Here is a 44132-nt window from a genome sequence, read left to right on the forward strand (position 1 = left end):
AAAAGGCGAACAAGCAGCTATCGAATGGTGCCAAACACAAGGCAAGACAAACATTGAAGAATTAAATGCAGTCTTAGAAAAGACCGCTCATTCATGGTTAGATAAAAAATAATCATTAAAAGGTACCAAGGTAGTAGGCCTTGGTGCCTTTTTGACTTTGGAGGAATATTTGAAATGCAAATTGAAGAGTTAACGACTGAAAAACGTAATGCAGATACGTTAAATATCGATACGATGACGACCTTAGAAATAGTTGAAACCATCAATCGTGAAGATCAAAAAGTAGCGCAAGCTGTTTCAACTCAAAGTCACCAAATTGCCCGAGCCATTGATTTGGCAAGTGAGCGTTTTTTGCAAGGTGGACGCTTGATTTACTGTGGAGCAGGAACTTCAGGGCGTTTAGGTGTTTTAGATGCAGTTGAATTAAATCCAACTTATGGCGTTAGCCCAACCCGAGCTTTTGGAATAATGGCTGGTGGAGATAAGGCGATGTATCAAGCAATCGAAGGTGCTGAAGATTGCTTTGAGCAAGCGGGCTACGATTTGAAAAAGGTCAATTTAGGTACCAAGGATATCGTGATATGTCTAGCAGCTAGTGGCCGCACACCATATGCTTTAGGAGCCTTAGCTTATGCCAAAGAAAAACAGGCTTTAGGAATTGGAATTGCTTGTGTTGCTGATAGTCAGATGAGGGAGTTTGCTGATGTGATGATTGAAGCTGTTACCGGACCAGAGGTAATCACGGGCTCAACGCGAATGAAAGCGGGGAGTGCACAGAAAATGATTTTAAACATGTTGTCGACAGGAATCATGATTAAGACGGGCAAGGTCTATCAAAATTTGATGGTTGATGTACAGGTTACTAATGAAAAATTACAGCAACGAGCACTTAATATCATCAAACAAGCGACGAATTGCTCACCAAAACAAGCTGCTGATTTTTTAAGCGAAAGTAACCAAGGAGTTGCAAGTGCAATCGTGATGGCTAAACGTGGTTGTTCTTTAGATGAAGCTAAGCGCCTATTAGCAAAAAATAATGGTCAAATTAGCCTGGTATTAAAACAAGAGGAAAAGTAAATGGAAGCATTAACTAAAAGATTGCAACAAGCCGTTACTACTAAGCAAATTCATGGTGTCTCATATGCCTTATTGACTCCGACCAAGACTGATTTAGAATATTTAGGAATGCAGGGTGGAGAGCAAAAAATAGCCATTGCTCCTCAGATGCAATATGATCTAGCTTCACTAACAAAAGTAGTTGCTACGACGACAAGAATCTTGCAATTGTTGGCAAAGCAAAAGTTAAGCCTTGAAGATGAGATAGGAAACTATGTTTTTGATTTGGCTGCACCACACATCAAGATTAAAGACTTGTTGTTGCACACTAGTGGTTTACCGGCTGATTTAGCAAACTATCATAATTTGTCACGATTAGAATTGATAACGGCCATAAAAAATACGATGCCACGGGCTAAAATGAAAAAAAGTGTTTGCTATTCGGATTTAGGTTTTATTTTGTTAGGTTGGGTAATCGCAACAATTGATGGAGATTTAGACGAAAGTATTATAAAAAATGTATGCACTCCACTTAAAATGGCAAGCACACAGTATAAACCACAGCTTACACTAAACGTTGTGCCAACCGAATATCAAGCAAAGCGAGGAGGTTTGATTCGTGCAGTAGTGCATGATGGCAAAGCTTACCGATTAGGTGGAGTCAGTGGTCATGCGGGCTTGTTTAGTACACTTGAAGATTTGACAAATTTTATGCACATGTATTTGCAAAATGGAATTTTTCAACAACGACAAATTTTATCGCCAGAAATTTTTACATTGTTAAAAGACCAGTGCTTTGAAACACGTACACTAGGTTGGCAAGTATGGCAAAATCAGCCAACTAAACTATGGCATACGGGCTTTACTGGCCCAGTGCTTGCACTTGATTTACAACGAAAACGAGGGTTGATTTGTTTGACCAATCGAATCTGTCCAACACGCAAAAATACTGAATGGATACAAACAAGACAAGAAATACTGACGGAATTTTTTGAATAAAAAAGTGGTGATGAATTTTTTGTTTTCATCACCACTTTTTATTTTATTTAATAATTCCTAACGCACCAACAACTAATCCAAAAATGATGATTCCAAAAAGCAAAACGTTGGTATTTACTTTTTTTTGAATCAACCAGTAGACAATGAGTGTAAACATAAATGGAAGCATACCTGGTAAGATAGAATCTAACATATCTTGTAAGACAAGTTTAGTACCACCTGAGTTAAACTTGATAGGAGTCGATATAGAAACCATACTAGCCACCATCCCTCCGATTACTGAAAGACCAACGATTGAAGCAAATTGCATTACACGATCCATCAATCCTTCTTGATACAATTTAGTTAAGTATTTGCTTCCAGAGTTATATCCTAAGAATGCTCCGTAATAAGCTGTAAGTAAAGAAGGAATAGCAAAAAGACCAACAGCTAAAAGAGGTCCAAGGATACTTCCTTGTTTGGCAAATGAAAGGCCAATACCAAAAGTAATGATGCGTAAAGTTCCTTGAAAGAAACTATCACCAATTCCTGAAAATGGTCCCATTAAACTAGTTTTTATCATAGAGATTGATTCTGGTTGGAAAGAGCCATCTTTACTGGTAGCATTTTGTTCTTCCATCGAAGCGGCTAAACCCATGATAAAAGATGTCATTTGAGGAGTACAATTAAAAAACTCCATGTGCCGATGATAAGCTTCTTTTTTTGCTTTTTCATCATCTTTATACAATTTGTCCAAAATAGGCGCCATTCCAAACAAAAATCCCATATGCATCTGACGTTCGTAGTTCCAAGAGCACATAATGGTCATAGAACGTAGAAAGATTCTACGCAAATCTTTTTTTGTGATGATGCTTTCTTTGTTTTCAATATCCATAGCCTAGGCCTCCTTTTTTTGTCCAAATGTAACTTTATCGATAACAAATGCTAAGATTCCAGCAAAAAGAGTTAAGCCAATCAAATCTAAGTGGGAGTATGCAACTACTAAAAATCCAAATAGAAAGTAAGGAAAGAGTTTTTTAGAAAGCATAGTACTCAATAACATAGCAAAACCTAAGGCTGAAAGTAAATTACCTGCTACAGATAAGCCAGTTGTAATAAAATCTGGAATAGCATCTACAACATCTTTAACGATTCCAGCACCAAAGTAAATTGTTAAGAAGACAGGAATGAAATAAATTAAAGAATTTAATGTAAATGACCAACCGATATGGATAATACGAGTCTTTTTAAAATTACCTTCATCAATAGCCTTATCAGCAACATGAGAAAATTGAGCAATAATAATGCGCATCAAAATCCCTAAAAACTCCGCAGCAACAGCGATAGGAATAGCAAGCGTGAGGGCTGTTTCTGTAGAAGAATTAGAAATGATTGCAAAGGAAGTAGCTATAACACTACCGATTTGCATATCGGGAGGTCCAGCGGCCCCAATAGCAACAAAACCCATAGAAATTAACTCAAGAGAAGCTCCGAGCACAATGCCAGTATGAATATCTCCTAAAACGAGACCAGCAAGGGTGCTCAAGATAAGTGGACGACCGATGTTTTGTCTCCCAATTAGGCGAGAGTCAATAACACCAACAACATTAACAAGTCCAATTAAAATGGCTTTTATGAGCATATGAAACCCTCCTTGATTTTAAGTTGTTTTTATAAAGCAGTATATTAAAATTCAGTTGCTTCAATAGAAGAACTAGGAATCTGTTGAACAAAGATCTTGAGACCTTTATTAATTAAATCTCTTGTTATTCGGAGTTCTTCAGAATTTAAGAAAACAGCCTGTCCAAAAGATTGGCTATTTTCTTTTTTGGCTATTCCTCCGTAATTGATTTCCTGAACTTCTGGTAAAATTTCAGATACTTTGGCAGCTTCTTTAACGCCTTTAATGATAATCATGATATTTTTAGAAGAATTTGCATCAATATTTGCACGTAATTTATCAAAAGAGATAATATCTAATGAGCAATCAGCAGGTTTAGCCAAACCTAAAGCCATTGAGCGAATCGGATCGTTAGGAATATCATCATCAACTATAACAATATGATTTATTGAACAATACTTTGTCCATGAGAAAATAACCTGACCATGAAGTAAACGGTGATCGACACGAACTAATTTAATCATAATAACAACCTCCTGTAAGATATACAATTATTTTATGATATTATAATATATTATAATATCTTTAAAGGAGAAAGTACATAATATTTTAATATTATTAAAATATCCTAACAAAAAGATTTGTATTTAATATTTGTTAGGATATTTTACAAAATTCATTTCAATACAGAACAAGCATCTGAAAGGCATGAGAGAAAATGATATTTATCATTATCTTCAAAATGTTCTTTTCCTAAAATATCAGGGACTATGAAACAATGCAGGTTTGCTTCGGATGCAGCATGAGCACCAACCGGAGAATCTTCAAAAGCTATAGTGTTTAAAGGTGAAATTGAGCTTTCTTGAAGAATACGTAAATACACATCGGGATTAGGTTTGGCATTTTTTACTTGGTTACCACAACAAACATAATCAAAAAGGTCCCAAATCCCAACTTTTTGAAGTCGTTCTGCAGTTAGTGAGTATTCTATAGAAGTTGCAATCCCTAATGTAACGTTATTTTTTTTGAGATAAGATAATAACTCTGTTGCACCTGGTTGAAGAGTTAATGATGTTTCCATCCGTTGAATACCTATTTTTTTAACCGCAAGAAGTAAACTTTCAATGTTAATTTGTTTATCTGACATAGACTCTTTTAATATATTACGAACATCTTTACTAGATCTGCCGATCAATTTGCGAAAGACAAGCTCGCCAGGAGTTGTGAAATCATATGAAAGAGCAATATCATGCCAAACTTGTTCCCATATTCTTTCAGTGTTTAATAAAAGACCATCTACATCAAAAATAGCAAGTTTTGTTCTCATTTTAATATTCCAAGTGCCACATATAACGGCGAACATCAAGGGAATGACCACGATGATATGCAATAGCTTCAACAAAGACTCTGATTGCCACCCCAGATAAGATAGCTGCAATATAAGGTTTAGCTTCTTCAGGAACAGATGCTAATGGTAGATTTGTTTGGTCTAAGATTAAAACATCTTGAGAATATTTGGTTGCAAAGTTTTCAACACGTTGATCTAAGAAGCGGGTCTTACCAATACCTTTAACTAACAAGAATGGTACATCGAAATCAGTTATTTCAAATGGGCCATGAAAATATTCGCCTGAATGGATGCAACCTGAATTAATCCATTGCATTTCCATAAACCAACACATAGCGGTTGAATAAACTTCACCATAGTTTAGACCACTACCAATGGTATAGATGGTATCTTTTCTTTTATTTTTTATTGCCCATTTTGTGGCAGCATCTTTATATTGTTTTTTGGTTTGAGTACTTAGATCTGTGAGTAAATCAAGTGCTTCAAAGCAAGTTGCCCATTTTTGATCTGGTGCAAGGAGTTCAAGAACTTTAAAAAGCACACCGTAGAAAATACCTTTATTTTTATCACTGTCACTAACATCAGTTCCCCAGTCATAATGAACAGGAAATTCAGCAGCATTCCACAGTTCAGATCCTTCAAGGTTTGAAAGAGCAATTGTTAATGCGCCATTTTCACGAGCGAGCTTGGTAGCAGCGACGGTTTCGGGTGTATTACCAGAATGTGAGCAGGTGATGACAAGAGAATGTGAGTCTAATGAGGCTGGTGTGTCATAAACAAATTCATTAGCGTTATAAACTTGACTAGGAATAGTAGTCTCCTTATCAAAGATATATTTACCTGGCATCAAAACGGCTTGGGAACCACCACACGCAACAAAGTAAACGGTATTAATTGACCGATTTTTAAGTTCGTTGATGGCTTGAGTGATTTGTGATAAGTGTTCTGATCTCATTTGAGATACCCCCTTAATATATATCATTATATAATGTATTATAATCTTTAGAGATATTTTTGCAAGCGATTTTTGGGTGTTTGTTTATATTTTTTCAATAAATATTATGATTAAAATGTAAAAGTCTTATTATGTTATAATAAGACTCGATATGTAAATTCAAGAATACTTTTTTATTAAAAATATCAAAGGAGGTAGTTTTAATGGACATTAATAGCACAAAACCGTTATATCAACAGGTTGAAGCAATGATAAAGCAAGATATAGTTACTAAAAAATATATGTCAGGAGATAAGCTTCCAACAGAGTCAGAGTTATGTGAAATCTATGGAGTTAGTAAAATTACTGTTCGTAAGGCCTTAAGTAATTTAGTAGAAAAAAAATGGATAACTCGTATTCAAGGAAAAGGAACTTTTGTTTCATATGAAAATGAGAAATATACTTTGAAAGAGGCGAGAGGATTTGATAAATCTTTATCTGAGAATGGTCATATTTCGGAACATAAAATAATAAGTGCTACTTATGAAAAAGCAAATAAAAAAATTGCAAAGAAATTGAATGTTTCATTAGGAGCACCACTTACTCATGTAGTTCGTGTAATATTAGCAGATGGAGTACCAATAGGTCTAGATAACACGTATATCTCGGATGAATTATTTCCGGGAATTATGAGTGATTTAACAGCTGGAAAATCGTTATACACCATTTTAGCAGATAAGTATAATGAAACTTTGGATTATTCAATTCTTGAAATAAATGGATCGGTTGCTAATCGAGAGACTGCAGATTTATTAAATTGTTTAATGGGAGATCCAATGTTTTATGTAGAAAAAATAGGTTATGGCTTGGATGAAAAAGTATTACATTATTCTGTAACTACTATCAGATGTGATAAAGTAACTTATGTTATTAGAACTGGAGATACTTCACAAGTTACGCAAGAAAATAAAAAATAACTTATAATAACCTTGACTTTAGTCCTTACAAAGACTATTCTAGAAATAGTTAGTCCTTGTAGGGACTATTTTATTTTGGGGTGAACTTAATAAAATGAACGAAAAAAACTTTGATGCTAAAGCTAAACAAAAGCAATTAGATACGGAGATTGTGCGAGGATATCGTAGTTATGAAGATTGGGCACGACGGGTTGATTTGCCAATCTATCAGCTTTTTATCTTATATGAATTATTGGCGAGTGCTGAGCTGACGCAAAAAAATCTTGTATTATTAACTAATCTACCTAAACAATCAATAAATAAAGGTGTGCAACAATTAAAAAAGACAGGTTATGTCGTATTGCGTGAAAATAGTGCTGATCATCGCAGTAAGATTGTGACTTTGACACCAGCTGGGCACGAATATGCTATGCAAAAAGTTGCACCATTGTTTGAGTTAGAAGAGACGGTTTTGCGCAAATTAGGTATAAAACGCTTGGAAGAATTATTAGCGCTGTTACGCCTTTATGGAGATATTTTTGAACAAGAAGCCCAAGCTTATTGGCACAAGCAAGGGAAATAAGCGAAAGGAGAATTTGAAATGAAGATTATATGGCCACACTTAAAACGCTATAAGATGAGTGCTTTAGGGGCAAGTTTGTCCATCATCATTGTGGCTTTAAGTTCGGTATGGCAACCTAAATTATTACAAAATGTGTTAGATGCATTATTAGCTAATCAACAAGAGCAAGTGAAAGTTTATGGTATAGGATTGATTGTGTTAGCATTAATCGGGATTGGAGCAGGGATTGCAAATGTTTATTTTGCATCTAAACTAGCACAAGGTGTGACTAGTGATTTAAGACAACAATTATATGAAAAAATTCAAAGCTTTTCATTTGGCAATATTGAAAAATTTTCACCAGGTAGTTTAGTTGTACGTTTAATCAACGACATGAATCAGGTGACTAACTTGGTGATGACTTGTTTTATGCAGCTGTTACGGATTCCAATTATTTTCATTGGAGCGTTCACCATGGCATATGTGACCTTACCTAGATTGTGGTGGATTGAGATTATGATGGTAGTTTTGATTGCCATTGTGGCCGGTGCGACTGCCTATAAAATGGGAAAATTGTTTGATCGCTTCCAAAAATACATGGATAAAATCAATACATTGGCTAAAGAAACACTTCAAGGAATACGTGTTGTTAAGTCGTTTAATCAACAAGCCCAAGAAGAAGAGGAATTCAATAGTGTTTCTAATGATTTAAACTCATTGAATTTAGTGATTGGTTATTTGTTTTCTTTGACTTTTCCAGCATTTATGTTGGCAACTTATTTTGCGGTTATTTTGGCAATTTACATTATCGGGCAAACAATCGGTCATTATCCTAAAGATGTTGCAGCCATTAGTTCGTACGTAACTTATTTGCAACAATTGATGTTTTCGATTCTAATCGGGGCAATGACATTGATGCAGTTTACACGTGGATTTGTCTCACTAAAACGTATCAAAGAAGTGTTAGAGACTACACCTGATCTACATTTTAATCAAAATGCACCAGATTATGATTTAGATGCTAGCGTAACTTTTAACGATGTAACATTTAGCTATCCGGATGCGACGGAACCAACGTTAAAAAATATCAGTTTTACGGCTAAAAGTGGTCAGATGATAGGGATTGTTGGGGCAACGGGCTCTGGTAAATCGACACTTGCCCAATTGATTGCACGTTTATACGATCCAGACCAAGGTACAATTCAAATTGGTGGTCATGATCTAAAAGAGATTAGTGAACCGACTTTAAGAAAGACCGTTTCGTTTGTTTTACAAAAAGCAATTTTATTTTCGGGAACAATTGAAAGTAATTTACGTCAAGGTAAAAAAGATGCTAATTATGAAGAATTAAACCGTGCAGCTCAAATCGCACAAGCGGCGGAATTTATTCAAAGATATCCAGATGAGTTTGAACACGAAGTTCAAGAGCGCTCGGCGAACTTTTCTGGTGGACAAAAGCAACGTCTTTCAATCGCAAGAGGGGTTGTTGGTCGGCCTAAGATCTTGATTTTAGATGATTCAACATCTGCTTTAGATGCTAAATCTGAAAAATTGGTTCAAGAAGCTTTAGACCGTGAACTAAAAGAGACGACAACATTTGTCATTGCAGAAAAAATCATCTCCGTTTTGCATGCCGATCAAATCTTGGTTTTAGATGAAGGGCGTTTAATCGGTTGTGGAACACATCAAGAGTTATTAAAGACATCGCCAGTTTATCAAGAAATTTATGCGACACAAAAGGCTAAAGAGCACTTAGATATAGTGCAATAGAAGGGAAGTGAGCAGATGAATGATTTTAAAACGGCAATGAGTTATTTTACTAAGTATTTGAAACCATATTGGAAAGGAATCTTAGTAGTTGTTGGTTTTACGCTCGTATCGACTTGGGCGCAAGTTTTAGCACCGACATATTTAGGTCAAGCGGTCACCGAATTGACTAAGTTTGTTGAAAGTGGGGAAGTAACGCGTTTTGAACATTTCGAGGCTTCCTTAAAATTATTAGCAATCTACTTTTTATTGACTACAATTACGATTTTGATTGCTTGGGTAGTGACTTCGCGTTTCAATGCGCATTCGACTAATAATATGCGGATCAATTTATTTGCCAAACTTCAAAAAATGACAATTCGTTATTTTGACACACATCAAGATGGGAAGATTTTATCGTTATTTACCTCAGATTTAGATAATATCTTTAATGCAATGAATAATGCAGTCTTTGAGATCATCTCACAGGGGGCTTTATTTATCGGCACGATTTGGATGATGTTTTTAGTTAGTCCACCTATGGCCTTAATTACAATAGCCTCTACACCAATCGTTGTGTTAGTTAGTTTTATTATCATGAAAAAGGCACGTACGTATTTGGATCGTCAACAAGAAGATATCAGTAGTTTAAATGGTTATATTAATGAACAAATCAACGGACAAAAAGTCATCATTACTAATGGTTTGCAACAATCTTCAGTTGAAGGATTCAAGAAATATAATAATCAGGTGCGGCAAACGATGTTTCGAGGCCAACTTTACTCAGGTTTGTTATTTCCGGTGATGCAAGGCTTGTCATTGTTAAACTTAGCCATTGTGATTGCAGCAGGTTCGCTGTTTGTTTTGAGTGGCAATTTTGAAACGGCGGCTGGCTTAGGCTTGATCGTGACTTTTGTGCAGTATTCACAAACATATTTTCAACCACTAACCCAGTTGACGGCGATTTATTCGATGATGCAACTAGCTGTGACAGGGGCCAAACGCTTGGCACGTATTGAGCGCCAAGACGAAGAAGATTATGTACCAAACGGCCGCGTCTTAACAGGAATCAAAGACAAAGTCAGCCTAGAAGATGTCCATTTTGGTTACAATGAAGATAAAGAAATCTTGCATGGCATCGATATCGAAGTTGCTAAGGGCAAGGCGGTGGCGTTAGTCGGGCCAACCGGTTCAGGCAAGACGACCGTGATGAATTTGTTGAATCGTTTTTATGATGTCAATGCCGGAGCAGTCAAGTTTGACGGTGTCGATGTGCGCGAGTATACGTTGACTTCGCTACGGCAAAATGTCGGTATCGTGTTACAAGATTCAATTTTGTTTAGTGGGACCGTGGCCGATAATATCTGCTATGGTAAGCCCAACGCCTCAAAAGAAGAGGTAATCGCGGCCGCTAAGCAAGCTCAGATTCATGATTTTATTATGAGTTTACCAGATAAATACGAAACAATGGTTTCCGATGAAAATTCGTTATTTTCAACTGGACAAAAACAATTAATCAGTATTGCGCGGACGATTTTGACGGATCCGGCCTTCTTAATTTTGGATGAGGCAACATCAAATGTTGATACCGTGACAGAAGAAAAAATTCAAAAGGCAATGGATGCAGTAATCGCAGGGCGCACGAGCTTTGTGATTGCCCATCGGTTGAAGACGATTATCAATTCAGATAAGATCGTTGTTCTGAAAGATGGTGATGTGCTAGAGTATGGTAGTCATAAGGAATTACTAGCACAAAAAGGCTTTTATTATGACTTATACACTAATCAGATGGCATTTGAATAAAATGTTTCATGTGAAACACCCCCGACGAGCGGGGGTGTTTTTTGTTATGTCTGATTCAAGATATATTCACCTTTATCATAACGGCGCCGTGTTTGAGAATATTCGAAAGGTTTGCCGTTAGCTAGATAGGCAATTTGCTCGACTTCTAATACCGGATCGTCTGCTTGGCAGTTAAGATATTTAGCATCAAAAGCATCGGATTTATCAGCTCGAAAAATACGGTTGGCTTTTCCAAGATTTAACCCAAGAATATTTTTAATATATGCATAAATTGAATTATGTAAAATATCTAAGGTCAAACCAGGAATCAAATCAACTGGCATGATGGTGTATTCAAGAATTAAAGGCTCATCATCAATTACACGTTGGCGAATAATATCATAAACCAATCTATGTGAAGCTATTTTTAACATTTCACATTCTTTTTCAGTTGGGTAGCGTGTGTAAAAGGAGATAATGTTACTTTGCAAAGAACCGTGATTATCAACACTTGCAGAAAAGCCAGTATGTTCTCGAGCGTTAGCAATCGAAGGAATAATACGTGCGTTGGCTGATTGAATATAGCACCCGTGTCCACGGACTGGGCGAACGATATCTTTGATTGCTAGATATTGTAAAGATTTGCAAATAGTAACCTTACTGGTTTGGTATTTAATAGCGAGTTGCTCGATGTGTGGGAGTTGTTTGGTATAAATACCTTTAGCAATATCGGATTCGATTGCGTTTGCGATAACAATATATTTTGGCTGTTTCATGTTTTACCTCGTAAGTAAAGTTATATGTTTACTTATGATTTTACAATTATTTACGTTAAAAGAAAAATTGTTTAATATCAAATTATAGAAAACGTTTTCTTTTTCGTTGTGAAAGGAGTTAATAGTAATGACACAATTTTTTTGGGGTAACTCGGTTTCTAGTATGCAAACTGAAGGCGGTTGGAATGAAGACGGTAAAAGTTTATCTGTTTATGACATAAGAAAAGCTAGTGAAAATGCAAGTGACTGGCATTTTGCTAATGATAACTATCATCATTTTGATGAAGATCTTGATTATATCAAAGACTTAGGTATGAATATGTATCGTTTCCAGATTTCTTGGTCACGTGTTGTTAAAGATGGTGATGGACAACTCAATGAAGAAGGTCTAAAGTATTACGACCGTTTCATCGATGCCTTGTTTGCACGTGGGATTGAACCGATGATTTGTTTGTATCATTTCGATATGCCACTACATTTGGCTCAAAAATATAATGGCTTTGTTAGTAAAGAAGTTAGCGCGGCTTTTATTCGCTATGGAAAAGCGATGGTTGATCGTTATGCTAAGAAAGTCAAATATTGGATTACTTTTAACGAACAAAACTTGTATCACACTCCGAGCGAAGCTTTTAAGATTGCTGGCTACTTAGAAGGTGAAAAAACGGTTGATGAACTTTATCAAATCTCACATAACGTGATGTATTGCCACGCAGCGATTGCAAATTATTTGCATGAAACAAGTGATGCTAAGATTGGTGGAATGTTAGCTTATAGTGAAGTTTATCCGGCTAGTCCACATCCTAAAGATATTTTGTTGACACATCAATTAGATGAATTTATGAATTATACGTTATTAGATGCATTTACTTATGGCACTTATTCAAAAGCATATTTAGCTTATATTAAACAACATAATATCGATTGGAAAGCTACAGATGTAGAATTAGCAGAAATTGCTAAACTTCGTAGTGACTTTTTAAGCTTTAGTTACTATGCTTCGACAACATTGGATACATCAAAAGTTCCAGATGGAGTAGCCCCTAATTATTATTTACAATACGGTAAAAAAGACAATCCATACTTAGAAACAACTGAATGGAATTGGCAAATCGATCCAGATGGCTTTAGAGATGTTTTAAATAAAATTTATCATCGTTATCATCTGCCTGTTTTCCCAATCGAAAATGGGATTGGTGTTCAAGAAGAGTGGGACGGTCAAAATCCTATTCAAGATGATTATCGAATCGATTATCATCGTGCTCATATTAAAGCTATGCAAGCTGCGATGATTGAAGATGGTGTTGATGTTATCGGTTATTTAGGATGGGGCTTAATTGATATTTTAAGTTCACAAGGTGATATGCGTAAACGCTACGGGGTAGTTTATGTTAACCGAACAAACCATGATTTGCGTGATATGAAACGTGTTCCAAAAAAGAGTTATTATTGGCTTCAAAAAGTTATTAAATCAAATGGAAAAGATTTAGATTGATTTATAGATTAAAGGAGGATTTCTTATGGCAGACAAGACAAAGGGACAAAAATTTTTAGATAAGTTTACCGAAGTGTCGATTAAGATTGGTAACCAGGTTCATTTGCGTTCATTACGTGATGCGTTTGCAACAATCATGCCGGTCTTTATCTTGGCTGGTTTAGCCGTGCTGTGCAATAATGTTATTTTTCCTTGGTTTTTACATGGCGATATGTTAGCAAAGTTCTAAGTTTTTGGAACAGCTATTTCAAATGGGACCTTAAATATTGCTAGTGTTTTGATAGCACCGCTGATTGCTTATTTCTTATCGCGTAATAAAGGTTTTGAAAATGCAATTTCATCTTCAGCCATTGCTTTATCAGCTTTATTTATCATGTTGGCAATTAATATTAGTGTAACTTCAACAGGAGCAACTAAGGCTGTTGAAGTAACAGGGGTTGTTTTATATAGTCATATCGGGACAACAGGGATGTTTGCCGGGATCATTATCGGTCTTTTGGTAACCGAATTATATATGGCAATGTCTAAAGTTAAAGCTTTTAAAATTGATTTAGGTGATCAAGTTCCACCAGCTGTTGGTAAGAGTTTTACCGTTTTAATTCCATCATTATTAACATTAAGTATTTTTGCGGTTTTTGGAGCAATTCTAGCAGCTTGTGGGACAGATTTGGTAACATTAATTTCAACTTTAGTACAAGAACCTTTACGTAAGGTGAATACGTCTTTACTTGGTTTCTTATTGATTTATTCAACAGGTAACTTCTTGTTTACTTTAGGGATCCATCAAACTGTTATTAACGGTTCGTTACTTGATCCATTAAACTTAGTCAACATGAATGAAAATATGGCAGCTGTGGCAGCAGGTAAAGCTCCACAACATATCATTAATTCGGATTTTGTTACAGTGTACGCTCAAATGGGTGGGACAGGTTTAACGATTGCTTTGATTTTAGCTGTTTTGATTTCAAGCCGATATAAACCATATCGTGATGTGGTTAAATTAGCCGCTGTTCCAGGGGTTTTTGAAATCAATGAACCAATTATTTTTGGTTTCCCAATTGTTTTCAATATTCCAATGATTATCCCATTTGTATTTAGTCCAGTAATTGGTTCGTTGATTGGCTATTTTGCAACGGCGATTGGTATTGTAGAACCGCTTAGTGTGCTGGTTCCATGGACAACACCTCCTTTGATTAGTGGCTTTTTAGCTAGTCAAGGGGATTGGAAAGTTGTGGTTATTCAACTTGTGATTATTATTGTAACTACATTATTTTATATGCCATTTATTAAGATTGCAGAACGTGTTGCTAGAAAACAAGCTGAACAATATAATGCTTAGTTAATATTGAACACACCATTTCACGCAGAAATGGTGTGTGTTTTTTTTTGAAATCATTTCCTGGGAAATAATAACCGCCAATCAGCACAAAAATATGCTAAAATTTTTAGTAATAAGATATGTAAGGAGTGAATGCTTTGTCATTTTATAGTTTTAAAGATTTTGACAAACTCTCCGAAGTTGATATGGCAATCTATCGCTTCATAACGAATAATAGTTCCAAAATACCTTATATGCGAGTGCGTGATATTGCTAATGAAGCACATGTTTCCAATAGTTCTATCATGCGTTTCATTCATAAGTTAGGGTATAGTAGTTTTCCAGAGTTTAAAGTCTTATTTCAAAGCGAACAGCGTCGCAAATCTGGTGAGCCAACAGGCATGAAGTTTGTAACTAAGGAGAATTTTCCTGCCGATATTGAAGACAAGATTAAAGTTGTCGCACAAAAAATTTTTGAAGCAGATAGTGTAATCTTTTTAGGGATTGGTTCATCATCAATGTTTGCAGGCTATGGAACACGCCAGATTGCTGTCCATGAAATCAACACTTTTTATGTTTCCGATCCATTTTATCCGCTAGCTGAACAGCTAAAAAACTCAACTAACAATGTTTTGATAACTATCTCAAATTCGGGTGAAACGCCGGAGTTGATAGCGTTGTTGAACAATTTTGTCAATGATGCAGATGCGAGTTTAGTGGCCATCACAGGTAATAGTAACAGTACAATTGCACGCTTGAGTCAGTATAATTTGTCGTACCATGTTCCGATACATAAGATTGGCCAATTTTATGATATGACAACTAAAGTTCCGGTGTTGTACATTATGGAAAGTATTTTAGAAAATCTAGCTTATTTGGATGGGAAATAAATGGAACACAGTGTTCCGAAAGCGGAATCATACACAAAACACGTAGCTTTGTTTCTAAACGCTTTCAAGGTCTTGTTGAACTGTAATCGCTTCAATAAAATGTAAGTATCAACAGAATTTATTGATAAAAGGAGAGACTACAATGTTTAACAAATTTAATGGCTTCATGGAAAGAAGCATTGTTCCATTTGCTGCTAAACTTAACGAACAACGTCATGTTGCTGCGATTAGGGATGCCTTTATGTATACTTTCCCAATTACTATGGCGGCATCTTTGGTTATTTTGATTAACAACTTGCTTTTCTCTAAGGATGGGTTTATTGCACAGATCTTATTTTTACCTAAATTTTTCCCCAACCTTAATGATGCACAAAGTTGGTTAAATTCCGTAACAAACGGGACAATGGATATTTTGTCTATCTTTATTGCTTATTTGGTAGCGCAAAACTTGGCTAAACATTTCAAAGCTGACGAAATGTTGACTGGTTTGACAGGAATTGCGGTGTTCATGATTTTATATACACCAGCAATCGTCAAAGATGGAATCAACTATTTACCTAAGACTTATTTAGGTGCCCAAGGCTTGTTTGTGGCGATGATTTGTGGGGGCTTAGTCGGAGAATTCTTGCCAAAGCTTTTCAAAGTCAAGAAATTACAAATCAAAATGCCAGATATGGTTCCACCAGCTGTTGCACGTTCATTTAATGGGATGATTCCTATTGTAATTATTATTATGTTAGCTGCGATTTTAAATCATTTGATTTCGCTTTTCTCACCGGAAGGTATCAACCAAGTTATCTACGATGCAATCCAAACACCGCTTCGCAAGGCAGGGGTTAATATCTTTAGTGTAGTCTTGTTTGCGATTGCCCAAAATCTTTTATGGTTAGTTGGTATTCATGGACCAAATACATTAAATGCTTTGCGTTCGGTTATCTTTACTGAGGCAGATTTAAGCAACCAACAATTTATCAACGCTCATGGAACAGCTTGGGGTGTACCATACCGTGTGACTTGGGGAACAATGAATGACGTATTTGCCAACATGGGTGGTAGTGGGATGACTTTAGGTTTATTGATTGCGATTTTTATTGCTTCTAAACGGGAAGATTATCGTTCAATCGCCAAGATGGCATTTGTTCCAGGATTGTTTAACATCAACGAACCATTGATGTTTGGTTTACCAATCGTGATGAATCCTATTTTAGCTGTACCATTTGTCTTGACTCCAGTGATTAATATTTTAGTGGGATATTGTGTAACTACAGTTTGGAATTTGATTCCAACTCCGGCCTTTGGCTTAACTTGGACAACTCCAGGACCGTTAATGCCATTTTTAGGAACGGGTGGTAATTTATTAGGTTTAGTAATTGGATTTATCTGTTTAGGAATCTCAATTTTAACTTACTTACCATTTGTGATTGCAGCTAATCGTGTAGCTCAAAAAGAACAACAAGATACACAAAATGCCTAATATATTTATGTTGGAGGAAGAGAAATGACACAAGATACACGCAAGTTTCCAGAAAACTTCTTATGGGGCGGTGCAGTAGCTGCCCATCAGCTCGAAGGTGGATATCGTGAAGGGGGTAAAGGTTTAAGTACTGCTGATTTATCAACCTTAGGTAGTAAGGATCATCCACGTGAAAATACAGCAACCATTGAAGAAGGCAAATACTATCCTAATCATCAAGGAATCGATTTTTACCATCGTTATCCTGAAGATATCAAACTTTTTGCCGAAATGGGCTTTAAGTGTTTTAGAACATCGATTGCATGGACACGAATTTTTCCAAATGGTGATGAAAAAACACCTAATGAAGAAGGTTTGAAGTTTTATGATGATATGTTTGATGAATGCTTGAAATACGGTATTCAACCTGTTATTACCTTATCACATTTTGAAATGCCATATCACTTAGTAACGGAATATGGTGGTTGGCGTGATCGCCGTTTGATTGATTTCTTCTTGAATTTTGCTGAAGTTTGCTTCAAGCGTTACCATAAAAAAGTTAAATATTGGATGACTTTCAATGAAATCAATAACCAAACAAATTTTGAAAGTGCAGGAGCTGTTTATAGCGATTCTGGTTTAGTTTTTGGGCCGGATGATAATAAGGAACAATTGATGTATCAAGCAGCTCATTATGAATTGGTCGCTAGTGCTAAGGCCGTGGCTTTAGGTCATCAAATTGATCCTAGTTTACAAATTGGGAGCATGATTGCGATGTGTCCAATTTATCCAATTTCTTCTAAACCTGAAGATATTTTATTTGCGCAACGTGCAATGCAAACCAGATATTGGTTCTCAGACGTCCATTGTAATGGTTTTTATCCGAAATGGTTACTCAATCATTTTGAGACACAAGGTTTTGAGATGGATATTACCCCAGCTGATTTAGCGGCCTTAAAAGAAGGTACCGTTGATTATATTGGATTTAGTTACTATATGTCATTTGCTGTTAAATACAAAGGCAATCTATTATACAATGAAAATCAAGATTTAGTGGCTAATCCATATGTCAAGGCTAGTGATTGGGGTTGGCAAGTTGATCCAGTTGGCTTACGCTATGCATTAAACTGGTTTACAGATCGTTATCATTTACCATTATTCATTGTGGAAAATGGCTTAGGAGCTATCGACCAACTTGGAGAAAACAATGAAATTCATGATGATTATCGTATCAAGTATTTACGCGAACATTTAGAACAAGTTAAGAAAGCTATTTTAGATGATGGTGTTGACTTGTTAGGTTATACCCCATGGGGATGTATTGATTTAATTGCAGCAAGCACGGGACAAATGTGTAAACGTTACGGATTTATTTATGTTGACCAAGACGATTATGGGCAAGGGAGTCTAAAACGTTATAAGAAAGATTCTTTCTATTGGTATCAAAATGTTATCGCAACTAATGGTGCTCAACTTTAATAAAACAATGAAAAACAGCTTATCTTAGAGATTAGCTGTTTTTTTGGTATATATCAAGACTTATTAACTTATGATATAGTTATAACAAGATAAAGATGGAGGAGATGGTATGATGAAAAATCAAAAATTAGTGCTTGGCTATATAGGCAACGGGAAAAGTTGTAATCGATACCATTTACCGTTTGTTTTGCAACGCCCAGCCACATTTGAAGTAAAGACGATCTATGCACGACATATTAATCATGATGTTTGGGCACAAATACCTGGGATAGAGTATACGACTGATTTAGAACAGTTATTAAACGATCCTGCCATCGACCTGATCGTGATTACGACCCCGCATCAAGTTCATTATCAATATGCCAAGATGGTGCTAGAACATGGCAAACACTGTCTAGTTGAAAAACCATTCACACAAACTGCTAAAGAAGCTAAGGAACTTTTTAATTTGGCCAAACAAAAAGGCTTGGTCTTGAGCGCTTATCAAAATCGACGCTATGACAGTGACTTTTTAACTGTTCAAAAGGTTATCGAAAGTCAAAAATTAGGAGATTTATTAGAAATTGAGATGCATTTTGATTACTATCGTCCAGAAATTCCCGAGGCTGCCCATGAATTCAATCCGGATGCTTCGTATCTTTATGGGCATGGCTGTCATACCTTAGATCAAGTTATCAGTTATTTTGGTAAGCCCGAGCGGATTAATTATGATGTACGTCAACTATTAGGCCAAGGGAAGATGAATGATTATTTTGATCTTGATTTATATTATGGCGCCTTGAAGATTTCTGTTAAATCTAGCTATTTTAGAATCAAAGCACGACCAAGTTTTGTGGTTTATGGCAAAAAAGGAATGTTTATTAAAGAGTATAAAGATCGTCAAGAAGAGCATTTAAAACTTTTTTATATGCCAAATAATCCTGACTTTGGTATGGATCTACCCCAACATTATGGAACGCTAACTTATTATGATCAGCAAGGAAATTATCATGAAGAAAAGGTTGTTTCACAACGTGGCGATTATGGCTTGTTTTATGATGATTTATATCAAACGATTGTCAATGACAAACCACAAGTTGTAGCTCCATGGCAAACAATTTTACAAATGGAAATCTTAGAAAATGGAATCAAAGACTTACATTAGGAGGTAGATGCGATGCCCAAAAAACAACCGATTTTTTTAGAAATCGCAGATAAATTGCAACAGCGAGTAGCTGATAATGTTTACGTCCACTCACAAAAGTTACCTTCTGAATATGAATTAGCCAATGATTTTGGAGTAAGTCGTTTAACGGTTAGAAAAGCCATCGAACATTTGGTTAAGCAAAATGTCTTGGTTAAGCGCAAGGGATATGGAACTTATGTGATGCAAGATTCCAAGATTCAAAGTGGCAAAGGCGGACTGTTAAGCTTTTCAGAAACAGCAAAACTTTATAATAAAACTTCACAAACTGAATTATTAAAGTTTGAAAAGTTAGTTTATGATGAACAACTTTGGAGTCTATTACAAGCTGATAAAGATGAAGTCGTTTGGCGAATTGTCAGATTGCGTAAATTTGACCAAGACCCGATGACCGTTGAAAATATCTGTATTCGTGCCCGTTACTTAGGCGAGGTGACGCCCCAAGATTTGGTCGGTTCGCTCTTTAAATTGATCGAGCGACAAAGTGACATTGCTTATTCACATCAAGAAGTACAAGCAGCCGTTGTCGATCAAAAATTAGCTACTAACTTGCAAGTACCTGTAGGCGAGGCGATTCTAGTGGTTAAATCGATGACATACGCCGCCAATGGAACACCGTTATTCTATGATGTTTCGCATTATCGAGCTGATAAGTATACTTTTAAAGTAACACTTCAAAGATAATAAAAAACAGGTATATACAAAACAGTATATACCATGTATAATGTCTATGTAAGCGGTTGATTTTATTTAATGATAGTTGCAAGAAGATTAAAAAACATTGAAAATAACCGATATAAATGCTAATCTTAAGTTATTGTTATTTAAGAAGAATCGTTGATTTTTAAATGTTTATCAAAATTGATGGTATCTAATCTTCTTCTAATTTTTGGATTAACGTGAAAGGATGACACGCAGTGAGCACTAAAGTAGAGGCAAAAACGAAGCAACAAGAACCAAGTCTTGGTCGCCGTTTTGCGGGCTATGTGGTCGATTGGTATGTAGGCGGGTTGTGTACCTCTTTACCGATTGCCTTGGTTTCGCAAAAACTTTATCGAACAATGCTTGAACAAAACTTACTGAAGTTTCCCACCCCATTTGGGTTGCTTGCCGGGAGTTTAGCGTTGCTTTTTGCTGTTTTTTATTTTGTGATTGTGCCGACTTACATTTATCCCGGGCAAACCTTAGGTAAGAGATTGTGTAAGATAGCCATTGTTAAAGACAACGGAACTAAGGTAGGACTAAAAGATTTGCTCTTAAGACAAATCGTAGGAATTTTTATCATCGAGGGCTCTATCGTGACGGCAAGTGCCATTTGGCATCAATTAGCAGAGTTGTTGACAGGAGTGAAGTTGGTAACTCCGTTGATGTATGTGGGAATGGTGGTTAGCATCATTAGTGCGTTGCTCGTAGCCTTTGGCAAACGGCATAAAGCAATTCATGATTATGTGGCACAAACAAAAGTAGTTATGGTTTCACGTGAAACAAATTAGCTAAAAAATAACAATAATTTTTTTAGGAGGAATAATTATGAAAAAGATTTATTTATTCTGTAGTGCAGGTATGTCTACAAGTATGTTGGCTAACAAGATGCAAGAGGTGGCAAATGCACATAATTTGCCAATCGAAGTAAAGGCTTTTGCTCATAATAAAATCGGAGAAATTATTAAAACTTTAAACCCAGATTGTATCTTATTGGGACCACAAGTTAATTATATGTATGAAGAAACTGTTAAGGAATATGGTGAATTAGGAATTCCTATTGCAGTGATTGATCAAGCAGCATACGGTATGATGGATGGTGAAAAAGTCTTAAAGACTGCTATTAAGTTAATTAAAGAAAATAAAAAATAATTGGAGGAGGTTTTTTAGATATGATGAAGAAGCTAGAAAAAATCTTGATGCCACTGGCCGAGGCCATTGGTCGTAACAAGTACTTGGTTTCAGTTCGTGACGGTTTTTTAGTCTCGACACCACTTTTAATTGCAGGTTCGATTTTCTTGTTAATTGCTAACTTTCCAATTCCTGGATGGACAGAAATTTTAGAAAAGATTGTGATTAACTCAGCTACTGGTGAAACATTAGCATCATTTATCAGCAAGCCATCTAGTGCAACATTTGATATTATGGCTATTTTTGCAGTTATGGGTATTGCTTATTCTTTTGCACGTCAGATGAAGACTGATAAGATTTTTGGTGCTGCTGTTGCTTTGATGTCATGGTTCTTAATTATGCCTTATAGTGTAACAGGAACTGTTGAAGTTGGTAAAAAGACAGTAGATGCAACTTTAGCTGGTATTCCATTAGGTTGGGTTGGTGCTAAAGGTATTTTTGTTGGTATTATCGTAGCTTTTGTTTCTGTCCATATCTATGCATGGGTTGAAAAGAAAGGTTGGGTTATTAAAATGCCTAATGGTGTACCACCAACCGTTGTGCAATCCTTTGCAGCTTTAATTCCTGCAACGGTTGTTATGGGCTTTTTCTTTTTACTTAACTTGATTTTTGGTTACTTCCAAACAAATGTGTTCCAAATTATCTTTGAATTCTTGCAAACACCATTACTTAACTTAGGGGATACCTTAGGTGCTATGGTTATTGCTTATATCTTCTTACATTTGTTCTGGTTCTTTGGTATCAATGGTGGCTCTGTTGTAGGTGCCGTGTTTAATCCGATTTTGCAAACATTGGCAATTGAAAACTTAAACTACTTTAAGACCGGAGAAGGTCAAGGACACATTATTTGTCAACAATTCCAAGATTTATTTGCAACATTTGGTGGTGCAGGTTCAACGCTATCTTTGATTATTGCGATGTTATTCTTCTGTAAATCAAAACGTATTACTGAATTGGGTAAACTTGCTTTAGTACCGGGAATCTTTAATATTAACGAACCAATCATTTTTGGGTTGCCAATCGTGTTGAACCCAACGATGTTGATTCCATTTATTCTTGTTCCTACTTTAAACATTGTAATTTCTTATATTGCGATGAGCATTCATCTAGTTCCAATTTGTAATGGTATTCAGATTCCATGGACGACGCCGTTGATTATTTCTGGTTTCTTTGCAACTAACTGGGTTGGTGCAATTTTACAAGGTTTATTATTGATTTTGGGTGTCTTTGTTTATATGCCATTTATTAAAATCATGGATAAGCAATATTTAGAAGATGAAGCAAAAGCTAATGAAGCTAATGACGATGATGATATTTCATTAGATGATATTTCGTTTGATGATCTTTAAAATTTTACTAGGGGGCATTTAAAATGCTTAAGGTTATTATGATTTATGATCAAATTCAAGCTGGAGCAGGAATTAAAGACGATCATATGATTCCGTTAGCCGCTAAAAAAGATGCGGTAGGACCAGCGATTATGATGGAGCCATATCTCAAAAAAATTGACGCTAAAGTTGTGGCTTGTTTATATTGTGGTGATGGTTTTTATGAAGCTAATCCAGATGAAGTGAGCCGTAAATTATGCGCGATGATCAATAAACTAAAACCTGACGTAGTAATGTGTGGACCAGCTTTTGATTACCAAAACTATGGCAAGATGGCTGCGCGTGTAGCTTATGACATTAACCAAACAACTTCGGTTCCTGCATTAGCTGCTATGGCAGTTGAAAATGAAGAGACAATTGCTGCATATAAGGATAAAGTTCATATTGTTAAGACACCTAAAAAAGGTGGTATTGGATTGAATGAATCTTTAGAAAATATGTGTAATCTTGCTAAGGCATTAGTTGACGGTGCAGACGTAACGTCATTGACAAATGAATATTGTTTTTAAATAAAATAACTTGAAGGATGTGTTTTTAACGCATCCTTTTATTACAGGAGGAAAAATTTTATGTGGGGTATCATTGCAACATGGCGTATGGCCTATGAAGGAATCGAAAAAGCAGCACATATGTTAGCTGATAATCAAAATGCAGGTGATGCAATCGAAACAGCGGTTAAAGCAGTTGAAGATTTTCCATTCTATAAATCAGTTGGATATGGTGGCTTACCGAATGAAGAGATGCAAGTTGAATTAGATGCAGCTTACATGGATGGTGATACATTAGATATTGGAGCAGTAGCGGCTATCAAAGATTTTGCTAATCCAATTTCGATTGCGCGTCGTTTATCGCAAGAAAAAGTCAATAATTTGTTAGTCGGTGAAGGTGCAGAAAAGTTTGCACATAAAGAAGGCTTTGAACGTAAAAATATGTTAACTGATCGTGCTAAGATTCATTACAAGAATCGTGTTAAAGAAACACAACAGTTAGAAATCAAACCATATTCAGGACATGATACGGTGGGTATGATTTGTTTAGATCAAGCTGGAAAAATGACAGCTGCAACTTCGACAAGTGGTCTATTCATGAAAAAAGCAGGGCGCGTTGGCGATTCGCCTATTTCAGGTTCTGGCTTTTATGTTGATAGTGAAGTCGGAGGGGCTAGTGCTACTGGTTTAGGTGAAGATGTGATGAAAGGCTGTGTTTCATATGAAATTGTTCGTTTGATGAAAGAAGGTCTACATCCACAAGAAGCTTGTGAGCGCGCAGTTAATATGTTTGATCTTGAATTGAAAAAACGCCGTGGTAAAGCAGGTGATATGTCTTTAGTAGCGATGAATAACAAAGGACAATGGGGAGTTGCTACTAATATTGAAGGCTTTTCGTTTGCAGTAGCAACAGCTAATGAAGAACCGATTGTTTATTTGACAAAAAATGTCGCTGGCAAATGCATCCATGAACCAGCAACTCAAGAATGGTTAGATGAATATATGGCAACAAGAACAGCACCATTAGAGGAAAAATAATATGGAAAAAATCGAAAATGAAATTTTAAGCAAGGTCGATGAGATCAGCCAACAAATGATCGCAAGTATTCAAGATATCGTTAAGATTAAAAGCGTACGAGAAGAAAGTTTACCTGATGCACCTTTTGGTAAAGGGCCCAAGCAAGCATTGGATGCCGTTTTAGCCTTGGCTAATGAATTAGGTTTTACGACAACAAATGTTGATAATTATGCAGGTTTTGCAAGTTATGGTGAAATCAATGATGAAGATTATGTCGGTATCATGGGACATTTGGATGTAGTACCAGAAGGAACCGGTTGGAAACATGCACCATATAGTGGTTATATTGAAGATGATGTTATTTATAGTCGAGGCGTCTTAGATAACAAAGGACCAATTCTTTCATGCTTGTTTGCTTTATATGCGTTAAAACAACTTGGTATTAAGCTCAAACATGAAGTACGGATTATTTTTGGATGTAATGAAGAAACGGGTTTTGCTGATGTCAAATATTATTTAAGTAAGCATAAACCACCAAAAATGGGCTTTACACCAGATTGTAAGTATCCAGTTGTTTATGGTGAGCGTGGTCGTGCGGTTGTTAAAATCAGTAATAAAACAGCTAATTTACAAGCATTTTTCAACTTGGTTAATACTTATATTCTAAATGCTAAAAATAACGGCGAGCGTTTAGGCATTGATTTTACTGATGAAGAATTTGGATTATTAGAGGTTAGGAACTATCAATTACTAAACGATAATAAACCAGCTGTCCAATTTAGTGTCAGTTATCCAGCTAGTTGTACACCACAACAAATCATTGAAAACATTCAAAATGCAGTTGGATGTGATTATTGTGTTGAACTAATTGATAACTATAATCCAGTCAAGTTTGAAAAAGATTGTTTCTTAGTGAAAACTTTGGTTGATACGTATGAAAAAGTCACGGGTAATGATGGAACGCCTGTAACAACGACTGGTGGAACTTATGCCAAAATGATGCCAAATATTGTACCGTTTGGACCATCGTTCCCGGGACAAAAAGGAATTGGTCATCAGCCAAACGAATGGATGACAGTTCCTGATTTGATTACTAACGCTAAAATTTATGCGTTGAGTATTTACCAATTAGCAAAATAAAAAGGTAGTAAAAGAAGGAATTTAAAATGATTGAAATTTGTTGTGGTAGCTATCAAGATGCCTATAATGCTTATTTAGGCGGAGCAAAAAGAGTTGAATTAAACAGTGCACTTTATTTAGGTGGTTTGACACCAACAGTTGGAGCTTTACGCTTAACAAAACAAAATACCGATTTAAAAGTGATTTGTATGGTACGACCACGAGGTGCGGGTTTTTGTTATAATGATGCGGATTTTGCTCAAGTTTTGGCAGATGCACAAGATATGTTGGATAATGGTGCAGATGGGTTAGCCTTTGGTTTTTTGACTGCAGATCATCAAATAGATGTCGCTAAGACTAAACAAGTTGTTACATTGGTTAAAAATGCTGGCAAAGAAGCTGTATTTCATCGGGCATTTGATTGTGTCAAAGATCCATATCAAGCAATTGAGTTATTAATTTCTTTAGGAATTAATCGAATTTTAACGAGTGGATTACAGGCAAAAGCATTTGATGGACGCGATTTAATCAAAGACTTGCAAGAAAAGTATGGAGATAAAATTGAATTGTTAGCGGGAAGTGGAGTTAATGCACAAAATGCGATGCAATTAGTTGAATATACTAATATCAAACAAGTGCATTCATCGTGTAAAACATGGGAAAATGACCCAACGACAAGTGGTGTAGCAGTAAATTATTGCTTTGCGTCTGCACCTAATCAAGATGATTACGACACGGTTAGCGTTAAGTTAGTTGAGGAATTAACAAAACTAGGGATTTAAGCATGAAAGATAAGAAATGGTTTCGTAATTTATTAACGGCTGTTTGTGTGGTGGTCTCTTCTTTCTTGCAAGCGTATGCGTTATTAGTTTTCGTTCAGCCCGCTAATTTGTTGTCGAGTGGTTTTACGGGTGTGGCGATTTTGCTAGATAAGATCACGTCTTTATATGGTGTGAGTTTTTCTACGTCTTTAGGGATGATCGTGTTAAACGTGCCGGTGGCGTTGATTTGTTATAAAAATATCAGTCATAAATTCGTGGTATCGTCATTGTGTCAGGTTTTTTTAACAAGTTTCTTTTTGAAGGTATTAAGTTTTCCTAGATTATTTGATGACATTATTTTAAATGTTATCTTTGGTGGCTTTTTATATGGCTTTTCGGTAGTGATTGCACTGCGCGGAAATTCTTCAACAGCAGGTACAGATTTTATTGCTTTGTACGTTTCAAATAAGACCGGTAAGGCGATTTGGGAATATGTTTTTGCTTTTAACGCTTGTATCTTGTGTATATTTGGTACGATGTTTGGTTGGAAATACGCAGGCTATTCGATTGTATTTCAATTCATCTCAACTAAGACCATTTCGGCATTTTATCAACGATATAAACGAGTAACGCTTCAAGTTACGACTAAGTATCCGCAAAAGGTGGTTAAAGATTATATCGCACATTATCACCATGGAGTTTCTGTGTTAAATGGATATGGTGGCTATAGTGGTCAACCGATGAGTTTGTTGCATACCGTTGTATCAGCTTATGAAGTCCAAGATATTGCACATTTAATGCGAAACAGTGATCCTAAGGCAATTATTAATGTTTTACCAACTGAGACATTTTTTGGTCATTTTTATCAAAAACCTTTGGATTAAAAGTATTTATCTTTAGAATGTAGTATATACAAAACAGTATATATTATAATCAGAATGGGTAGTTGTGAGCGTGAAGTTTCACGGATTGTTAAAACCTATTGAAAAGAATTAGTCAATGACTATATCTATTTTCTAAAATAGTGTAGTGAACTTGTAAAGTTGCAAATCAAGTTGGTATTAATATCAATTAAGTAGTTTTTTATTTCGGTAAAAATCTTCCTTAAAAGAGTTGATTTCGATGTTTTTTAATATAGTGAAGAATTGATTATATAGAATTAATTGTGGACATATAAAAATTTCCTTTTAGAACTATTTAGTTTGGTGACTTTATTCTAATGGATATTTTTATATGTCTGTTTTTATTTTTTTATAAAAAATAGCATAAAAATCTAGTTATCCGCATAAAAACTGGACTTATCACACTTTATCAAGGTCAAAACCACTCAATTTACTACTAATTTACTACTTATGAATCAGCTTTGATACGACGATTTATCCTTGAAAAGTGAAGATATAAAGATACTTCCAATAAAATTTGAATATTTAATAGGTAGACACTTCAAAAAATGAGGTGTCTATTTTTTTACCCGATTTTGAAAGGAAGTGAACTTATGAAAACAAAAAATCAAGAATCAAAAGGTCGTTCCCCACTCTTTAAGACCATCAAACATTCATTCAGCCAATAAAAAAGAAAGGATAGGTAAAAATATGGAACTTAAATTTGTGATTCCCAACATGGAAAAAACATTCGGCAATTTAGAATTTGCTGGCGAGGATAAAGTCGTTCAGCGAAGAATCAACGGACGGCTAACTGTCTTATCAAGAAGCTATAATCTCTATTCTGATGTTCAAAGAGCAGATGATATTGTGGTGGTGCTTCCTGCTGAAGCTGGCGAAAAACATTTCGGCTTTGAGGAACGTGTGAAGTTAGTCAATCCACGTATTACCGCAGAGGGCTACAAAATCGGCACTCGTGGTTTTACAAATTACCTTTTACATGCTGACGACATGATAAAAGAATAAAGAAAGAGAGGAAAAATGATGAGATTAGCAAATGGCATTGTATTAGATAAAGACACGACTTTTGGAGAATTGAAATTCTCTGCTCTACGTCGTGAAGTGAGAATCCAAAATGAAGACGGGTCGGTTTCAGATGAAATCAAGGAACGTACCTATGACTTAAAATCCAAAGGACAAGGACGCATGATTCAAGTAAGTATTCCTGCCAGCGTGCCTTTGAAAGAGTTTGATTATAACGCACGGGTGGAACTTATCAATCCCATTGCGGACACCGTTGCTACTGCCACCTATCAAGGAGCAGATGTTGACTGGTATATCAAGGCAGACGATATTGTGCTGACAAAGGATTCTAGTTCATTCAAAGCTCAACCACAAGCAAAGAAAGAACCGACACAAGACAAATAGTCGCTAGGTAGAAAGGAGACTTTTTCGCATGAAACAGCGTGGTAAAAGGATTCGCCCATCTGGTAAAGATTTAGTCTTTCATTTTACGATAGCGTCACTCCTGCCTGTTTTCCTGCTGGTTGTCGGACTGTTTCATGTGAAGACAATCCAGCAGATCAACTGGCAGGATTTTAACCTATCACAAGCAGATAAGATTGACATTCCCTATTTAATTATCAGTTTCAGTGTCGCAATTCTTATCTGCTTGCTGGTAGCGTTTGTATTCAAACGGGTTCGCTATGATACGGTTAAACAACTTTACCACCGTCAAAAACTGGCAAAGATGATACTTGAAAACAAGTGGTATGAATCTGAACAGGTCAAAACAGAGGGTTTCTTTAAAGATAGTGCTGGTCGTACAAAGGAAAAGATAACCTACTTCCCTAAAATGTATTATCGACTTAAAAATGGCTTGATACAGATACGGGTGGAAATCACGCTGGGAAAATATCAAGACCAACTCTTACACTTGGAAAAGAAATTAGAGAGTGGCTTGTACTGTGAGCTGACGGATAAAGAGTTAAAGGATTCCTATGTGGAATATACGGTTCTGTTGCAAAGTTTCCGATAAGCTCATTTTGAGGTAAAATAATTGAAAAAGATAGCTTGGAGGAATGAAGATGACTCAGTTCAAAGGAAAACAATTTCAAAAAGACGTGATTATCGTAGCCGTCGGCTACTATCTTCGGTACAACCTGAGTTATCGTGAAGTGCAGGAAATTCTGTATGACCGAGGAATTCACGTTTGTCACACCACAATTTACCGTTGGGTGCAAGAATACGGAAAGATTCTTTATCAAATTTGGAAAAAGAAAAACAAACAGTCCTTTTATTCATGGAAAATGGACGAGACTTATATCAAAATTAAAGGAAAGTGGCATTATTTATATCGCGCTATCGATGTAGATGGCTTAACCTTAGATATCTGGTTACGGAAAAAGCGCGACACACAGGCTGCGTATGCTTTTCTAAAACGACTGAAGAACCAGTTTGGAGAACCAAAGGTTCTAGTAACGGATAAAGCACCCTCTATTAAGAGTGCCTTCAGAAAGCTTCAGAAAAATGGACTGTATATAACAACAGAACATCGAACAATCAAGTATCTGAATAATCTGATTGAACAAGACCATCGTCCAATTAAGCGAAGAAACAAATTTTACCAAAGTTTGCGAACAGCCTCAACCACGATTAAAGGCATGGAAGCGATTCGAGGAATTTATAAAAAAAGCCGAAAAGAAGGGTCTCTTTTTGGCTTTTCCGTCTGTACAGAAATCAAAGGACTATTAGGAATCCCTGCTTAAATAAGAATCATCTTGAAAAACTAATGACCTTTTTGAGACTTTGCAACAGAACCGAATATACTTTGCTCTATGACACCATAGCCAGTCGTATTTCTATTGATGAAGTAGAAGCTAAAGATGGTAAACTTCGCTTAATGAAAAACGTATGGTGGGAATATGATAAGCTCCCTCATATGTTGATTGCTGGTGGTACAGGTGGCGGTAAAACTTACTTTATACTGACGCTGATTGAAGCCTTGCTTCATACAGATTCAAAACTGTATATTCTTGACCCGAAAAATGCTGACCTTGCGGACTTAGGTTCTGTGATGGCAAATGTCTACTATAGAAAAGAAGACTTGCTTTCTTGCATTGAAACATTCTATGAAGAAATGATGAAACGTAGTGAGGAAATGAAGCAGATGAAGAACTATAAGACTGGCAAAAATTATGCTTACTTAGGTCTCCCGGCACACTTCTTAATCTTTGATGAATACGTCGCTTTCATGGAAATGCTGGGAACAAAAGAAAACACCGCAGTTATGAATAAGCTGAAACAGATTGTCATGTTAGGTCGTCAAGCTGGCTTCTTTCTAATACTGGCTTGTCAACGTCCAGACGCAAAATATTTAGGCGACGGAATCCGTGATCAGTTTAATTTCAGAGTGGCTTTAGGTCGTATGTCTGAAATGGGCTATGGCATGATGTTTGGCAGTGACGTACAAAAGGATTTCTTCTTAAAGCGAATCAAAGGTCGTGGCTATGTTGATGTAGGAACAAGTGTCATATCAGAGTTTTATACTCCCCTTGTACCAAAAGGATATGATTTCTTGGAGGAAATTAAAAAGTTATCCAACAGCAGACAGTCCACGCAGGCGACGTGCGAAGCGGAAGTCGCAGGTGTGGACTGATCTTGCTGGCTGGTGTGGCAATAGCCACGCCAGCACTTAACCCCCCGTATCTAACAGGGGGTACAAATCGACAGGAAACAGTCAAAAAAACATTAGAAAATCCTTTGGTTACAAGGGATTTACAAAATTTCAGCGTATGTCAAATGGGCTTTAAAAGTTGACATACGCCTTTTTGATTGGAGGGATTTTTACTGAATGAACAAACTTGGTTACAGCATTTAAAAGAAAAACGCTTGGCTTATGGACTATCTCAAAACCGTTTAGCTGTTGCGACTGGTATTACAAGGCAGTATCTAAGCGATATTGAAACAGGAAAAGTCAAGCCATCAGAGGATTTACAGCAGTCCCTTTGGGAAGCTCTGGAACGCTTCAATCCCGACGCTCCCCTTGAAATGCTGTTTGATTATGTAAGGATTCGCTTTCCGACAACAGACGTACAGCAGGTGGTCGAAAACATCTTACAACTGAAACTGTCCTATTTTCTTCATGAGGACTATGGTTTCTATTCTTATTCAGAGCATTATGCTTTAGGCGACATATTCGTCCTTTGCTCCCATGAACTGGACAAAGGAGTTCTGGTGGAATTGAAAGGTCGTGGGTGCAGACAATTTGAAAGCTATCTTCTGGCACAACAAAGAAGCTGGTATGAGTTCTTTATGGACGTTTTGGTGGCTGGCGGTGTGATGAAACGCCTTGACCTTGCCATTAACGATAAGACAGGGATTTTGAATATCCCTGTACTCACTGAAAAGTGCCAACAGGAAGAATGTATCTCCGTCTTCCGCAGTTTTAAAAGCTATCGCAGTGGCGAACTGGTACGCAAAGAGGAAAAGGAATGTATGGGAAACACCCTCTATATCGGTTCATTACAAAGTGAAGTTTATTTCTGTATCTATGAAAAGGACTACGAGCAGTACAAGAAAAATGATATTCCCATTGAAGACGCAGAAGTAAAAAACCGTTTTGAGATTCGATTGAAAAATGAGCGTGCCTATTATGCAGTCCGTGATTTACTCGTCTATGACAATCCAGAGCATACCGCCTTTAAAATTATCAATCGGTATATCCGTTTTGTAGATAAAGACGATTCCAAACCTCGTTCTGATTGGAAACTGAATGAAGAATGGGCTTGGTTTATTGGGAACAATCGTGAACGATTAAAACTAACCACAAAACCAGAGCCTTACTCCTTCCAAAGGACGCTGAACTGGCTATCTCATCAAGTTGCCCCGACCTTAAAGGTTGCGATTAAACTTGATGAAATCAACCAGACGCAGGTTGTAAAAGACATTCTCGACCATGCGAAACTGACAGACCGACACAAGCAGATTTTGAAGCAACAGTCAGTAAAAGAACAGGACGTGATAACAACAAAAAAATAACTCAAATACAAATTCATTGAATATAGAGAGGAGAACATTTTTATGAATTTTGGACAAAACCTTTATAACTGGTTTCTATCAAACGCTCAATCACTGGTGCTTTTAGCAATCGTTGTGATTGGCTTGTATCTTGGCTTCAAGCGTGAGTTTAGCAAACTGATTGGCTTTTTAATTATTGCGATTATTGCGGTTGGCTTAGTCTTCAACGCTGCTGGAGTAAAAGACATTTTACTAGAGCTATTCAATCGCATTATTGGTGCTTAAATAAAACCGTTCTTTTGTGGAATATAAGTGGTTTTCTTATGTTCCGCAAAGGAATGGTACACCAAACGAAGTGCGGTAGGGATTTTTGAATCTCTACAAAGAAAGGACGTGAATATATGGACGATATGCAAGTCTATATTGCGAATTTAGGCAAATACAATGAGGGCGAATTGGTCGGTGCGTGGTTTACCTTTCCCATTGACTTTGAGGAAGTCAAAGAGAAAATCGGCTTGAATGATGAATATGAGGAATACGCCATTCATGACTACGAGTTACCCTTTACGGTTGACGAATACACTTCCATTGGCGAACTCAATCGACTATGGGAAATGGTATCGGAATTACCCGAAGAATTACAATCGGAGCTATCTGCTCTGCTCACTCATTTTTCAAGCATTGAAGAACTAAGCGAACATCAAGAGGATATTATCATTCATTCCGATTGTGATGATATGTATGACGTGGCACGCTACTACATTGAAGAAACGGGTGCTTTAGGCGAAGTACCAGCTAGTCTTCAAAACTATATTGATTATCAAGCCTATGGTCGGGATTTAGACCTTTCAGGAACGTTTATCTCAACCAATCATGGGATTTTTGAAATCGTCTATTAAATCTGTCGGTACATTACTACTGGCAGATTTTCTATTTTACGGGGTGGCTCAATCAGCTACCCCTATTTTTTATGAAAGGATTGATTACATGAAGAAAATACGAAGCTATACCAGTATCTGGTCTGTGGAAAAGGTACTGTATTCTATCAATGATTTTAGACTTCCGTTTCCCATAACCTTTACGCAAATGACATGGTTTGTCGTGTCACTCTTTGCAGTGATGATACTTGGCAACTTGCCCCCTCTTTCCATGATAGAGGGAGCATTTCTCAAATACTTTGGGATTCCTGTGGCTTTCACATGGTTTATGTCTACAAAAACTTTTGATGGTAAAAAGCCTTATGGATTTTTGAAGTCTGTCATTGCTTATGCACTGCGACCAAAGCTGACCTATGCAGGAAAAAAAGTAACGCTTGGCAGAAACCAGCCACAAGAAGCCATTACAGCAGTTAGGAGTGAATTTTATGGCATATCCAATTAAATACATTGAAAACAATCTCGTCTGGAATAAAGACGGGGAATGTTATGCTTACTATGAGCTTGTTCCTTACAATTACTCATTTCTAAGTCCAGAACAGAAAATACAAGTGCATGATTCTTTCAGACAGCTTATCGCACAAAATCGTGATGGCAAAATTCATGCTTTACAAATCAGTACAGAATCCAGCATACGTTCTGCACAAGAGCGTTCCAAAAATGAAGTCACTGGCAAGCTCAAAGCGGTTGCCTATGACAAAATCGACCAACAGACAGACGCTTTAATATCCATGATTGGCGAAAATCAAGTGAACTACCGTTTCTTTATCGGCTTTAAGTTGCTTCTCAACGATCAGGAGTTTTCTATGAAAAGTCTTACCGTTGAAGCAAAAAATGCTTTGTCTGATTTTGTCTATGATGTGAACCATAAGCTGATGGACGATTTTGTTAGTATGAGTAATGATGAAATCCTGCGTTTTCAGAAGATGGAAAAGCTCTTAGAAAATAAAATCTCTCGTCGTTTCAAAATCCGCAGGTTAGATAAGGACGACTTCGGCTATCTGATTGAACACCTTTACGGACAGACAGGCACTGCCTATGAAGAGTATGAGTACCATCTATCAAAGAAAAAGCTGGATAATGAAACGCTGATTAAATACTATGACTTGATTAAGCCTACTCGCTGTTTGGTGGAAGAAAAACAGCGATATTTGAAAATCCAGCAGGAAGATGAAACCGTCTATGTAGCTTACTTTACCATTAACAGCATTGTCGGAGAACTGGACTTCCCGTCCTCTGAAATCTTCTACTACCAGCAACAGCAATTTACATTCCCGATTGATACGTCAATGAATGTGGAAATTGTAGCGAATCGTAAAGCCCTATCTACTGTCCGCAATAAAAAGAAAGAACTGAAAGACTTGGATAACCACGCTTGGCAAAGTGATAATGAAACCAGCTCCAATGTGGCGGAAGCTCTGGAAAGTGTGAATGAGCTGGAAACCAATTTAGACCAAAGCAAGGAATCTATGTACAAGCTGTCTTATGTGGTAAGGGTATCAGCAAATGATCTTGACGAACTCAAACGTCGTTGTAATGAAGTGAAAGATTTTTATGACGATTTAAGCGTAAAACTGGTACGACCATTTGGGGATATGCTCGGCTTACATGAAGAATTTTTACCTGCCAGCAAGCGTTATATGAATGATTATATTCAATACGTGACCTCTGATTTCCTCGCTGGTTTAGGTTTTGGTGCTACTCAAATGCTGGGGGAAAATGAGGGGATTTATGTTGGCTACAGCTTAGATACTGGACGCAATGTCTATCTGAAACCTGCTCTTGCCAGTCAAGGGGTTAAGGGTTCAGTAACCAATGCGTTAGCGTCGGCTTTTGTTGGTTCGCTGGGTGGTGGTAAATCCTTTGCGAATAACCTTATCGTCTATTATGCGGTGCTTTATGGGGCACAAGCAGTGATTGTAGACCCAAAAGCAGAACGTGGCAGATGGAAAGAAACCTTGCCAGAGATTTCCCATGAAATCAATATCGTCACTCTGACTTCTGATGAGAAAAACAAAGGCTTACTTGACCCTTATGTGATTATGAAAAATCCCAAAGATTCTGAATCACTGGCTATTGATATTCTGACATTCCTTACGGGGATTTCCTCTCGTGATGGGGAACGCTTCCCAATCCTTAGAAAAGCCATTCGTGCAGTAACCAATAGTGAAGTACGAGGGTTGATGAAAGTGATTGAGGAATTACGGGTTGAGAATACGCCACTAAGTACCAGTATAGCCGACCATATCGAAAGTTTTACAGACTATGACTTTGCACATTTATTATTCAGTAATGGTTATGTGGAGCAGTCTATCAGCTTAGAAAAACAACTGAACATTATACAGGTTGCGGACTTGGTACTTCCCGACAAGGAAACTTCCTTTGAGGAATATACCACTATGGAGCTTTTATCCGTTGCTATGCTGATTGTCATTAGTACCTTTGCTTTAGACTTTATCCATACAGACCGAAGCATTTTCAAGATTGTAGATTTAGACGAAGCATGGAGCTTTTTACAGGTAGCACAAGGAAAAACACTATCTATGAAGCTGGTTCGGGCTGGTCGTGCTATGAACGCTGGGGTATATTTCGTGACCCAAAATACAGACGACCTCTTAGATGAAAAACTGAAAAATAACCTCGGCTTAAAATTTGCATTTCGTTCCACTGACCTTAACGAGATTAAAAAGACCTTAGCCTTTTTTGGTGTAGACCCAGAGGACGAAAACAATCAGAAGCGATTGCGTGATTTGGAAAACGGGCAATGCCTTATCAGTGATTTATATGGTCGTGTCGGTGTGATACAGTTCCACCCTGTATTTGAAGAACTGCTCCATGCCTTTGATACCAGACCACCTGTGCGAAAAGAGGTGTAAATGTGAAACCATCAATAGTAAACAGAATAAAATCAAACTGGACGCTGAAACGTCTAGGTAAAGTGGCAATGACAGTGGCTTTCACACTTGTGATTGCCATTTTTCTTTTAGCCATGCTGGGAACGGTGGTTCAAGCTGCGAGCTTGGTAGATGATACGGTCAATGTGGCAAATGAATACAGCCGATACCCACTTGAAAACTATCAACTGGATTTTTATGTGGATAATAGCTGGGGCTGGCTTCCGTGGAACTGGTCGGACGGGATTGGAAAACAGGTCATGTATGGACTATATGCCATTACCAATTTTATTTGGACAATCAGTTTGTATGTTTCCAATGCGACAGGTTACTTAGTACAGGAAGCCTATTCCTTAGACTTCATTTCCGCTACAGCAGATTCCATTGGTAAGAATATGCAGACCTTAGCTGGTGTGAGTGCAAACGGATTTTCAACAGAGGGTTTCTATGTTGGATTCCTCTTACTCTTGATTTTGGTTCTTGGGGTTTATGTTGCCTATACGGGACTGATAAAGAGAGAAACCACAAAGGCAATTCATGCCATTATGAATTTTGTGCTGGTGTTTATCCTATCGGCTTCCTTTATTGCCTACGCTCCCGACTACATTAAAAAAATCAATGACTTTTCATCAGACATCAGTAATGCCAGTTTATCACTTGGCACGAAGATTGTCATGCCCCATTCCGATAGTCAAGGCAAGGACAGCGTGGACTTAATCAGAGATAGCCTGTTTTCCATACAGGTTCAGCAACCGTGGCTACTGCTTCAATACAACAGTTCAGACATTGAAAGTATCGGTATTGACCGTGTGGAAAGCCTGCTCTCCACCAGCCCAGATTCCAACAATGGCGAAGACAGAGAAAAAATTGTTGCGGAAGAAATTGAAGACAGAAGCAATACCAATCTAACCATTACAAAGACCATTAACCGTTTAGGTACAGTCTTCTTCCTATTTGTCTTCAATATTGGGATTTCCATATTTGTATTCCTATTAACAGGAATCATGATTTTCTCGCAGGTACTTTTTATCATCTATGCTATGTTTCTGCCTGTGAGCTTTATTTTAAGCATGATTCCATCATTTGATGGTATGTCAAAACGAGCCATAACAAAGCTCTTTAATACCATTTTGACACGAGCTGGAATCACATTGATTATTACGACAGCATTTAGTATTTCAACCATGCTCTATACCTTATCGGCTGGTTATCCGTTCTTTTTGATTGCTTTTCTACAGATTGTGACCTTTGCAGGAATCTACTTCAAGCTGGGCGATTTAATGAGTATGTTTTCTCTACAGAGTAACGATTCTCAAAGTGTGGGAAGTCGTGTGATGAGAAAACCTCGTATGCTTATGCACGCTCACATGCACCGTCTACAGCGGAAACTTGGACGTTCCATGACTACTCTAGGGGCTGGGTCTGCCATTGTTACAGGTAAAAAAGGACAGTCGGGTTCGGGGAGTTCTGCAAGGACACAAGCAGATCACTCCCGACCAGACGGAAAGGAAAAATCAACACTTGGAAAACGTATCGGTCAAACCATCGGTACAGTAGCTGATACCAAAGACAGAATGGTAGACACTGCTAGTGGTTTGAAAGAACAGGTTAAAGATTTGCCGACCAATGCAAGATATGCAGTATATCAAGGAAAATCCAAAGTAAAAGAGAATGTCCGTGATTTAACCAGTAGTATTTCTCAAACCAAAGCGGACAGAGCCAGTGGACGCAAGGAACAGCAGGAACAAAGGCGAAAAACCATTGCGAAGCGTCGCTCTGAAATGGAACAGGTCAAACAGAAAAAACAGCCTGCTTCTTCTGTTCATGAAAGACCGACTACAAGACAAGAACAATATCATGATGAACAGACCTCAAAACAGTCTAATATTCAGACTTCATATAAGGAATCTCAACAAGCCAAACAAGAGCGTCCAGCAGTTAAGTCCGATTTTTCAAGTCCAAAAGTGGAACGCCAAGGCAATACCGTTCAAGAAAAAACCGTTCAAAAGCCAGCAACTTCAACCACTACAGCAGATAGAACTTCACAACGTCCAATCACAAAAGAACGTCCGTCTACTGTTCAAAGAGTACCACTACAAAATACAAGAAGTAGACCACCAATCAAAACCGCCACCATTAAGAAAGTCGGTAAGAAACCATGAAGTTGAAAACTTTAGTGATTGGTGGTTCTGGATTATTCTTGATGGTCTTCTCACTGCTTCTGTTTGTTGCCATTTTATTTTCAGATGAACAGGACAGCGGAATTTCCAATATTCATTATGGAGGTGTGAATGTTTCCGCAGAAGTGCTGGCTCATAAGCCTATGGTAGAAAAATATGCCAAAGAATATGGCGTTGAAGAATATGTCAACATACTTCTTGCGATTATACAGGTGGAATCGGGCGGTACTGCGGAAGATGTTATGCAGTCCTCGGAATCCCTCGGTCTTCCACCTAATTCATTGAGTACAGAAGAATCCATTAAGCAAGGTGTGAAGTATTTCAGTGAATTATTAGCCAGTAGCGAAAGGCTCAGTGTAGATTTAGAATCGGTTATCCAGTCCTACAATTATGGTGGTGGTTTCTTAGGGTATGTGGCTAATCGTGGAAATAAATATACCTTTGAACTGGCTCAAAGTTTCTCAAAAGAGTATTCAGGTGGCGAAAAAGTGTCTTACCCCAATCCCATAGCCATACCTATCAATGGGGGCTGGCGATACAACTATGGCAATATGTTTTATGTGCAACTGGTAACGCAGTATCTTGTCACAACAGAGTTTGATGATGATACGGTACAAGCCATCATGGACGAAGCACTGAAATATGAGGGCTGGCGATACGTTTACGGTGGAGCTTCCCCGACTACTTCTTTTGATTGTAGCGGACTGACACAATGGACGTATGGAAAAGCTGGAATTAACTTACCACGAACCGCACAACAGCAATATGATGTGACCCAGCATATCCCACTATCGGAAGCACAAGCTGGCGATTTGGTTTTCTTTCATTCTACCTATAACGCTGGCTCTTATATTACTCATGTTGGGATATACCTTGGCAATAACCGTATGTTTCATGCAGGCGACCCAATCGGTTATGCCGACTTAACAAGCCCCTACTGGCAACAGCATTTAGTGGGAGCAGGACGAATCAAACAATGAGAAAGGAAGATTTAATGATGAAATTTAGAAAAAATCAGAATAAAGAAAAACAGATACCAAAGGAAAAGAAACCTCGTGTCTATAAGGTCAATCCTCATAAAAAGGTTGTGATTGCCTTGTGGGTACTTTTAGGGCTTAGTTTCAGCTTTGCGATATTCAAGCACTTTACAGCTATAGATACTCATACTATTCACGAAACAACTATCATAGAAAAGGAATACGTTGATACTCATCATGTAGAAAATTTTGTAGAGAACTTTGCGAAAGTCTACTATTCATGGGAGCAATCCGATAAGTCCATTGATAATCGAATGGAAAGTCTAAAAGGCTATCTGACAGATGAACTTCAAGCTTTCAATGTTGATACAGTACGCAAAGATATTCCTGTATCGTCTTCTGTAAGAGGATTTCAGATATGGACGGTAGAGCCAACTGGCGACAATGAGTTTAATGTAACCTACAGTGTAGACCAGCTCATTACAGAGGGAGAAAATACAAAGACCGTCCACTCTGCTTATATAGTGAGTGTCTATGTAGATGGTTCTGGAAATATGGTACTGGTTAAGAATCCGACCATTACCAACATACCTAAGGAATCAAGTTATAAACCAAAAGCCATTGAAAGTGAGGGGACGGTTGATTCCATTACAACCAATGAAATCAATGAGTTTTTAACGACGTTCTTCAAGCTCTATCCTACAGCGACAGCCAGTGAACTTTCCTACTATGTGAATGACGGGATATTAAAACCAATCGGAAAAGAGTACATCTTTCAAGAACTGGTAAATCCTATTCACAATCGTAAGGATAATCAAGTCACGGTATCGCTGACAGTGGAGTATATCGACCAGCAGACCAAAGCAACGCAGGTATCTCAATTTGATTTGGTACTTGAAAAGAACGGGAGTAATTGGAAGATTATAGAATAACAAATATTGGTACATTATTACAGCTATTTTGTAATCACGTACTCTCTTTGATAAAAAATTGGAGATTCCTTTACAAATATGCTCTTACGTGCTATTATTTAAGTATCTATTTAAAAGGAGTTAATAAATATGCGGCAAGGTATTCTTAAATAAACTGTCAATTTGATAGTGGGAACAAATAATTGGATGTCCTTTTTTAGGAGGGCTTAGTTTTTTGTACCCAGTTTAAGAATACCTTTATCATGTGATTCTAAAGTATCCAGAGAATATCTGTATGCTTTGTATACCTATGGTTATGCATAAAAATCCCAGTGATAAAAGTATTTATCACTGGGATTTTTATGCCCTTTTGGGTTTTTGAATGGAGGAAAATCACATGAAAATTATTAATATTGGAGTTTTAGCTCATGTTGATGCAGGAAAAACTACCTTAACAGAAAGCTTATTATATAACAGTGGAGCGATTACAGAATTAGGAAGCGTGGACAAAGGTACAACGAGGACGGATAATACGCTTTTAGAACGTCAGAGAGGAATTACAATTCAGACAGGAATAACCTCTTTTCAGTGGGAAAATACGAAGGTGAACATCATAGACACGCCAGGACATATGGATTTCTTAGCAGAAGTATATCGTTCATTATCAGTTTTAGATGGGGCAATTCTACTGATTTCTGCAAAAGATGGCGTACAAGCACAAACTCGTATATTATTTCATGCACTTAGGAAAATGGGGATTCCCACAATCTTTTTTATCAATAAGATTGACCAAAATGGAATTGATTTATCAACGGTTTATCAGGATATTAAAGAGAAACTTTCTGCCGAAATTGTAATCAAACAGAAGGTAGAACTGTATCCTAATATATGTGTGACGAACTTTACCGAATCTGAACAATGGGATACGGTAATAGAGGGAAACGATGACCTTTTAGAGAAATATATGTCCGGTAAATCATTAGAAGCATTGGAACTCGAACAAGAGGAAAGCATAAGATTTCAGAATTGTTCCCTGTTCCCTGTTTATCACGGAAGTGCAAAAAGCAACATAGGGATTGATAACCTTATAGAAGTTATTACTAATAAATTTTATTCATCAACACATCGAGGTCCGTCTGAACTTTGCGGAAATGTTTTCAAAATTGAATATACAAAAAAAAGACAACGTCTTGCATATATACGCCTTTATAGTGGAGTACTACATTTACGAGATTCGGTTAGAGTATCAGAATCAGAAAAAGAAAAAATAAAAGTTACAGAAATGTATACTTCAATAAATGGTGAATTATGTAAGATTGATAGAGCTTATTCTGGAGAAATTGTTATTTTGCAGAATGAGTTTTTGAAGTTAAATAGTGTTCTTGGAGATACAAAACTATTGCCACAGAGAAAAAAGATTGAAAATCCGCACCCTCTACTACAAACAACTGTTGAACCGAGTAAACCTGAACAGAGAGAAATGTTGCTTGATGCCCTTTTGGAAATCTCAGATAGTGATCCGCTTCTACGATATTACGTGGATTCTACGACACATGAAATTATACTTTCTTTCTTAGGGAAAGTACAAATGGAAGTGATTAGTGCACTGTTGCAAGAAAAGTATCATGTGGAGATAGAATTAAAAGAGCCTACAGTCATTTATATGGAGAGACCGTTAAAAAATGCAGAATATACCATTCACATCGAAGTGCCGCCAAATCCTTTCTGGGCTTCCATTGGTTTATCTGTATCACCGCTTCCGTTGGGAAGTGGAATGCAGTATGAGAGCTCGGTTTCTCTTGGATACTTAAATCAATCGTTTCAAAATGCAGTTATGGAGGGGATACGCTATGGCTGTGAACAAGGATTGTATGGTTGGAATGTGACGGACTGTAAAATCTGTTTTAAGTATGGCTTATACTATAGCCCTGTTAGTACCCCAGCAGATTTTCGGATGCTTGCTCCTATTGTATTGGAACAAGTCTTGAAAAAAGCTGGAACAGAATTGTTAGAGCCATATCTTAGTTTTAAAATTTATGCGCCACAGGAATATCTTTCACGAGCATACAGCGATGCTCCTAAATATTGTGCGAACATCGTAGACACTCAATTGAAAAATAATGAGGTCATTCTTAGTGGAGAAATCCCTGCTCGGTGTATTCAAGAATATCGTAGTGATTTAACTTTCTTTACAAATGGACGTAGTGTTTGTTTAACAGAGTTAAAAGGGTACCATGTTACTACCGGTGAACCTGTTTGCCAGCCCCGTCGTCCAAATAGTCGGATAGATAAAGTACGATATATGTTCAATAAAATAACTTAGTGTATTTTATGTTGTTATATAAATATGGTTTCTTGTTAAATAAGATGAAATATTTTTTAATAAAGATTTGAATTAAAGTGTAAAGGAGGAATTAATTATGAAGTGAAATGAATGTAACAGGGTTCAATTAAAAGAGGGAAGCGTATCATTAACCCTATAAACTACGTCTGCCCTCATTATTGGAGGGTGAAATGTGAATACATCCTATTCACAATCGAATTTACGACACAACCAAATTTTAATTTGGCTTTGCATTTTATCTTTTTTTAGCGTATTAAATGAAATGGTTTTGAACGTCTCATTACCTGATATTGCAAATGATTTTAATAAACCACCTGCGAGTACAAACTGGGTGAACACAGCCTTTATGTTAACCTTTTCCATTGGAACAGCTGTATATGGAAAGCTATCTGATCAATTAGGCATCAAAAGGTTACTCCTATTTGGAATTATAATAAATTGTTTCGGGTCGGTAATTGGGTTTGTTGGCCATTCTTTCTTTTCCTTACTTATTATGGCTCGTTTTATTCAAGGGGCTGGTGCAGCTGCATTTCCAGCACTCGTAATGGTTGTAGTTGCGCGCTATATTCCAAAGGAAAATAGGGGTAAAGCATTTGGTCTTATTGGATCGATAGTAGCCATGGGAGAAGGAGTCGGTCCAGCGATTGGTGGAATGATAGCCCATTATATTCATTGGTCCTATCTTCTACTCATTCCTATGATAACAATTATCACTGTTCCGTTTCTTATGAAATTATTAAAGAAAGAAGTAAGGATAAAAGGTCATTTTGATATCAAAGGAATTATACTAATGTCTGTAGGCATTGTATTTTTTATGTTGTTTACAACATCATATAGCATTTCTTTTCTTATCGTTAGCGTGCTGTCATTCCTGATATTTGTAAAACATATCAGGAAAGTAACAGATCCTTTTGTTGATCCCGGATTAGGGAAAAATATACCTTTTATGATTGGAGTTCTTTGTGGGGGAATTATATTTGGAACAGTAGCAGGGTTTGTCTCTATGGTTCCTTATATGATGAAAGATGTTTACCAGCTAAGTACTGCCGAAATCGGAAGTGTAATTATTTTCCCTGGAACAATGAGTGTCATTATTTTCGGCTACATTGGTGGGATACTTGTTGATAGAAGAGGTCCTTTATACGTGTTAAACATCGGAGTTACATTTATTTCTGTTAGCTTTTTAACTGCTTCCTTTCTTTTAGAAACAACATCATGGTTCATGACAATTATAATCGTATTTGTTTTAGGTGGGCTTTCGTTCACCAAAACAGTTATATCAACAATTGTTTCAAGTAGCTTGAAACAGCAGGAAGCTGGTGCTGGAATGAGTTTGCTTAACTTTACCAGCTTTTTATCAGAGGGAACAGGTATTGCAATTGTAGGTGGTTTATTATCCATACCCTTACTTGATCAAAGGTTGTTACCTATGGAAGTTGATCAGTCAACTTATCTGTATAGTAATTTGTTATTACTTTTTTCAGGAATCATTGTCATTAGTTGGCTGGTTACCTTGAATGTATATAAACATTCTCAAAGGGATTTCTAAATCGTTAAGGGATCAACTTTGGGAGAGAGTTCAAAATTGATCCTTTTTTTATAACAGGAATTCAAATCTTTTTGTTCCATTAAAGGGCGCGATTGCTGAATAAAAGATACGAGAGACCTCTCTTGTATCTTTTTTATTTTGAGTGGTTTTGTCCGTTACACTAGAAAACCGAAAGACAATAAAAATTTTATTCTTGCTGAG

Annotated in this window: 40 protein-coding genes and 5 pseudogenes; 39 read left to right on the top strand and 6 right to left on the bottom strand. The window is 36.9% G+C overall.

Annotation, left to right across the window (positions count from 1 at the left end; translation table 11 throughout):
* The 3 genes and pseudogenes from QM017_RS08930 to QM017_RS08940 form a co-directional block, all read left to right on the top strand.
* Window positions 1-112: pseudogene (locus tag QM017_RS08930) on the top strand (tagatose-bisphosphate aldolase); the annotation flags it as partial.
* 62 nt (window positions 113-174) lie between these two features.
* Window positions 175-1077: an N-acetylmuramic acid 6-phosphate etherase gene (murQ, locus tag QM017_RS08935; RefSeq protein ID WP_282709589.1), complete on the top strand. Its 903-nt coding sequence runs from the start codon at window positions 175-177 to the stop codon at window positions 1075-1077.
* On the top strand, window positions 1078-2055 hold the full coding sequence (locus tag QM017_RS08940) for a serine hydrolase domain-containing protein (protein ID WP_282709590.1): 978 nt from the start codon (window positions 1078-1080) through the stop codon (window positions 2053-2055). It abuts the gene before it with no gap.
* Between the two features lie 43 nt (window positions 2056-2098).
* On the opposite strand, the gene QM017_RS08945 is transcribed toward QM017_RS08940, so the two are convergent.
* The 5 genes from QM017_RS08945 to QM017_RS08965 form a co-directional block, all read right to left on the bottom strand.
* Window positions 2099-2923 carry a PTS system mannose/fructose/sorbose family transporter subunit IID gene (locus QM017_RS08945; protein ID WP_349238502.1) on the bottom strand — a complete coding sequence of 275 codons (825 nt, stop codon included), beginning with the start codon at window positions 2921-2923 and terminating at the stop codon, window positions 2099-2101.
* A 9-nt stretch (window positions 2924-2932) separates the two neighbouring features.
* Window positions 2933-3676, bottom strand: a complete 744-nt coding sequence (locus QM017_RS08950) for a PTS sugar transporter subunit IIC (protein ID WP_178197119.1) — start codon at window positions 3674-3676, stop codon at window positions 2933-2935.
* A gap of 44 nt (window positions 3677-3720) precedes the next feature.
* Window positions 3721-4179 (bottom strand): PTS sugar transporter subunit IIB, encoded by a 459-nt coding sequence (locus QM017_RS08955; protein ID WP_178197118.1) that lies wholly within the window; start codon window positions 4177-4179, stop codon window positions 3721-3723.
* Between the two features lie 152 nt (window positions 4180-4331).
* The gene (locus QM017_RS08960) at window positions 4332-4982 is read right to left on the bottom strand and encodes an HAD family phosphatase (protein WP_282709592.1); all 651 of its coding nucleotides are present in this window, start codon (window positions 4980-4982) and stop codon (window positions 4332-4334) included.
* Between the two features lies 1 nt (window position 4983).
* On the bottom strand, window positions 4984-5958 hold the full coding sequence (locus QM017_RS08965; RefSeq protein ID WP_282709593.1) for an SIS domain-containing protein: 975 nt from the start codon (window positions 5956-5958) through the stop codon (window positions 4984-4986).
* A 203-nt stretch (window positions 5959-6161) separates the two neighbouring features.
* Here QM017_RS08965 and QM017_RS08970 point away from each other — a divergent pair, with 203 nt between their 5' ends.
* The 4 genes from QM017_RS08970 (at window position 6162) to QM017_RS08985 (ending at window position 11004) form a co-directional block, all read left to right on the top strand.
* Window positions 6162-6914 carry a GntR family transcriptional regulator gene (locus tag QM017_RS08970; protein WP_282709594.1) on the top strand — a complete coding sequence of 251 codons (753 nt, stop codon included), beginning with the start codon at window positions 6162-6164 and terminating at the stop codon, window positions 6912-6914.
* A 94-nt stretch (window positions 6915-7008) separates the two neighbouring features.
* Window positions 7009-7476: a helix-turn-helix domain-containing protein gene (locus QM017_RS08975; RefSeq protein ID WP_282709595.1), complete on the top strand. Its 468-nt coding sequence runs from the start codon at window positions 7009-7011 to the stop codon at window positions 7474-7476.
* 18 nt (window positions 7477-7494) lie between these two features.
* Complete coding sequence (locus QM017_RS08980) at window positions 7495-9225, top strand: ABC transporter ATP-binding protein (protein ID WP_282709596.1); 1731 nt, start codon at window positions 7495-7497, stop codon at window positions 9223-9225.
* A 15-nt stretch (window positions 9226-9240) separates the two neighbouring features.
* Window positions 9241-11004, top strand: coding sequence for an ABC transporter ATP-binding protein (locus tag QM017_RS08985; protein ID WP_282709597.1), 1764 nt, complete (start codon window positions 9241-9243; stop codon window positions 11002-11004).
* A gap of 44 nt (window positions 11005-11048) precedes the next feature.
* On the opposite strand, the gene QM017_RS08990 is transcribed toward QM017_RS08985, so the two are convergent.
* A complete protein-coding gene (locus QM017_RS08990; protein WP_282709598.1) occupies window positions 11049-11759 on the bottom strand; it encodes a GntR family transcriptional regulator in 711 nt (236 codons plus the stop codon).
* A 127-nt stretch (window positions 11760-11886) separates the two neighbouring features.
* Here QM017_RS08990 and QM017_RS08995 point away from each other — a divergent pair, with 127 nt between their 5' ends.
* The 32 genes and pseudogenes from QM017_RS08995 (at window position 11887) to tet(L) (ending at window position 43931) form a co-directional block, all read left to right on the top strand.
* On the top strand, window positions 11887-13251 hold the full coding sequence (locus QM017_RS08995; protein WP_282709599.1) for a glycoside hydrolase family 1 protein: 1365 nt from the start codon (window positions 11887-11889) through the stop codon (window positions 13249-13251).
* A 25-nt stretch (window positions 13252-13276) separates the two neighbouring features.
* Window positions 13277-14590: pseudogene (locus QM017_RS09000) on the top strand (PTS transporter subunit EIIC).
* A gap of 137 nt (window positions 14591-14727) precedes the next feature.
* Window positions 14728-15459, top strand: a complete 732-nt coding sequence (locus QM017_RS09005) for a MurR/RpiR family transcriptional regulator (RefSeq protein WP_282709600.1) — start codon at window positions 14728-14730, stop codon at window positions 15457-15459.
* Between the two features lie 142 nt (window positions 15460-15601).
* Complete coding sequence (locus QM017_RS09010; protein WP_282709601.1) at window positions 15602-16933, top strand: PTS transporter subunit EIIC; 1332 nt, start codon at window positions 15602-15604, stop codon at window positions 16931-16933.
* Window positions 16934-16957: 24 nt separating this feature from the next.
* Window positions 16958-18391: a 6-phospho-beta-glucosidase gene (locus QM017_RS09015; protein ID WP_282709602.1), complete on the top strand. Its 1434-nt coding sequence runs from the start codon at window positions 16958-16960 to the stop codon at window positions 18389-18391.
* 112 nt (window positions 18392-18503) lie between these two features.
* Entirely contained in the window at window positions 18504-19535 is a 1032-nt protein-coding gene (locus QM017_RS09020; protein WP_282709611.1) for a Gfo/Idh/MocA family oxidoreductase, read from the top strand.
* A 12-nt stretch (window positions 19536-19547) separates the two neighbouring features.
* On the top strand, window positions 19548-20258 hold the full coding sequence (locus QM017_RS09025; protein ID WP_178198154.1) for a GntR family transcriptional regulator, LSA1692 subfamily: 711 nt from the start codon (window positions 19548-19550) through the stop codon (window positions 20256-20258).
* A gap of 233 nt (window positions 20259-20491) precedes the next feature.
* Complete coding sequence (locus QM017_RS09030; RefSeq protein ID WP_178198153.1) at window positions 20492-21067, top strand: RDD family protein; 576 nt, start codon at window positions 20492-20494, stop codon at window positions 21065-21067.
* Between the two features lie 37 nt (window positions 21068-21104).
* Window positions 21105-21428, top strand: coding sequence for a PTS sugar transporter subunit IIB (locus tag QM017_RS09035; protein ID WP_178198152.1), 324 nt, complete (start codon window positions 21105-21107; stop codon window positions 21426-21428).
* 20 nt (window positions 21429-21448) lie between these two features.
* A complete protein-coding gene (locus tag QM017_RS09040) occupies window positions 21449-22816 on the top strand; it encodes a PTS sugar transporter subunit IIC (protein ID WP_178198151.1) in 1368 nt (455 codons plus the stop codon).
* A 23-nt stretch (window positions 22817-22839) separates the two neighbouring features.
* The gene (locus QM017_RS09045; protein WP_178198150.1) at window positions 22840-23364 is read left to right on the top strand and encodes a GrdB-related putative oxidoreductase; all 525 of its coding nucleotides are present in this window, start codon (window positions 22840-22842) and stop codon (window positions 23362-23364) included.
* A 60-nt stretch (window positions 23365-23424) separates the two neighbouring features.
* Window positions 23425-24381 (top strand): N(4)-(beta-N-acetylglucosaminyl)-L-asparaginase, encoded by a 957-nt coding sequence (locus QM017_RS09050; RefSeq protein ID WP_282709603.1) that lies wholly within the window; start codon window positions 23425-23427, stop codon window positions 24379-24381.
* A 1-nt stretch (window position 24382) separates the two neighbouring features.
* Window positions 24383-25501: a Sapep family Mn(2+)-dependent dipeptidase gene (locus tag QM017_RS09055; protein WP_282709604.1), complete on the top strand. Its 1119-nt coding sequence runs from the start codon at window positions 24383-24385 to the stop codon at window positions 25499-25501.
* 26 nt (window positions 25502-25527) lie between these two features.
* Window positions 25528-26262, top strand: a complete 735-nt coding sequence (locus QM017_RS09060; protein WP_282709605.1) for a copper homeostasis protein CutC — start codon at window positions 25528-25530, stop codon at window positions 26260-26262.
* A gap of 2 nt (window positions 26263-26264) precedes the next feature.
* The gene (locus tag QM017_RS09065) at window positions 26265-27125 is read left to right on the top strand and encodes a YitT family protein (protein WP_282709606.1); all 861 of its coding nucleotides are present in this window, start codon (window positions 26265-26267) and stop codon (window positions 27123-27125) included.
* Between the two features lie 708 nt (window positions 27126-27833).
* Window positions 27834-28148, top strand: coding sequence for a YdcP family protein (locus tag QM017_RS09070; RefSeq protein WP_000420682.1), 315 nt, complete (start codon window positions 27834-27836; stop codon window positions 28146-28148).
* A gap of 15 nt (window positions 28149-28163) precedes the next feature.
* A complete protein-coding gene (locus QM017_RS09075; RefSeq protein WP_000985015.1) occupies window positions 28164-28550 on the top strand; it encodes a YdcP family protein in 387 nt (128 codons plus the stop codon).
* 28 nt (window positions 28551-28578) lie between these two features.
* Window positions 28579-29142 (top strand): annotated as a pseudogene (locus QM017_RS09080) (hypothetical protein); the annotation flags it as partial.
* Between the two features lie 67 nt (window positions 29143-29209).
* Window positions 29210-29890: an IS6-like element ISEnfa1 family transposase gene (locus QM017_RS09085; protein WP_000191454.1), complete on the top strand. Its 681-nt coding sequence runs from the start codon at window positions 29210-29212 to the stop codon at window positions 29888-29890.
* A 53-nt stretch (window positions 29891-29943) separates the two neighbouring features.
* Window positions 29944-30780: pseudogene (locus QM017_RS09090) on the top strand (FtsK/SpoIIIE domain-containing protein); the annotation flags it as partial.
* Window positions 30781-30782: 2 nt separating this feature from the next.
* Window positions 30783-30934, top strand: a pseudogene (locus QM017_RS09095) (conjugal transfer protein).
* Between the two features lie 22 nt (window positions 30935-30956).
* Window positions 30957-32162: a MobT family relaxase gene (mobT, locus tag QM017_RS09100; protein WP_000398284.1), complete on the top strand. Its 1206-nt coding sequence runs from the start codon at window positions 30957-30959 to the stop codon at window positions 32160-32162.
* Window positions 32163-32204: 42 nt separating this feature from the next.
* Complete coding sequence (locus QM017_RS09105; RefSeq protein WP_001009056.1) at window positions 32205-32426, top strand: hypothetical protein; 222 nt, start codon at window positions 32205-32207, stop codon at window positions 32424-32426.
* 116 nt (window positions 32427-32542) lie between these two features.
* Window positions 32543-33040, top strand: coding sequence for an antirestriction protein ArdA (locus QM017_RS09110; RefSeq protein WP_000342539.1), 498 nt, complete (start codon window positions 32543-32545; stop codon window positions 33038-33040).
* A gap of 88 nt (window positions 33041-33128) precedes the next feature.
* Window positions 33129-33521: a conjugal transfer protein gene (locus QM017_RS09115; protein WP_000723888.1), complete on the top strand. Its 393-nt coding sequence runs from the start codon at window positions 33129-33131 to the stop codon at window positions 33519-33521.
* Window positions 33505-35952, top strand: a complete 2448-nt coding sequence (locus QM017_RS09120) for an ATP-binding protein (RefSeq protein ID WP_000331151.1) — start codon at window positions 33505-33507, stop codon at window positions 35950-35952. The genes QM017_RS09115 and QM017_RS09120 overlap by 17 nt, the downstream gene beginning before the upstream one ends.
* Window positions 35953-35954: 2 nt before the next feature.
* Window positions 35955-38132 carry a YtxH domain-containing protein gene (locus tag QM017_RS09125; RefSeq protein WP_235098562.1) on the top strand — a complete coding sequence of 726 codons (2178 nt, stop codon included), beginning with the start codon at window positions 35955-35957 and terminating at the stop codon, window positions 38130-38132.
* Window positions 38129-39130, top strand: a complete 1002-nt coding sequence (locus QM017_RS09130; RefSeq protein WP_000769868.1) for a bifunctional lysozyme/C40 family peptidase — start codon at window positions 38129-38131, stop codon at window positions 39128-39130. Before QM017_RS09125 ends, QM017_RS09130 begins: the two co-directional genes overlap by 4 nt.
* The gene (locus QM017_RS09135) at window positions 39127-40059 is read left to right on the top strand and encodes a conjugal transfer protein (protein ID WP_282709608.1); all 933 of its coding nucleotides are present in this window, start codon (window positions 39127-39129) and stop codon (window positions 40057-40059) included. The genes QM017_RS09130 and QM017_RS09135 overlap by 4 nt, the downstream gene beginning before the upstream one ends.
* A gap of 244 nt (window positions 40060-40303) precedes the next feature.
* On the top strand, window positions 40304-40420 hold the full coding sequence (locus QM017_RS09140) for a tetracycline resistance determinant leader peptide (protein ID WP_001791010.1): 117 nt from the start codon (window positions 40304-40306) through the stop codon (window positions 40418-40420).
* A gap of 15 nt (window positions 40421-40435) precedes the next feature.
* Window positions 40436-42361, top strand: a complete 1926-nt coding sequence (gene tet(M), locus QM017_RS09145) for a tetracycline resistance ribosomal protection protein Tet(M) (protein ID WP_282709609.1) — start codon at window positions 40436-40438, stop codon at window positions 42359-42361.
* A 193-nt stretch (window positions 42362-42554) separates the two neighbouring features.
* On the top strand, window positions 42555-43931 hold the full coding sequence (gene tet(L) / locus QM017_RS09150; RefSeq protein ID WP_282709610.1) for a tetracycline efflux MFS transporter Tet(L): 1377 nt from the start codon (window positions 42555-42557) through the stop codon (window positions 43929-43931).
* The last annotated feature ends 201 nt before the right edge of the window (window positions 43932-44132 follow it).

This window comes from Ligilactobacillus sp. Marseille-Q7487 (assembly GCF_949152225.1).
Taxonomy (GTDB): Bacteria; Bacillota; Bacilli; order Lactobacillales; family Lactobacillaceae; genus Ligilactobacillus.

Coding starts and splice junctions, on each gene's coding strand:
- murQ (WP_282709589.1), top strand. CDS start 175: ATGCAAATTGAAGAGTTAACGACTGAAAAACGTAATGCAGATACGTTA.
- QM017_RS08940 (WP_282709590.1), top strand. CDS start 1,078: ATGGAAGCATTAACTAAAAGATTGCAACAAGCCGTTACTACTAAGCAA.
- QM017_RS08950 (WP_178197119.1), bottom strand. CDS start 3,676: ATGCTCATAAAAGCCATTTTAATTGGACTTGTTAATGTTGTTGGTGTT.
- QM017_RS08955 (WP_178197118.1), bottom strand. CDS start 4,179: ATGATTAAATTAGTTCGTGTCGATCACCGTTTACTTCATGGTCAGGTT.
- QM017_RS08960 (WP_282709592.1), bottom strand. CDS start 4,982: ATGAGAACAAAACTTGCTATTTTTGATGTAGATGGTCTTTTATTAAAC.
- QM017_RS08965 (WP_282709593.1), bottom strand. CDS start 5,958: ATGAGATCAGAACACTTATCACAAATCACTCAAGCCATCAACGAACTT.
- QM017_RS08970 (WP_282709594.1), top strand. CDS start 6,162: ATGGACATTAATAGCACAAAACCGTTATATCAACAGGTTGAAGCAATG.
- QM017_RS08975 (WP_282709595.1), top strand. CDS start 7,009: ATGAACGAAAAAAACTTTGATGCTAAAGCTAAACAAAAGCAATTAGAT.
- QM017_RS08980 (WP_282709596.1), top strand. CDS start 7,495: ATGAAGATTATATGGCCACACTTAAAACGCTATAAGATGAGTGCTTTA.
- QM017_RS08985 (WP_282709597.1), top strand. CDS start 9,241: ATGAATGATTTTAAAACGGCAATGAGTTATTTTACTAAGTATTTGAAA.
- QM017_RS08990 (WP_282709598.1), bottom strand. CDS start 11,759: ATGAAACAGCCAAAATATATTGTTATCGCAAACGCAATCGAATCCGAT.
- QM017_RS08995 (WP_282709599.1), top strand. CDS start 11,887: ATGACACAATTTTTTTGGGGTAACTCGGTTTCTAGTATGCAAACTGAA.
- QM017_RS09010 (WP_282709601.1), top strand. CDS start 15,602: ATGTTTAACAAATTTAATGGCTTCATGGAAAGAAGCATTGTTCCATTT.
- QM017_RS09015 (WP_282709602.1), top strand. CDS start 16,958: ATGACACAAGATACACGCAAGTTTCCAGAAAACTTCTTATGGGGCGGT.
- QM017_RS09020 (WP_282709611.1), top strand. CDS start 18,504: ATGAAAAATCAAAAATTAGTGCTTGGCTATATAGGCAACGGGAAAAGT.
- QM017_RS09025 (WP_178198154.1), top strand. CDS start 19,548: ATGCCCAAAAAACAACCGATTTTTTTAGAAATCGCAGATAAATTGCAA.
- QM017_RS09035 (WP_178198152.1), top strand. CDS start 21,105: ATGAAAAAGATTTATTTATTCTGTAGTGCAGGTATGTCTACAAGTATG.
- QM017_RS09040 (WP_178198151.1), top strand. CDS start 21,449: ATGATGAAGAAGCTAGAAAAAATCTTGATGCCACTGGCCGAGGCCATT.
- QM017_RS09045 (WP_178198150.1), top strand. CDS start 22,840: ATGCTTAAGGTTATTATGATTTATGATCAAATTCAAGCTGGAGCAGGA.
- QM017_RS09050 (WP_282709603.1), top strand. CDS start 23,425: ATGTGGGGTATCATTGCAACATGGCGTATGGCCTATGAAGGAATCGAA.
- QM017_RS09055 (WP_282709604.1), top strand. CDS start 24,383: ATGGAAAAAATCGAAAATGAAATTTTAAGCAAGGTCGATGAGATCAGC.
- QM017_RS09060 (WP_282709605.1), top strand. CDS start 25,528: ATGATTGAAATTTGTTGTGGTAGCTATCAAGATGCCTATAATGCTTAT.
- QM017_RS09065 (WP_282709606.1), top strand. CDS start 26,265: ATGAAAGATAAGAAATGGTTTCGTAATTTATTAACGGCTGTTTGTGTG.
- QM017_RS09070 (WP_000420682.1), top strand. CDS start 27,834: ATGGAACTTAAATTTGTGATTCCCAACATGGAAAAAACATTCGGCAAT.
- QM017_RS09075 (WP_000985015.1), top strand. CDS start 28,164: ATGATGAGATTAGCAAATGGCATTGTATTAGATAAAGACACGACTTTT.
- QM017_RS09085 (WP_000191454.1), top strand. CDS start 29,210: ATGACTCAGTTCAAAGGAAAACAATTTCAAAAAGACGTGATTATCGTA.
- QM017_RS09105 (WP_001009056.1), top strand. CDS start 32,205: ATGAATTTTGGACAAAACCTTTATAACTGGTTTCTATCAAACGCTCAA.
- QM017_RS09110 (WP_000342539.1), top strand. CDS start 32,543: ATGGACGATATGCAAGTCTATATTGCGAATTTAGGCAAATACAATGAG.
- QM017_RS09115 (WP_000723888.1), top strand. CDS start 33,129: ATGAAGAAAATACGAAGCTATACCAGTATCTGGTCTGTGGAAAAGGTA.
- QM017_RS09120 (WP_000331151.1), top strand. CDS start 33,505: ATGGCATATCCAATTAAATACATTGAAAACAATCTCGTCTGGAATAAA.
- QM017_RS09130 (WP_000769868.1), top strand. CDS start 38,129: ATGAAGTTGAAAACTTTAGTGATTGGTGGTTCTGGATTATTCTTGATG.
- QM017_RS09135 (WP_282709608.1), top strand. CDS start 39,127: ATGAGAAAGGAAGATTTAATGATGAAATTTAGAAAAAATCAGAATAAA.